The organism is Bradyrhizobium liaoningense (genome assembly GCF_018130785.1).
GTDB lineage: Bacteria > Pseudomonadota > Alphaproteobacteria > Rhizobiales > Xanthobacteraceae > Bradyrhizobium > Bradyrhizobium liaoningense_A.
Genome location: NZ_JAFCJT010000029.1, coordinates 1 through 57,508, shown reverse-complemented (window position 1 = coordinate 57,508; position 57,508 = coordinate 1). Strand labels below are relative to the sequence as shown.

The following is a 57,508-nucleotide window of genomic DNA, read 5'->3' as shown; positions in this document are numbered from 1 at the left end:
GCGTGCACCCGCAATGCACATCCCATCACTGTTTCGTGGAACAAGTCGCTTTATCAAATTCGCGAGTGCGCCGGGCAAATGAACTCCCCGCCGCACGACGCGTGCCGCCGATCTTAAAGTGTTACCTTCTGTCGGCGTTGCTCACGTTTGGGCCAATTGTTTGTAGCTTGTCACCGTAGCTACTCGCGCATGCCTCATAAGGATCGATTAAAATTGCTGGGGTTTCAGCGCCTTGGTCGCTCCAGTTGGAGGAGCGGTGATCCGTCGTACATAGCTGCTAACACAATCGCATTGCAATCGCGGCGAGCACGCCGTGCTGCTTGCTCTGTGATGCGTATGAGAAGATCTGTCACGGCGACTTGACGGCTACCATGCCTCATCGAGGCCGAGTTGCTCGAACACCTCGCGACGAAGCTCAACGAAGTGCGGATCGCCGCGGTGGCGAGGATAGGAATGGCTGTTGACGACTTCGGCCTTGATCCGCGCAGGTCGGTCGCTCAGCACGATGACGCGGCCGGCGAGCAAGAGCGCCTCCTCGACATCGTGCGTGACAAGCAGCGCCGTGAAGCGCGAGCGCTGCCAAAGTGATACGAGTTCCGCCTGCATTGCGATGCGCGTCAGCGAGTCGAGCTGGCCCAAAGGTTCGTCGAGAATAAGCAGCTTTGGATCGTTGACAAGCGCACGCGCCAGAGCCGCGCGTTGCGCCATGCCACCGGAAAGCTGGTGCGGGTAGGCATTTGCGAAGCCCGTGAGCCCCACCAGGCGCAAGGCGTCTTCGATACGCCCGCCATGAGTGCGTAGCAACCCGCGGGCTTCCAGGCCGAGCGCAACGTTGCTCCGTACCGTCCGCCACGGATAGAGCGTTGGATCTTGAAAAACGACGACGCGCGACGGATCGGGTGCTTCGATCTCTCTTCCCTCCGCTAGCAGGGATCCGGTTGTTGGAGTGTCGAGCCCCGCGACCAGCCGCAGCAGGGTCGATTTTCCGCACCCACTCGGACCCAGGAGAGCGACAAATTCGCCGCGGCCGACCTGAAGGCTGATGCGGTCCAATACCGGCAGGGGCTGCCCTTCGAGATCGAAGCTGTGGCTCACTTCGCGGAGCGTTAGCGTCGATCCACGGGCCGCGTGATCGCTTGCGATCGGCGCTACCATCGCACCAGACCTTTCTGCCAGGATAGCAAGCGGTCTCGCAAGCGGAACAGCAGCGTGATCAGCCCAGAGCACAAGAACGCCATGAGCAGCAGCGCGGCGTACATATTGGCATAGGCCGCCCAACCTTGTGCCCATTGCAGGTACCAGCCGAGCCCCGCCTTCACGCCCAGCATCTCGGCTACGACAAGAACCGCAAACGAATTGCCGAGACCCATGAACAGGCCAACAAAGACATGTGGCATTGCCGCCGGAATGGCAACCTTGAGCACGAGGAAGCGCTGGGTTGCTCCCAACGTCCGCGCAATATCGTAATAGGCGCTCTTCACGCAGGCGACACCCGACCAGGTCAGCACGGTGACCGGAAACCCGGTGGCGAGCGCAATCAGGAAAATGCTGGCGCTGAAGCTCGACGGGAAAACGAAAAATGCGAGCGGCAGCCAAGCTGTCGCGGGCAGCGGGCCGATGAACCGCAAAACTGGGTGGATCCAATAACCGGCGAGCCGCGACCAGCCGATCGCGACGCCGGTTACGAATCCCACCGCCGCACCGAGAAAATAACCGGTCGCGAGCAGACGCGCTGAGGCGAAGATGCCTTCAGCCAGTCGCCCCCAATCATCGATTACGACTTCGACAATGGCCTGCGGCGGCGGAAAGAACGGCAACGGCAGCAATCCAAGCTTTGCTGTGACGGCCTCCCAAGCAGCCAAAAACAGCGCGAGCGCGAACAGCCACGGAGAAAGCCGCTGGAGACGCTGAAAAGCAACAAAACGAACGCCGGCAAAGGCTACCAGAGCGAGCGCAAGGGCCAACGCGCCGCAGGCAATGGCGAAGCCGCCCGTGTAGGCCCAATCGCTCTCGGGCTTATCCGGCCAGAGCGCAGCGAGCACGGCGACCATAGACCATGCGGCGGCAACAGACAGTCCGCCGATCAACGACCGAGTGGTCGAACTTTCAAAAAAGCCGAAACCCGATTTCTCTGATGGTCTCGGCACTTCATCGATGACCGAGCTCACTGCGGATCTTCCCAAATCGGCTCAGCTTAGAACGTCAAGATAAATCCGGTCGGCGAACTTGGCCGGGTCAGTGCTTCGCTTGATGACGTTCACTGCTCTGAGTTCATCGGTGTAGAGTAAAAGTTGCTTCTTGAGCTCCGCCCCGACGGGATGCCTGTGGTGAGTATGGCTACGATACATAGTGGCGAGATCCTCTACGGACCCTCTCCCGCCGTAGCCCGAATAGATTGCCGCGGCATCGGCGGGATCGCTGGCAACTCGATCTGCCGCTTCCAGTATCGATCGTGTCAGAGCGGCCGCCACCGGCATTTCGCTTCGGGTGAGGCTGCCACGTACCGCGAGAACGCAGCAGGTGCGGTCGGCGAATTCACCCGTTAAGTTCGTCGCGATCTCGTTAAGTTTACCTTCCTTAAGCCACAGATAGGGCAGCGGATCTATCTCGGCCAGCGCCTGCACTTCGCCCTTATCGACGGCAAGCGCGAGCAGATTGGCCGGGTACTGGCGCCACTCCACCTCTTGGGCCGGATCGATGCCCTTCTTGGCGAGATAGATCGAAAAGAAGTTCTTCGCTGGGCTCGCTTGATCGCTAATGGCGATAGCCTTGCCGCGCAGGGACTCCAGGCTGTCAATATTCGCAGCCTTGGAGCCGAGGAGCCGGATGCAGCCGCCGTGCACACCGGCGGTGATCCGAACGTCGAAACCTTGCTCCAGCGGTTTGAGCCATCGCAGGGCCAATCCCAAACCGGCATCCGCCTTGCCAGTTGCAATCGCCTCCAGCAACTGATCGGTGGTACCGCCGAAATTGACGAAATCGACGTCGAGATTGTGCATGGCGAAGATACCCCGTTCCTTTGCGACTGCCGCAGCGACCGTGCACGCCGCGTTCGCGTTCCAGGCGAGTTTTAGTTGACGAGGTGGGCCCTGCAGCTCTTCACTGTTCGCCGCGGCGCGGCAAATAAGAGGCTCGCCAGGAATATAAGACAGCGATCCAGTCCCGGATGCCGTCAGCGCGCGAGCCGCTCCGAAGATTCCAAACGGCGCCGCAGCGCCGAGGGTGCAAACCAACGTCAGCACCGAGCGGCGGGAGAAGGCGCCCCGCTTCGCTTCGGTCAGACCTTCCGTTATGCTGTTGCCAATCTCGCGCTTTTCCATGTGCCGCTCCAAAACTCGCGTGTGAATGGAATAGAACCGGGCGGCGCTTCGCGGCGCCTTAGCTCACCTCTCCTTGGGCATCATCGGAGCCCGTCGGCTACACAAGTGTGAAGAGGGGCACATTAACGCAAAAAATTGGATGGAGATAGTTGCTCGGCGATCAAGGCTCTCGTCAATCGTGTTGACCTACTCATGGCAACGTCTGTCGCATTTGATCGCGATCGGCGCGAGCATTGAACAACATTACGGCCGTGCGCACGCACCAGCATGGTGTCTGCGCTGCGCGAATTGAGGGCCGTCTGTACCACGAGCATGATAAGGCTGAACTTCTAAGGCGAAGTCCATCATGCTCTGGAATAGTCGGCTTGTCGCAGCAGAACGGAAGCTACTGGTTGGACTTTGCGCATTTGACTCATCGGCTTCCCGCTTCGCTTGCTTGATCCCGGGAATGCCATCAACGTTGCGCCGGGGACACAATTACAAGGAGGACGCATGATTACCGCCGTTGTACGATACAAACTGCCGCCGCAGATCGACTGCGCCGCCTGTCGCGAGCACTTTCACAAGATCGCGCCCAACTTCCGCGAGGTGACGGGACTGATCAGCAAGCACTTCATCTGGTCCGAAAGCGGCTGGGCGGGCGGCGTGTACCAGTGGGAGCGCATCGAAGACGCCAAGGTGTTCTACACCGGGCCGTGGCTCGAGGGCATCATCGAGCGCTACGGCATGAAGCCGCAGATCGATTTTTGCGAGGTTTTTGCGGTAACAGACAACACTCGCGGCAAGGTTGAGCTGTTCAAGGAGGCCGTTGCTCCAAATGACCCCAGCCGCACTGGCGCGTAAAGATGGTGGTTGTATGAGAGGATAGTTGCGGAATCCTCGCGTCATCGTAGGTAGCAAGTCCACGCCGCGACCGAATCCGACGATCACGCTGATCTTGGCTCTTCGGAGACGTGCCGATCAGACCAAATGTCCCCGTTTCGGCAAGAACTGCCCTCCCCGCCAAGCCGCGGTTTGACTCCACCCGGACAAATCTTGCACCGGAGACAAGTAGCTCTTTTGGGTGTCCGGTAAGGCCGCCCCCTCGCCCGACCGATTAAGCCTTCGACCGCTTTAGTTGAATGTTTGCAGCCTCAATTTGAGCGATCCGTCGGCTTGGCGTTCGAAGACGTGCGTCGCTAAACCACTGAAGGGAGACGGCTTGCCCTCCTTGTCCTTACCCGTAGCGCTCCACTTGGCTATGCCGAAGACTACCTTGTCGTCTCCGCCGGCATCGATCATCTCCAACTTGTGATCCGTCACACCGCTCGCGAAGAGTCCGGCAAAGAACTTCTCGATCTCGGCCGGACCCGACGCGACCTGTGTGGGCGGCATCAATTTTGCCGTCGCGACATAGGAGGCGCCGATGGCTTTCTCGTCGTGCTTGTTGAATGCAGCATCCCAAGCGGCGTAAGCCTTCGCCACGTCCGCCTTGGCGTCCGCGGCCAACGAAATTCCCGGCGCGCCGAGCAGACAAATGAGCAGTGTTGATGTTTGAGCCAACTTCATAGGATACTCCTCTGTTGGATAACCCTTTCCGAATGATTAGATCATCTCTCCCGGTCGTCTGCCGCGGCTGCACTCCCGCCAGCATGACGACGCCGTCACCGGTCGCGCTGTGGCCGGCCATTGTTTCATTACGAAAGAGGTGCAGGCGATGGCAACTTCAACGGCGCCGTTCACCTCGGGAGTCCATCTCGCGCGTCATGACATCGCTAATGCAGCCGATCCACGCGCCGAGCTTCAACCACCACGACCAGTTTTGCGAAGGCAAAGTCAGCTGGTTGCCGGAAGAGTCCAGCCAATAGTTCGCGGAACAGCAATTCCGGGCAATTACCGTCAACCACGTTGACAAATGGGAGAGTGCGAAGGCGCACACACTGCCTAGACCGGAAATCCCTTGCGCTGGTCACGATGCAATTCGCTTCTTTGGCCCTTAGCTGTTCACCGGCTCAAACGCCGTGATGTCGGCTTTAGGACTTTGATCGGACCAAGGTGAGACGGCGCCGCGATGCTCGACCCATGGCGGACTTACTTACGGTGCTATTGATTTCCCAGCGAGGATTATCCCGCCGGTCCGGGAATGAAGCACCTCCACAAAGGGGTCATTCTTCCATTGTCGTATGACGGCCACCACCAAACCATCGCCCTGCCGCTGAGGTTCTGCCCGTTGACTACGACAGAGTTTGGCACGTCAAACCATTGCCCGGGTTCGTTTGGCCGATGCGGATGCTTCAGAAGGACTCTATAGCCATTTTTTGCCATATCCCACTCGGCCTCCGCCTGTTGGCCGTCCCCACCATCACAGCACGGCTCACCTGCCCTATTCTTGAGACTTTTGAACCAAGCGTTCAGTTCAGGTCGCATCAGGTCATGTGAATAGGCTGTGTTGATGCCGAAAAATGTGACCGCACACAATCCCACCATGCCGGCTACGATCAACCGATAAAGATGCACTGGGTGTCCATTGGAACTGGTCATGGAAACCTCCGTTTCCTAGCCCGTTTGCGTGGGTCATCGGAAGCGAGCGAAGGTTCAACCGGAAGTACACTTAGGTGCCGATCAATTCCTCGGCATGCTTTGCTTTTTGACGTGACGCCGAGTCAATTTGGCTTCTTGCCCTAACAGCGAAGTGGCGAAGCCCCTCACTGTGGTCAGCTTAGTGGGGCGCAGCGGACGAGATTTGCTTACGCTGAGTTGTTCGCTTTTGACCTGAGCGGAAGTGCCGGCGCTGATCGTTCCGCAGCGGCCAAATGGCGCGTTTCAGGAGCTCAAAAGGAGGCTAGGATAACTACGTGCAAGACCTCAGCGCAGACGCCGGCCTCCGGCTACTCCGCGGCTGGCATCAGCGAAAACTCATGGAGGATTTCGCGATGAAATCGCTGGCGCATGTAACTCTATTTGTCCTCGCGCTTATGCCGAGCTACGCCTTCGCTCAACAGTCAACCGGCCACAAGATGACCGACGAGGAGCTGATTAAGCTGTCCTTGTCCGCGGCACCCCAGGCCATCGCCAAAGACGCAACGATCGTCGCTATGGATCACGACGGCAAGATGCGGACCTTGCGCAAAGGAACTGGGCAGTGGACGTGCATGCCGGGCCATGCCGATCCGGCCAACCCCGACCCGATGTGCGGCGATCAAAACGCGATGGAATGGGCGACGGCATGGATGGAGCACAAGGAGCCACCGGCGAATAAGGTAGGGTTCATGTACATGCTGCAAGGGGACGGAGGCGCAAGCAACACCGACCCCTATGCAACAAAAGAAGAGCCCGGCAACAATTGGATCAAAACCGGCGCACACGTAATGATCGTGGGCTCTGGCGCTAAGATGTTGGATGGTTATCCACGCGACGCGAAGGCCGACCCAACGAAGCCCTATGTGATGTGGCCTGGCACGCAATACGAGCATTTGATGCTGCCGGTCCGCTGATCTCGCGATCCTGCATCCGCGCCAGGACGGTTTTGTGCGGAGCGCGCGCGATGAAACGCGCGTCCCTATCGGTCCTGCTGCCCCCGATGAGTCCGCTTGCGGCCCCTTAGCGGACTTCGTGAAGAGTCGGCTTCTGCGCCGCTGTTGGCGAACCTGTCCCGTCGCCTACCAAGCCCTGACGGCAATCAGAGCGATGATGGTCAAGAACAATGCGCAAAGGATGGTCGCTGGAAGTGCAAGCCAATCGGGGATCATCGTCGCCTCCCGAACGGTCGTTTCAAAGTTTATAAGGCCTCAGGATTGCGCCACACTATGAACCGGCCAACACTTTGCAACCACGCTGCATTTTCAATCTTGAGAGATGAGAACCGTCTCATGCCCTCTTGGCGCGAGAGCTGCTCGTGACTGGGGTTCCCGACAGCGAGGAGTGTTGACGCCGGCGCAGTGGGACGAGGCCAACCCGTTGCAGCAGCCAGTGCCGATGGTGCGCGCGGGTTGCGCCGGCCTGGAACCGGAGGGGTCCGAAAGAGTCAAAGTTCCGAGGGCGCGCTGGGAACCATGCTGGTCCCTCGGTCCCCCGGAGATGTGGCCCGGCCTTCGAGCAAACTGGAAAAATGCCCCCAAGGCCGGGCAGCGCCGAAAATCCTCAGAACGAAAGAATAAGCAAAGCCACCAACACGACGTTGAACGCGCTCACCGCGATCACGGCGATATCAAAGAGGATTGGGCTGATCATAGCGCCTCTCCGATCCACATCTACGGGTAGTAGACTGCTCCCGCGAACAGTGGAGGTCTATGCGGTTTGTGCCAGCACGCGAGCTCGATGATTGCTCCCCGCCGTGCCGCGGCCGTCGGCCGCTTCAGTAATTTTGCGGGACGTACGGTTCAACACCCGTTCATCATCGAGAGGCTATGCCCCGCGCTGGGAGTAGTGGCGCGTTGCAGGGAATTCTGGATGTCTATTGCACGGGACGACTTCGACCCCATTGGCGCCATTGTGGACTGGCTCGACGCCTGCCGACGTGGCGATCTCAACGCATTGCTCAACTTCTATGATGAGGGAGCAGTGTTAGAATGCGACTGTGAGGGCGTGAGCGTAACGGGACGAAACGCCATCGCGGCATACTGGGCGCCCAAGCTCGAAACTAATCGCATGCCAGCCTTTACCCTCGATGACGTTGCTCTGACTGGTCACGGCGTTCAGATGGACTACCAAAGCTACGAGGGAAAGCCGGTGCGGCTATATTTTCGCTTCGGTAGCTCAGGCAAAATTATCTACACAAGCTGCGGCCCCAAGGTCCGTAGCGCTGCACAACCCTCGTACAATTAAGCCGAGCGCCGCGACAATGAAGTAACGACCGTCTGGCGTCACTGGATATTTCAAGCGGATTTTCGGCGCGCCCCTGACGGCCTTTTTGCTTTCATCTCTTTAGGCTGCTTCTTGCCCGCTACATGAATCCGAAGGCCCCAGTCCCGGGGGAAGACTGAGGCCCATGGAGATTGGTCACACGGGGGCGCGTTGTGGTGACCGAAGATGAAACACCACGAAGAAGCTTCCGTTCCCTGCCCGCGACCAAGCCTATACAGATCAGCAAGTTCGTATTCTACGATGTCCGGCTACACGAAGCCGCCCATCGGCCGTTGTGTCGGAAAGCCTTCGCGCCAAGGAACAATGTCATGCGATTCGCGTTATACAACTGACAGCATTCATGGTGGCGCTGGTGGTTTTGCGACGCGACTGACCAGCTTGGAAAGGCCCCGTACCTAACGCGGGGCTTTTTCTTTGCATCTGCCTTCGGTCAGGACATTTCACTGTCGGCCAGTTCAACCGGGCAAAACTCGCTACCGCCACAATCGGGAAGGCTCGTGTCGGAGCGAAGACGTAGGTAACTATACGTTAAGAACGTATCGGCATCAGGGTGTAAGCCAGCGGAGCGAAAACTACTTCGGCAATTGAAGTTCGGCTTGCTTGGGCTCCCAAGGCGCCGGGAGGATGACTCGGATTGGACGTGCTTCGGGTGGAGTTTGAGCATTGGACGGTTGAATTTTCTCTTTAGCAGGTTCTGCTAAGGCAACTGACATCAGTGCAGCCAACACCGCGAGAGAGGTTGCCAATAGCCGCACGTCCAACATCGAAGCCTCCTGTATTATTTGGCTCTACAACGCTGGACAGATTAATTGGTTCGCCTCCTCCGAGAGTTGGAACGAACGCATGTGGGCCAACGACGTCGATCCTTCCCCTATGATCGATCAGGCAATCAACGGCGGCTACGCGCCACGCCACACTAAGAGCACTCTCATGAACACCGCGATGGAGAGCTTTCTCCCGTCGTCGAGAGTCGGAGAGCAGCCAAGCGCACTCGACCTTGGCTATCTCAGGCCAGTTGAGTTCGGGCGCACGGTGGGAATTAGCTTAACCGGGTATCCGTCAACCGGAAGCAGCACATTGCTGGGTCTCCAGTACGGCGCGGTGAGGAGCAGCAAAAAAGTCGCTCGTGCAGCCATATACTGTGCCGCTGGTCGGCTGCGCTCAGTACCCTGCAGGACGATTTTACCCGCTTCGCCAGAAACACACCAACGCCAGCCGCGACCGCGCCGTGTGATCGAACTATCAAAGACAGGAAAATCCACATCGCTCATAAGACGCATACTCCAAAACAACCACCTAAAATAGCCACATTAATCAGCAATTGTAATGGGCTAACTTCTTTGGAGGCAGCGGAGTTCCTCCTCTCCATGCGATTGCTTGAAGCTTGAAGTATTTTTCGCGCGTCTCGTAGTCCTGCGAGATCGAGCCAAGGATTCAATTGCTGGTCTATCGGCGAAGACCTAAATCGGCTCTCTGGAAAGCCCGCAAGTCATGTCATCCGCTTCGACTAACAAGATTGCGCTTTTCATCGATGGGGCCAATCTCTACGCGACGGCGAAAACTCTGGGCTTCGACATCGATTACAAACGCCTGCTGGAGGAATTTCAGAGCCGCGGGGAACTGTTTCGGGCTTTCTACTACACCGCAGTCATCGAGGATCAGGAGTTTTCCTCGATCCGTCCCCTGCTCGATTGGTTGGACTACAACGGGCTCACGGTCGTCACCAAGGCGACTAAAGAGTTTGTCGACGCCTCCGGCCGCCGCAAGGTCAAGGGCAACATGGACATCGAGCTCGCCGTGGACGCCATGGAGCTCGCTGAGCACATCGACCAGATGGTCCTGTTCTCGGGTGACGGCGACTTCCGCTCCCTGGTCGAAGCCGTCCAGCGCCGTGGCGTCCGGGTCACCGTGATCTCCACCATCGCGAGCCAGCCGCCGATGATCGCCGACGAGCTGCGCCGCCAGGCCGACGTCTTTACCGATCTCGTCGAGCTGCAGTCGAAGCTTTGCCGCCTCCCATCCGAGCGCCCTGCCCCACGTAATCGCGAACCGCGTGGACACATGCCGAAATTTCTACAAGAGCCGAAAGGAAACGACCCTCCCGGCTAGGCCGTGTACCCATCTGTGGACGCCCCGCGAGATGCAAGTGGTTTTTGACGAGCATTGGCACGTAGTCGGATGCTGCCATCTGTCCGGCCTCTGATGCAATGAAGCTGCAGCCCGTATGGGAGTCCGCGGGCCGGAACCAAATCATAAATGCGTGCTCTTAGGCACGATGGGTACATCTGGTTTTCCGACCCGTCTCGCCGACTGTTGTGCCATACCCTCCTTCGACCGACTACATCTACGACGACCTCAGGTCTGCTGGGCTTACGCCCTGACTGCGACCGGAGCCCTGTAGTTCTCCTGCTTTATAAGTAGCGCCCAGACGATCCGCGCCATCTTGTTCGCGAGCGCGACGGTTACCAGCATGCGCGGTTTGCGAGCCAGCATCTGTTCGAGCCAAGACCCCTTCGGCGCGCCGCGTTTGCTCGCCTGTTGCACGACGGCACTGCTGCCGATGATGAGTAGGCGCCTAAGCGTGCGCTCGCCCATTTTGGAAGTCGCGCCAAGCTTCTGTTTGCCACCTGTCGATCTTTGAAGGGGCGTGAGGCCAAGCCAGGCGGCAAAGTCGCGGCCCTCGGGCTCGCCGAGGGTAACCTCTAGGCCCCGGCTCATCCCCATTTGAGCTGGAGCCCTTTTTTGGGAATTGTATAGGCCCGCACGACGAAAAGTTTCGCAAGAGTTCCTTCACCTTGATCTAGGGATACGGCCGGTGGGCAATAGCGGGAGATCGCTTCGCATGGAAGATGGCGCTCAGCCGTTACCTGGGATGCGAGATACATGAAAATGTCAGGCATAACTTTCGTTGTTTACAATCCGCCCCAGCTGGGGCTCCCGTACCTTGCCGTGATGATTGCACCGAACGGCGAAGTCGTAGCGGTGCCATTCGAAACTCCAGCAGAGGCCGAAAACCACAACATTGAGAGCGCTGCCATGACTACTCGCTATGCGCGCGCGAGCAGTCGCGAATGACGCCCACCATCTTGGGGCCAGCCCCGCTCAAAATCCGCCATCCCCACAAGCACCCCCGTGGTGCGGCTGAACCTTTTCGCCGCGCATCTCTTAGTGGATATCCGGGATTTTGCTGATTCGTCCCGGGCTGGAAGCCGCCGCTCGCGGTATATTTAAGTGGGCGGCGGTTTTGCTTTTCTCAGCGCCACACAACGAAACGGCCTCGCACATCGCCGGTCGTTCGGCGCAGTTGCATCAGCGCGCATTTCCGGTTGTTCCCGATCTTTAAGGCGGGCGTAACATGTGTTCTATCCCGCCCAACACGTCTTCAATAGGAACGCTGGTGCTCGAACAGCATTTGAAACACGCTTCGGGCCAGTCCAATTCGTCCCAGAGCGCTTTGCACATCGCGACTGCGCGGCTCCAGCACGCTCGCAACCCTACCGCTGGAGCCGCCTTTTCGGCGCGCTGAGGCTTTTCCCATGCATGCACTCGTCACAATCTTCGTTCACTTTAGACAGATCGCGACTTGACTGGGGCCAATGTGAAGAATCCAAACAACAATCCAAACTGCGACAGCGGCAAGTGCCGCTACTCCGCAGGAGAGGTCCGGAGCTACCCCGACAGCCATCCTCCGCTGACCCTATGCAGAACGTGCTGGGCGCACGAGAGTGCGCGCAGGAGATTTAAGACTGGCCTGCCTGCGCTGAAGTGGGCGCCGGGCGACGGACGCGTCAGCGACGGTCCTCATATACGGAAGAACTCAGACCTCGGTTGAAAAGAATCCGGAACGGCATTCAAAGAAAGTGATGCTTCACTCGCGGATGCCCAGACCTTGTTTTCGAATTTCCGAAGATGCTCCAGATAAATGCGCTCAACACGATTGAAACGGTGAGCAGGAGCAAAAGGTCACGGACCATGATGTCCTCCCTTTTGCTGTTCAATCGCGGAATAAGCTTAACGTTCCTAGCCGAACCGTTCGTGGCCAGGCTGCAACGGTCACGAATTCGAGGGCTCGCAGCCGGGTGGCGGCGCGCCTTATCGTTGCTGGACGGCTTATGAAATCACCCAGTTGATCAAGCGCCAACTTGTTCATCCGATGGCGCCGATCCACACAACCGAGGCCGCGCCGGCGACGGATAAGAATACGACTGGCAACAGATAGCCATCAGTCCATCGACGGTCGTTGACCGACGAGGTTTGCTCAGTCCTACTGAGCAGGTCGTCCCGTCTCGGAAAGACGGACATATCGGCTGAAGAATGACTTAGAAAATCGCTCATTGATGAATGTCCGTTTAGGGGCGCGCGATCACCGAGATCTCGCTACAGTTTCTCGATCACGACAGCGGCTGACACGCGCAGAAAAGGACCGTTCTGATCTCGCAGTTCGACTTTGGTCACGCCCGGAGTGCCACGGCGCGATCCATCCAAAATCGCCTGACCTAGCAATTCCAGAGCCATCTGCCGGGCCACGCAGGTGTCCGGCAATTCGACGCCCTCGTCGTCGATGATCCTGTCGGCATCACTGAGAATGTCGAAATAGATGGTGGGCATGCGGTGGGAAGAACCGGCAAAAGTACGCAGGGTTCCTGTTTTTCCCGGCTGCCGATTGTCTGCTGGGTGCAGACGTGGTGCCAACGAAGGAACGCCTCAGACAGGATATATCAGCCTGATAGCCAAGACGGTCGTAAACGCGCCAAGGGCGATGACAGCAATTTTGAAATGAAGATCCTTATCCAAGCCACTTGCCTCCACTCACGCCGCGGCGTCAGCCCCTAGCCACTGGCAAATTGGAAAAACCCGGCGGCCCTTGGAGGAGACCGCCGGGCTGATCCGCCGATCACACCACTTCAATGGCTGACAGGCTGAATAAATGGCGCTGGCTCGTCTGTCCGAATCCCGACAAACCGTCTTGGTTTAGTCGGACGTGTGGCCGACAGGCAACGTCCCATCTTGCACTTCCCCTACCGGCTGGAGCCGCTTTTTCAGCCTATGCGTCTATGCCCGTCGTCTCAGTGGTCGAGCGGCTGACCTGTAATCAATGTGTCGCCGTTTCGAGTCCGGCCACGGGCGCCAGATTTCCGGGGCTTACCCGTAAATTTCCCAGTGGCGGGAAAAACTGGCACGAACTGCATAGCCGGACGAAGTTAACCTAAGTTAAGCTTTGGTATGGGGAATGATCTACTCGCGCGCGTTGTTGCTATCGGAGCTGGTGCCGTCACCGTGGCCCTCGTCGCGATCCTCGTCTTCAGCTTTTGATCTGTCTCAACTAGCACACTGATCCCGGACGCACCCTGTCGAGTATCAGGGAGGTCGGGCAGTTGCAGCCGTGGATGCTCCAGACGCTGGCATGGGCAGTGGCGGTTCTCGGCCTGATCGCCATCATTTCCATGAGCCTGTAGGGGCCGAACGACGTCAGCGCCTACTGCATTCGACATCATGTCATCACCGAGGTCGACAAGGACGGATGGCGGCACTGACGTCGTCGAAACGTTAGCTCCGCCAGATCCCTCGGTTGAGCCATTTCCAAAACAACTTACCTGCCACAAAGAGCAGCAACAGCCCGACAACCATATAAGCGATCCAGTCCATCCGGTTTCGTAGCCTCCGGCGAACAGCGCGCTGCGCGTGTTTTTTTACACCCGCCGCCACTACGGATTCGCAATCCATGAATCCGCGCCTTTCTCTCGTCGAAAGCGTTTGAGTTCTGTCTGCTCACGGCCGCCAAGGTGATGCCGACCGGCCCCGACTGGATCCACGAAATCAAATATGACGGCTATCGCCTGCGCGTCGAGCGCAGCGGCAAGACCGTGCGGCTCTTCGCCCGCAACGGCCGCGACTGGACCAGGCGCTTCCCTGGATCGTCGAGGCAGCGCTAAAGAATCGCGAGCAGCAATTCGTCATCGACGGCGAGGCCGTGGTGCTCGGCGTCGACGGCGCATCGGACTTCAACGCCCTGCGCTCGCATAAGCACGATCACGAGGTGCAGCTCTATGCGCTCGACATCCTCGCGCTTGGCGGCGAGGACCTGCGCCAGCTGCCATTGACGAAGCGCAAGGCCAATCTGGCGCGGCTGCTGCCGGCCGGCCTGACGGTTCGTGGCGCCGTTCAAAGCAGGCGCCATTGGCCCTGACCTGTTCTATATGCGCGGTACTCTTGCTTCTGCTGCCCGTCCAATGCTTGAAGCCCGCATTTTGAGTTACTGCGTGTTTACATACACTCGCGTTCGCAAATCGTTCGATGAGTCGAATTCGTTGATCTATCCCTCGGTTGGCCTGAGACGGCCTCATTCCTCCGGGGGTTGTAGGCCCGGCGACGTTAGCCATCCGTCGATATGAGAAGCGGTTTCGAGCTGGCGCAGTTTGAGTTCGAGAAGATCACGCTACGGTCCTGGCGGTGTATTTTTCAGTTCCGCTATGATGCGGGCTCTTTCCACGTCCAGATTGTCGTCAATGTGGGATTGTGAGCGTCGTCCCATGGCACTCTCCTTTCCCTGCGTGAATTGGGCGGGAGCGCGACCGGCGTTCTCATCACCGATCAAAGCACGGTGCCGAGCGGTGAGAGAACCAGTGTGCACCCGGAACCAGAGCGACGCCAGAACAAAAGTTAACCCAGTAAGCGTCTGCCGGGGTGTCAGAAGCCGACTTCGGGCCATCGGCCGGGATGCGGCTGCTATGGGCCTTGGCGGATGACGCGGCCGAGAAGGAACGTGGTGAGACGAGGAAGATCGGGCGGCTGCATACCTGACAAGATTAGCGGAAAAGCCGCCGCCGGGTTGAGCGCGGCGACGGCTTCTTCTTTACGCGCTCAGACGGCCGCGACTACCCGTCGCGTCGCATGAAGGAAACGGTTAGCAGGCGCTGCGACGCCATCAATTGGATGACGCTCCTGTTTGCGCAATTCACCGACTAGACGTTCGAGGTACTGCGGCAGAGGCGAGGCTTCGAGAGATAAGTTCTGTTGCAATCTGTCACCCACCTCGTCACAGATCGACCGGGCAGTCTTATGATCGATGTGGTCCGATATTCTGCTGGTCGGTTCCATATCGCGACCTTTCGATTAGGCCCCACGATTAAGTCAAGTTACAGGGATGCGAAAATGTTTCGCGCACCTTCGAAGAAGGCGATGGCTTCATCGAATGGAATGAAGACACTGTGCGTCAGGCCGATTGCCCTTGTCAGCGCTGACAACCTGCAACCCGCCGAGTTAGTGAAACTTGGCGCGCGACTTTCACACTCAGAATGTCCGTTCCGGGTCACAAGCTGACCAATCGAAGAACTGCACAAGAAGTCGGCTATGGGCCATGTGTGGACGGCTCCAGGTTGGCAAGGGTTTTCCTTACGTATGCGGGCGGTAGTCGGAGCAGCCATGTGTTCGGCCTGTTAGCGCGGTTCACGTGACCGCTGGCCATAATGCCCTCCGCGGATCAGGTCCCGGTCAAAAGCACGCATTCGAAGATGCCATGGCCCAAGTGGGTTGTCCTGATCGCCGGATCGACCGGCGCTGCATTACGTGCTGTTCGCCCTCCCAACCGTTACGTCACACCGGATGTCCGGCGCGATAGGCTACGCCGCGAGCGCGATGGGCTCCCTTGTAGCGCTCACCCCTGGCCATCATAGCCCACGTCATCCGGGCAATCTTGTTGGCGAGCGCGATCGCAGCCACCTTGGTGGGTCGGCGCGTCAGAAGTCCCGTAAGCCAAGGCCGATACCCCGTGCCATGGATCTTGGCATAGCGGATCACGGCGAGCGCGCCAGCTGTAAACAGGCTGCGCAAATAGCGGTCGCCTTGCTTGCTGATACTGCCAAGCTTGTCCTTTCCACCTCCACGAGCCCCACCCAGGCCGAGAAGTCTCGTCCCGATCGGAAAGCCTTGGGATCGGCAATGCCGGCGACCAGAGCTGTTGCCAGCGTCGGCCCGACGCCGGGGATTGCGTCAAGCCGCTCGTTCGTCTCGCTTGATCGGTGCCAGGCGATGATGCGTCGGTCGAACTCCAGGATTTGGGCCTTCAGTGCGCGCAATTGACTGCCGAGAGCAGCAACACAAGCACGGGCCACCCCGGGGAGCCGGTAGTCGGCTCTATCGGCGACGATCTCCAGCAGTTGCTCGACACCCCTGCGCCCGACAGGGGCGACAATCCCGAACTCGGCGAGATAGGCCCGGATTGAATTGATCAAGGCAGTCTGCTGGCGGATGAAGAGATGGCGCGCCCGGTGAAGCATCAGGCAGCTCTGCCGCTCGACCGTCTTGGTCGGTACAAACCGCATGATAGGTCTCGTAACCGCTTCACAGATCGCTTCCGCGTCGGTGCTGTCGTTCTTTTGCCGCTGACGTAGGGCTTCACATAGGCCGGTGGCATCAATCGTACCGTATGCCCCAGCGCCTGCAGCTCGCGAGACCAATGGTGCGATGATGCGCACGCCTCGATGCCTACCAGGCATGGCGCCAGCTTCTGAAAAAATGCCAGGACGTGGCGGCGCCTCAACTGACGGCGCAGGACCACCTGGCCGGCCGCATCAACGCCATGCACTTGAAAGACCGACTTGGCGATATCGAGACCGATTGTCGAAATCGACTGCATAGGCTGCTCCTCCGAATCGTGGGAGCCTCAAACGGCGCCCACTCCTTGGCACTCTCGTGCCGGTGGAGGAGCCGTCCACAGCATCAGAAGCGGACACGATGCGCAAGCTGTGCTGGTCCCGCAAGCAGCGATTAGCTTACGATTTCAGGCCGGTCCACGACGATAGCCAGGACGGTCGTTTCCCTCCGAAAAAGCCGCGCAACTAGAGGCTGTCGAGGATGCTCCGCACCTTTGTGGCAAGGTCTTCGATATTGAACGGCTTCGAGAGAAGGCTCGTGCCGGAATCAAGAACGCCATTATGCACAATGGCATTGCGGGTGTACCCGGTAGTGAAGAGCACCTTGAGACCAGGCCTTAATCCGACCAGCACCTTGGCAAGCTCGCTCCCGGTCATTTCCGGCATGACAACATCGGTGAAAAGCAGATCCGGGGAAGCGCCGGCTTCGACCTTTCGAATTGCTTCCCGTGCGCCGCCCGCTTCGATGACCGTATACCCGAGCTCGCGCAATGTTTCGCAGGATATAGCGCGCACTCGGTCGTCGTCCTCAACCACCAGGACGACCTCGCGGCTATGACCGGTTACGCCGCCCCGCCCATCCGGTACCGTTTCGGCCAATGTGGCTTCGTCTCCTTGGTAACGCGGCAAGTAGATTTTGACGGTTGTGCCAACGCGCGGTTCCGAATAGATCTTGACGTGCCCGCCCGACTGGCGAACGAAGCCATAGACCTGACTTAAGCCGAGTCCCGTACCTTTGCCCACGTCCTTTGTCGTAAAGAAGGGATCGAAGGCTTTCGCGAGCACATCGGCATCCATCCCCGTACCGTTGTCGGTCACACAGATGAGAACGTATTGGCCGGCGCCAAGCGCGTACTCGCGCGCGTAACGGTCGTCCACCGAGGCATTGCCGGTCTCTATCGTGAGTTTGCCGCCGGTCGCCATCGCGTCGCGTGCATTGACGGCGAGATTGAGCACCGCACTTTCCAACTGAGCTGGATCAGCCTTGACACGCCATAGGCCTGCCGCCAGTACCGTTTCGACCTCGATCAGTTCGCCGAGCGAGCGGTCGAGCAATTCGCTCATACTCGAGATCATTTTATTGATGTCTAGTAGTTCGGGTGCGAGCGGCTGCTGGCGCGAGAAAGCGAGCAGGCGTTGAGTAAGTGTGGCGGCGCGATTGGCTCCGTCAATCGAGCCATCAATGAAGCGGTCGATATCGATTTCACCTTTGGCGAGTTTGCGCTTTGCGAGATTGAGGCCGCCGATGATGACGGCCAGCATATTATTGAAATCATGGGCGATGCCGCCCGTGAGTTGGCCAACGGCTTCCATTTTTTGCGACTGACGCAACTGCTCTTCAGCCTTCAGGCGTTCGGAGATTTCTCTGGCGACGCGTTCCTCGAGTTCGGCGTTGAGCGTCTGCAGATTGGTCTCGGCGCGTCTGCGCTCCGAAAGTTCGCGCTCGGCTGACTGGAAGAGACGCGCATTATCGATGGCCGTCGCAGCGTGGCCGGCGATGCCGAGCAGTGCCGTTTCGTGCTCGATCTGAAAGCGCCCGGGGTCCGCATGACCAAAGAACAAGCCGCCGAGTACTTCGCCTGATCGCGAGATGACCGGGACCGCCAAGTAGGAACGGACCGGAAGATGGCCTTCAGGCATGCCCTTCCGCGGCGCATTCTTTCCGTAGCGAAGGTCCTTGAGGATATCGTCGGAGCGGATTACTGCGGTTCCATTAAAGGTCGGCTCGAAGACGGCCGTGTTGCGCGGCATCGGAAAATTCTCGAAGGCCGACCGCGGGACACCGGATAGCGCATAGAGCATATAGCTGCCGCCATCGCCCGTAAGCACGTTGTAGAAGAAAGCGCCGAACTGAGCGCCGCTGAGCTCAACGCCGGCATCGGTGACGATTTGCACGATCTTCTCGAGGTCACGTTCGCGGGCGACCGAGGCGCCGGTATCGTTGAGAAGCCGGAGATGTCGCTCGGACCTTTTTTGATGAGTTATGTCGATCACGGTGCCAATGAAGCGCACAGCGCGCCCACCCGCGACGATGGCTTCGCCCGTCGCAGCGAGCCAGCGTTCGATACCGTCCTTGATACCGATCGTTCGGTATTCGATGTTGTAGGCTATCGAGCCCGGAGACAAGGCTTTGGAAACCGCCTCATGAACACGATCGCGGTCTTCGGGATGCAGGCCGGCAAGAAAGGCATCGTCATAGGTAACATCTGCATTCGGCGGCAGACCGAATAGCGCTTTGCAGCGTGCGTCCCAACGCAAGATGTTACGGACCACATCAAAGTCCCAGGTACCGATGCCGGCCGCCTTGTTGGCGAGAAGCAGGCGCTCGGCAGCCTCACGTGCGGCTTCCTCCAACCTGACGCGCTCGATATGGGCCCAGGAGCGTTCGGTCACCTCGCTGAGGAGAGCCAACTCGCGTAGTGTCCATTCATGAGGGCTCTTGTGGTGGATGGCCATCAGCGCCGTAAGCTTGCCTTCCTTGATAAAGGGCATGCAAATGGTGGCGCCTATGCCGATACTCTGAAAGGTGGCCGCCTCCTCGGGCGCTAGTTCTTTCCGATTATCGTTTATGATGAGAGGCCGACCCGCACCCAACTCCCGCACGGCTTTCTCGCCAAAGTCAGCGAGACTATAGTGACCAAGGATATGCATGGCGCCGGGCGCCGCCCAATCGCCGCGGATCGTGAAGCCGTCTTCGTCGGCATCCATATCAGCGTAAGCGCAACTCGAGACGCCGAGGTGTTCTCCGAGCATGCGGGTGGTGACCGCAAGTACGTCGTCGGCGTTGTGGCTCGCCGCCGTTCGCTTGCCGAGCGCATCCAGGAACAGAAGACGCGCCTCGTTTTCGCGGATGGTTGCTTCGGCGCGACGCCGCTCGACGGCGGTACGGGTCCGCTCGGCCACTTCGCGAATGAGCTCAAGCTCCACCTCGGTCCAAATGCGAGGCGTGGCATTGTTGAGATAGAGGAGCGCTACGACCCCGTCGGGCTCCGTAACCGGCATGTTCACAAGCGCGCGTGCCGAAATATCCTCAAGCGCCTTGGCGCGGTCACCGACGCGCGGATCCTGCTCGGCATCCTCGCAAACAACCGTGTCGCCGCGCTTGAGATCTTCGACATAGCTACCGTAATCGCGGAAATGCAGAGTGCCGGCGAGGGTTTTGATGCCTGGGGCATTCCAATCCCTAGTGATGGTGATGGTCTCGCGGGCGGTGTCGATGGTACCATAGCCTGCCCGACTGACATTGAGAGTCCGACCCAGCAATTCCGCGGCTGCATAAGCGAGCTCGTCGGGATTCTGAATTTCTCGGATGCATTCGCCCAAAGTGGCGAGCAATTCGGCGCGGCCAAGCGCCGAGACCGTTCTTCCACCCTCCATCATTGGCCCCGTCCCGTCGACCGCCCTTGCCCGTGCATTCGCATCCGAAACCCTCTGCCCTTTCGGTTCCCACAACCGCGAAGCCGCTGAAAAGTTTCGTCTAAATTTGCAGCGCCGGCGGGCATCGCGATGCACAAGTCGACCTTGTCCACCTTTGCACATACGTCATCTCAACTCCTAGAGGCGGACGATTGGAGGTACCAAGCAGGTCAGCAACGGGTCACAAACGGCCATCCCGCGCGGTCCGCAATTGAGTCCGCTGGGAGGCAGAAAGCCGACGACACGAGCGATCGAGGAAGGCAGCTGAGGGCCCGCATCCGGGCTTTCAAGTCGACAGCGCGGGCTAATCAATCACCTTGTTAACACGCGCCAACGGCCGAGGTGGGATTTCAAGGATAATGCTTTTCGCTGTCTCAGGGTTGCAGCAGTGACAGGAGTCTTTGACGGTCCTGGTCGCGCAGGCGCTGGCATTCACGCAAGCGTTCTAGCTCCTTTTCAGCACTTACAGTATTCCGACCTTCCTTCTTCCAAGTCGAGAACCAGCCTCTCCTGTTTTGCAAGCTGGCGCTCTCCTGCGATCACATCGCGTTCAACACGGCTCAGTTCATCATAGATCGAGGTCCTGTCCATCGAAGCACTCCACGTGTTCGATCAACCCGATCGAGGTTTCGCCGTTCCTTCTCCTTTACCGTTTTTTCCCGATTCATTTTGACGCCACCGCCAAGTGGCGAGGTTGTCATACAACGGCGGTCCATCCGGGACAAAGCGGGTAGCGCCGAAGTAACAGCTGTCGATTACGAGAACTGTGATGGGAATGTCTGCTCTACGGGAATCGTGTCGTTTTTTTTCAGTCGATCCGAAACTTCCGGGCTCACCCCAACCTTCGAACAAAGTCGCGCAGTGTGCCAACTGAGGCGATGGGCAATAGCCGCCCCAAAGCATGGCGGACTCATGTTATGATGCCACCCGATAGTTCAGTAATTGGGAGGACAGCAGCTTGGCACAAGCGAACCTTGAAACTTTCAAATCTATAATTGACCGTGGTTTCTCGCGGGGTGATCTGTCGGTCGCGGGTGAAGTTGCGCGACGCGGCTGTTGGAGCATCGGGGGGTGACCGCGACTATTGCCATCACGGCGACAGCGGCGCCAACTAATCCGATCTTCATCCCGAACTCCAATCATTAAGTCGATGACGGTTCAATTCGGAAGGACCGTCGAAGTTTCTGTTCACCTGTGGCGCCAATGGCGAGCTCGGGGCCTATCGACGACGAGAAGGCCATTGGCTCGGCAGCCGGGCTCAACCCGTCGAGATCGGAATCTCGCCGCCCTCGATGATCTCCGGAACGATATCCTTGAACAGGCGCACCGGAACGGACTTCGCCGCGGGCACCTTACTGCCTTCGGCATAGTGCCACAGTGGGATCAGCCCATTGCATTCGGGGCAGTAGCCCGCAACGCTCTTGCGCGGAATATTGTAGGGCACGACCTGAAGCTCGCTCAGGCTGCGTTCCCGTCCGGATTTGCGTACTTCACGGCCCGCTCGATCGCGTCGTCGTTCCTGAAATGGGCGAGACACTCGCGCTTGAACTCACCAAACTCAATACGGTCGGGAGCCCTCACGAAGTCGGTGCAAGCGAGCAGCCGGTCAATTATCGGTCCGGTTCGGGCTCCGCGAGGACCTTTGAGAAGGCCGCGTGCGACCGAACTATAGTCGAGAACAGGCGTTGACTGACCATGTCAGACGCATTCGACTATTTCCGGGCGTACGCCGTCCGGGCTCTCTGCAAGGCGCGATCGATGCCGAAGGGCAGGATGAAGTCTCTGCAGTTTGTGGCCGGCCAAATCTATAACCTCCTCAAGAAGGAGGCGGCTTATGGCCCTAACCCGCAGCACCTGGAAGACTTCCGGGCCGCGCAGAAGCTCGAGAGATCTCTGGATAGTCGGCCCAACGACGAGCCAACCGCTCGAAATCACTTTGCTGCAACGACTGCTCATCGTGCTGGACAGGAGGCTCGTTGAGTGGCCTGCCTCGACGCTCGCACCGTAGCAGGTCTCCTGCGCGAGTACGCGCAGCGGACCGCGTTGCGCGGCGGCAATCCTTACCGGGCGAAGGCCTACGCGCGCGCCGCGGACAGCCTGGCAGCTCTCGCCCTCCCTCTCGACGTTCTCGTCGACGAGGGTCGCCTCACCGAAGTGCCCGGCGTGGGCGAAGCCATCGCCGACATCATCACCAAGCTCCATCGGACCGGGACGCATCCGAGCCTCGAGAAGCTGCAAAACGAGATCCCGGCCGGCGTTCTGCAGTTGTTGGCGGTGCCAGGACTGCGGCCGGACAAGGTGATCCGCCTCCACAAGGATTTGGGCATTGCCTCGCTCGCCGAACTCGAGGCTGCCGCGAAGGACGCCCGCATCAAGAAGGCTAGAGGGCTCGGCGCTGCGCTCCAGACCAAGTTCCTACTGAGCCTGGCCATCGCGAAAAGCGGAGAAGGCCGCCTTCACTTGCACCGTGCTGCCGCCCTGCTCGCGCACGCCAAGGACTCACTTCGCAAGGCCCGACCCGAACTCAAGCGCGTGACAATCGCCGGCGACTTCCGCCGAGGCTGCGAACTCGTCGGCGACCTCGCGATCGTTGCGGAAGTTTCCAAGCGCGCCAAGATGTCGGAGCCGCCTGCGACCGACGGACTGCGGATCCGCTTGTCCGACCGCAAACACTTCGGGGCCGCCCTTCTCTTCGCCACCGGCTCCGCCGCGCACCTCGAGCGGCTCCAAGCCTTAGCCGCCGAGAAAGGAATACGTTTGGAGGCCGACGGCTTGCACAAGGGCCGCACCTTGGTCTCCAGTGACGAATCCGACATCTATCGCGCGCTCGGCCTTCCCTTCATCGATCCGGAGCTCCGGGAAGGGCGGGAAGAGATCGAGCTGGCCCTGAAAGGCAAGTTACCGAAGCTGGTCACCGACAATGACCTGCTCGGAATCCTTCACTGCCACACAGACGCCTCGGACGGCACCGAGACCCTCGAGACGATGGCTAAAGCGATCCGCCAGCGCGGGTTCGAGTATTTCGGGGTCGCCGACCATTCCAAATCTGCGCACTATGCCGGCGGTCTTTCCGTAGAGGAGATCGCGCAGCAGCACCTGGAAGCCGACCGCTTGAACAGGCACTTCGGCAAGGATTTCCGGATCCTCAAGGGCATCGAGTCGGACATTCTGGCCGACGGCTCGCTCGACTACGACGATGAGGTGCTTGAACGCTTCGACTTCGTCGTCGCCAGCATCCACGGTCGCTTCAAGCTGGACCGAAAGGCGCAGACGCAGCGCCTGCTGCGCGCCGTTGCCGATCGTCACACGTCCATCATCGGCCATATGACCGAGCGGCAGCTTCAGCGGCGGCCGGGCTACGAAATCGACGTCGAGAAGGTGCTGCGCGCCTGCGCCAAACACGACGTTGTCGTGGAGATCAATGCCCATCCATGGCGGCTCGACCTCGACTGGGCGCTGGCACCATTCGGCCCTCGAGTTCGGCTGCATGATGAGCATCAACCCCGATGCCCATTCCGTCGACGAGCTCGATCACATGCACTGGGGCGTCGAGATGGCGCGCAAGGGCGGCGTACCACCGGACCGGATCCTGAACGCGATGACGTTGCCGGAGATCACGCGCTACTTCCGACAGAAGCGGCGCTCGCTCGCAAGGGCGGCCTGATGTCGCACGCGCACGACCTCTCGCTCGAAGGAAGGGTGGTGGCGGTCGCCGCTGATCGCGGGCACCACTTCAGCAAACCGACAGAGGACCACATAGTGCTGGTGGAAGGCCATGGCGTGGAAGGTGATGCCCACGCCGGCGCGTTCGTCCGGCACCGCTATCTGGCCCGTCACCAGCCCCGCCTCCCAAATCTGCGGCAGGTCCACCTGATCCCGTCCGAGCTCTTCGCAACCCTTTTCGCGGATGGCTTCAAGGTCCGACCGGGCGAACTCGGCGAGAACATTACCACCGCCGGCTTGGACCTCGAGCGGATGCCGCTCGGGACGTTGATCGAGTTCGGAACGACGGCGGTCGTAGAGCTGACCGGGCTCCGGACGCCCTGCGTCCTCATCGACCGCTTCCGAGCCGGTCTGAGGCGGCATGTGCTGTCGTCGGCAAAAATGGGCCCTCCGTTCAAATGCGGGGTGCTGGGCGTGGTGAGGTTCGGGGGAAGGGTCGCGCCTGGCGACACCGCGCGAATTCGGCTTCCTTCTGTCTTTCATGGTCTACCGTCCCTCTAGGCTGGACGCCTATTGTCCGTACATCCAAGAAGTGCGCCGGTTCGGGAACGGCTCGGAGGTCCGCAAGTTCCCGGTAGAGAGCTGGGACGCAGGACGCGCAGAAAGCGGAGCATCGGAGAGCAAATGTCCTCCTCCAGTGGCAGCAATAGACAAGATATTCAGCGGCGAAAGACCCGCTCCTTGCTGCTGGTCCTAGCCGTTGGATTCGCGGTCTTTCTGGCCGCTGGCGGAGCTCTCTATTACGTCCTGCAGCCCACGACGCTTCGGGTCGCCGTGGGACCGACCGGCAGCGAAGACCATGCGGTGGTAAAGGCCATGGCCGAGGCGTTCGCCGACGAAAGCCGTACCGTGATGCTGTCCCCGATAACGACCGCTGGGGCAGCCGAATCGCTCGCCCTGCTCGGCAATGGCAAGGCCGAGCTCGCGGTCGGCCCCGCTGATCTGAGCATGCCTTCGGACGCGCAAACGCTCGCTGTGCTGCGCAAGAACTACGTCGTCCTATGGTCATTTTCCGGACCAGGCGGCAAGGTCGCGAAAAAGAAGACCGCTGCAAAGATCGCTGAAATACCAGATCTTGCCGGTCGCAAGGTCGGCGTCATAGGTAGGACTGCAGCAAACGCGTCGGTCTTGCGGGTTATCCTCGATGGGTCCGGCGTGGAGCCGGACAAGGTCGGCGTGGCGCAGTTCGGCACGGACGAGATCGAAAAACTCGCGCAAGATCGCACTATCGAAGCGTACCTGGCCGTGGGTCCGCTCGACAGCAAGATCACAGCCGACGCGATCGCGGCGACAGCCCGCACGCGCGGCACGCCGAAGTTCCTCCCGATCGACGCATCTGAGGCCATCGCGTTGAAGCACTCGCGCTATGAGGCCGACGAGCTTCCGCCCGGCGTCTTCAACGCGAAACCGGCATGGCCCGAGGAAAAGGTCGATACGATCGCTGTCAGCCACTTGATCCTGGCCAGAAAAGTGCTTTCCGAAGCCAAGGCGGCGGCCTTCTATCGGCAGCTTTTCGCGGTCCGGGATACCATCACACAGCATGCCGCCGGCGCCGCCCATATCACCAAGCCGGAGACCGAAAAGGAGGCCGAGCCGTCCGTGCACCGCGGCGCAGCCGCCGTCATCAACGGCACGGAACGGACATTCCTGGACAAATATAGCGACTACATTTGGTTCACCTTGTTGCTGCTGTCAGGCATCGGCTCGGCCGCTGCATGGCTGCGTCGTTATCTCAACCGGGACGAACGGGACGAAAACATCGTCCATCGCAACCGGATCCTTGCCGCGGCTTCCGAGATTCGCGCCGTTCAATCCGAAAGTGAGTTCGCGGCCACTCAACGCGAGGTCGACGCCATCATCAAGGAAGCCCTCACTTGTTTCGACGAGGGGGCCATCGAACAAGAGGACCTGGCTGCCTTTGCCCTGGCCCTCGAACTTTTCGATCATGCTGTGGCGGAGAGGCGCGCGGAATTGCAGGCTGGCCTGATGGACCCGGCGCGGGCGCCTACCGGTGCGCCCACCTTGGCCTCTCGCCGATGACAGGCCGCCGACGGCACCGTCGCGCGACAGCTCCCGGTGCTGAAACGAGATCGTTATGGTTTCGATATTTTGCGCCTATACCTGATGCGTCGCAATTGTGCCCCTCCACCTTTGCGCCGCGCGCCGATGCCTATGTCCAGCGTTTCCCGCTCAATGAGCCCGCCCTCCCACAGCCGGTCGAGTGTCTTCGCAACTTCCAGCGTTTCTCCGCCCGAAATGCGCTGAATCTCGGCGGCCGTCTGCCAATCGCAACCCACCAGCTCCGCCAGCTTTCTATCGAGCGGGATGCGTCCACCCTTTTCCATACTTCTGAGGTCCTCCTAGACCTTGGTCGCTTTCCAGATCCCGCTACATTTGGCTGCGCCGGAATAGCCACTCCAAGTTCCCGATCCGCTTGTCGGCTCCAATCTGCCGGCACCCGCGGCATGTTTATCCTGAACCGTTACAGAAGCACGCACCGCGCCGGCCTTCGATACGCGCCCCGAAATTTGACAAGGTTGGGATGAGAGATGTTGCCCTTCGAGATGTTCACGTCGAAATTGTAGCTTGGATCGCAAGATCCGGACCGTGTCTCGAAGATCAAGTGCCACGCACCGTCGAAGGCGTCTATCGGATAGGAGCGTCCTCGGCGCAAACGATGTAGGAAGGCGAGATAGCCAAGTTGGCAACTAATCGCATTATCATCCTCGCCTCAAATGCTGATTGAGTATCGCTATCTGCCGCTCGTCAGAGGAGCGCCCTGTGGCTCAAGCAGATTAAGAGCGGTTTCGATCTTGGCGAGCAGAGCTTGGATTTCGGCGCGCTCGTTCGGGGCGGAATCGACTTCGAGCCGGCCAGCAATTGCTCTTTCTGTACCATCAGCTTCGCAAGAGCGGACATCTTTTCACCGTAGATTACCAGCGAAAGGGCCGCTCGGAGAGCGGCCCTTGTCTTACTCACCAGCTCCGGGTACCGAAGCTGAACCCGATGCTCGGCCCGCCGCCGTAGTAGCCGTAGCCGCGGTCGTAGTAGCCGGGTCCGCCGTAGTGGCCGTAGCTGCGGCGCGCGACGTAGGCGTCGTCGTCGCCGTAGTAGCGCTGAACGTAGCGCGGGCCGCGGGTCCGGAAACAACGGCCGTACTCGTTGCAGACGAGCCGGACCTGCTCCGTTCCAGAGGAAAGCCCGGTCGGGCCTGGGGCGGTCGGATTGAGCGGAGCGGCGATCGCAGCCGATCCCAGGAGGGAGGCCGCGAACAGTCCCAGTGCGATGGTCTTCATGGATGTTCTCCTTTCCGTAGCGAGATCAGTCGATCTCTTCGATGATGCGACGCTCATGGGGTTCGACGATGTAGGTGCGGCTGTCCCGGTTGATGTATCGGTACTCGCGCAAGGTCGGAGCATCCCGATAGACTTCCTCCGGAAACGCTTCGATCTCCACGCCTTCGGGCACACGCTCGCCGGTCCGGATCTCGGTGCGGACGGTGCTGCCGGTCGTGCGGCGCTCGCGCTCGACGGGGCGCGCCTTGGCCTGCTTGCGGATCACCTCACGGTCGCGATCGCTGAAGGTGACCTTGCGCTGCTCGGTTCGTGCCGGGGCGGCAGCCGTGGAGCGACCCGAATACGGCATGACCGCCACGATCTTGTAGCTGGACGGTTCTACGATGACGATCTCGTCCTTCACCAGGACGAAGTCGTAGCCCCGATACTGCGGCACAATCTCGACTACCTCCGTCGGCAGCGGCTGCAGACGGACGTCGCGCGGCACGGCCGTGCCGACCGAGAGCGAGAAGTTCACGTTGGCGAGGGGCTGCACGTTCAGGTGCGAGATCGACGCGCTGATGCGGGTCCGCTGTTGATCGTTGACGTTCACCGACGCGTTCACGTTGCTGTTCGAAGAGCGATCCGCCGTGTTCTGCCGGTCGTTTGGCTGCTGCGCCGTGTTGGTCGAACCGCTGCCCGTCGGCGACTGCGCCTGGTTGGTGCCCGAGGCGGGCGGATTGGTGCTCTGCGACTGGGCGTTCGTGTTCGACGGAGGATTGGTCTGCGCCCGGTTCGAAGGCGTAGTGGTCTGATTGGAGGGCTGGTTGGTCTGGGCCTGGCTCGAGGTCGGCGCCTGCGAGGCGTTTGTGCCGGTGCTGGAATTGGAAGTCGGATTCGCAGCGTTTTGACCCGTCGAGGACGGCTGCTGTGTCTGGGTCGAATTTGTCGAAGGATTCGTGGCCTGCCCTGACGAGCTGGACGACGTTGTCGTGGACGATGATGACGGCGTCGTCGTGGATGTGGACTCCTGCCGCTGCGTCGTCGGCGGATTCGAGCTCGAAGTGCTGGGCGACGACTGCGCGAACGCCGACGTTGCGATCGCAACTGCGGCGGTCGTGGCTAAGAATAAAGGCTTGTTCATCTGAAAACCTCCCAATTTGGTCGCCCGATAACACGCGGTGGCATGGTGAGTTCCAAATCGGGATAATTCGGTAATCAGTCTCTGCTCCCGTCTCGAAACGCGCTCCAAAGACAGCCCCTGCTGCGACCGCCCCGATAGCACACTGTCCATCTACGCTCGGGAATAAGTGGAACTTCTAACTGGGCGTGTCGTTGGCAGTGACTACTTAACGCCATTGGAGGAGGACATCATGAAGAAGCTGATCGTATGCGGCGCTCTTGCCGCTTTCGCCCTCGGCACACAGGCAGCCAGCGCCGCAGAGTTCTACATCGTCCGCGACGCGAGCACCAAGAAGTGCACCGTCGTCGACACCAAGCCGACGACCACGACCACCACCGTCGTAGGAGACGGCGTGTACAAGACCAAGACCGAAGCCGAGTCCGCCGTGAAGACCACGAAGGTCTGTACTGAACAGTAAACACCAGGCGTCCGTTGCCCCGATGTAATCGTTCGGAGGAGCACATGCCCGTATTGATCTTGTGGGCCGTTCCCGCCGTTTTCGTTGTTGGCGGTCTCGGCTATTTCTTGATTCACATGCACTGAGCGGATTGACGCTAAAGCGGCCCGTCCGGCGAACCCGGGCGGGCCGTTTTCTTTGGATTTCCGTGGTTGCGTATGCGCAAAAAAGGGGCCCGTGGGGTCCCTTTTCCGCGAGCGTTTGCTTGCCTAATTGTAGTCTGAGTATTTGAACTGCGGCAGCGCCTTCAACTGCTCCTTGTTGCCATTCATGACGGCGTGGTCAGGCACCCAATCGTTCGTGTTGCGGTGGGTGGTGTTCGTGGAAGCGGCGCCGGTGGTCGTGTCACGCGCAGTCGAGTTGCCGCTGGAGGTAGTCCGGACCGGCTCCTCGACGAACTTCAACTTGTCCATGGAGACGGCAATATCATGCTCGCCCATTCCCAGGAAGCCGCCGACGCCGATCACCACGGCTTCGATCTTGCCGCTCTTGTCGACCAGCAGTTCGTTGATGTCGCCGAGCTTCTCGTTGGCCTCGTTGTAGACGTTCAGACCCATCAGCTTCGAGGCGCGCCAGCTTCCCTTGAGAGCCATCTGCGCATGAGCCGGCTGGCCCGTGGTCGCGGTAGCGGCGCGATCGGCCGGCTGCGTGGATTGCGCGAACGCAGCGCCGCCGATCACGGCCGCGCCAAGCAGAGCGACGGCAAGAACGCTTTTCATCTTCTATCTCCTCCAGTGACGTCGGCGTCCGGTCGGATGCCGCGCTCCACAACGCGAGGAGGTTCTGCTTGTTCCCGATGCAGCGCTCGACTCTGGGAGTTCAGTGAAGGATTCGCGATTAGCGAATTCAGGAGACGTCTTTGGAGCCTGCGGAGCCCGCCCTCCTCATCGGAGCGCGCCTACCTTCGAGACGGCGTCGCGCGCGTGATCAACTCGCGATACCGGCTTTCGTACTCCCGCGCCATCCGGCTCGCGACGAAGCGCTCCTCGAACCGGGCGGGGACGGCTCTTCTATCTCGACGGCCGAGATCGTTCACAGCCTCGATCGCCTCCGCGGCGTTCTCGACGATGAAGCCGGTCACGCCGTCCTCCACCACTTCCGGCACCGAGCCGGAGCGGTAAGCGATGACGGGCGTCCCGCAGGCCATCGCCTCGATCATGACGAGGCCGAACGGCTCGGGCCAATCGATCGGAAACAGCAGGGCCCTGGCGCCGGCGAGAAACGGTTGCTTCCGCGCCTCGTCGACTTCGCCGACGAGCTCGATTTTCTCGCCGTCGATGTTCGGTTCGAGCTTCTTCTGGAAGTAAGCCGTCTCCGCGCGCGGTATCTTGGCGGCGATCCGCAGCGGAGGGCCGGCAGCACGTGCGATGCGCATCGCGTCTTCGGGGCCCTTGTCGGCCGTCAGCCGCCCAAGAAAGGCCAGGTACGAACCAGGCTCATAGGACGGCCGAAATAGATCCTTCGGCAGACCGTGCTGGATCGTAGCGATCCAGTTCGCCTCCGGAAGCGGCCGGCGCTGGTCGTCGGAGATCGCTTGCTTCGCCCCCTATCGCTACGCAGCCCTCGATCTCGCACCGGGGAGAGGTACGCAAAGCGTTCTGGTGATACTGCCTTCGGCGTCGAACCAGAATTTCGTGCTCACAGCGCTGCCGTTGTAATCTCGGTAGTCGAGCCGAACACCTTCCGGCTCCGGATGGACTTCGTCCAGTTCGAATGCGGCCTCCCAATAGCAAAGCAGGCCGGCCTGCCCGACGAACCGTTCTCCGCTGCAGCAATCAAGAGTAGCCAGATCTGCATAGAGCGATAGCAAGTCTTCCAAGCGGCGCTCGCGGCATGTATCCAACCAATCAATCACGATTCCAATGGGATCGAAGTCAGCTCCCAAACCCGACATGGTCCAACTCACAGTTGTCCCGGTGGAAGGGTCTCGTTAGGCCCCGAGACTTGAATGGTGTATAAACCGCCGGTTATGCTCCCATTTAGTTCCCGGGAACGTCTGATCGGCAGACTGCAGCGCACGATTGTGCGCTCGTCTTCGCGTGCAAATTGGAGCTTGCCGTCGAGCGCCCTAATGGGCTTCGACATCCCGGCCAACCCACGGCCGAATTTCATACCGGGAGTCTTGCGCGCATCATTGCGGTCTCGATTGCAAATTGTCGCCCTCGAGTTTGGCTTACCAAGCCCACTGCCAAAGGCGTCCAGCATCTGCTCCGGATTGCGAAGCCTCAAGGGCTCCATTGAGGGCTCTCGCGACCGCACGTGGGGCCCCGATTCCTGTTCTTTTTCGTACTCAAACTGATCAGGAGAGAACACGAGAAACGCCGTCCACCGGACACCAGGGCGCTCGGGATCATCATAGTATCGGAAGCAGCAGCCTCTGCCGAAGGGAAGAAGATTCCAGATCTTTTGCAATTCGTGCTCCTCGGTCGGTTCGCTCGACGTCCCGCTCAGATATTTGAACCATTACAGTGCTCGCGACGTTCTCCCCAACTGGAGGAAGTGACAACGTGCTAATGAGGACCAGATCAACATGCGGGTATTGATCGTCGACGACCATCCCGTTGTCGTGACCGGCTGCCGGGCTTTGTTCACGTCGGACCCTTCCGTTGAGATCCTGGAGGCTTCCAGTGCAAAGGACGGCCACCGTGCGTACTTGCAGAAGCATCCCGACGTCACCGTCGTTGACGTGAGCCTTCCCGATCTTACCGGCTTCGAGTTGACCCGGCGAATCCGCAGGGGTGATCCGGCCGCCAAAATAGTCATGTTTAGCGTGAGTGAGGATCCGGCGTTCGTTGTGCGCGCTGTGGAGATGGGCATTCAGGGATATGTCTCGAAGAGCGATGATCCTCGGCTCCTGGCCAAGGCCATCCGAATGGTTGCAGCCGGGGAGCGCTTCGTCTCACCGCGTCTTACGGAAGCGACGACCTTCGCGGGCGGGGCGATAAAGGCCAGTCCTTTGACGCAGATGAGCCCACGCGAACTCGAGATCCTGAGGCTTTTGGGTCGTGGCGACCGCATCTTAGAAGTCGCGTCCGAACTCGGCATCTCCTATAAGACCGTTGCCAACACGACCTCCATGCTGAAGTCCAAGCTCGGCGCTAAAAATCACTCCGACCTCGTCCGGATTGCAGTCGCGATCAATTTGCAGCGGTGAAGGGTCATCGACTGGGATCCTGTTTCGGCAATTCTCGCGCAACAGCCATGTCGGAGGGAGTCCTGCTTTCCCTGCGCACTTGGCGCGGCACGACCTCTGACGCGCGACGTAAAAGGGAGAGCCACAGGGAGCTATTTCGACGAACTGATTGCATCCGCACGAATTCATCCTGACAATTTGGAACGCAACCGGCCGAGCGGAGTTACATCGCCGCTTTTCGCGTTGTGTTGCGAGGCCGAGCGAAGGAAGCCCATGCGTCGCGTTCGACTTGTGATAGCAGATCGACGTCCCATTGTTCTGCAGGGCTTCGCATCGCTGCTCGAAGCGCAGCCCGATTTCGAAGTGGTTGCGTGCTGTCTTGATGGAGCTAGTTGCCTCACGGCCATTCGCAGTTTGACACCCGATGTGGTGTTACTGGACGACGGTTTCACCGATGTAACCGCCTCCGACATTCTCGCCGTCGTGGATGACGAAGCCCTTTGTTCCCGGCTGGTGTTCTTCACTGCTACTATCGCCTGCAGCGATCTTGCTAGGGCACTGGCGACCGGCGCCTGCGGCGCGATTTCGATGAACGCCCAACCAGAAGCGCTGGTACAGTCCCTGAGGCTGGAAAAACCGGGGTCAGACCTGGCGAGGGTCGGTAACGAAGCTAATGGAATCGCCTCGTTCGGCAATAACGTTATGGCGCTTTTGACCGTCAACGAGTGGACGATCATGGATCTCGTCGCCGAAGGTTTGTCGGACAGTGAAATTGCTCAGGTCCTCGGTGTCTCTCTGGAGATCGTCAGGATTCACATCGATCACGCGCGGCAGAAGCTCGGAACCAACAGCCGGACGGAGCTCGCCGCGCTGGCACTGTCGCGCCGTTATGGCGCGATGAGCATTCTGGCGGGTGCGATCCTTGCAGCGTTGGAAGATTCGCCCGGTCACGCCGCAACCGGGAGTTTTACGGTCATGACCGCAAACGGCTGCGCGGAAGTCGTCACCATTAAAATCAGCCAGAAGGAAGCAATATCGGGTGGCACCCCGGCCAGAGGCGCGAGCAAGGACCGCGCCGGCGCCGCAACCGGAACGTCATCGCCTACCGGCAAACTCGCTGAGCCCGTGGCCGAGATTGCAGCGAGCCAATTTGCGCAGGCAGCACTGAACGCACCGAGGCCGGCTTCGAGCAGCTACAGCATCTTCATGGTTGCAGCTTTCGCCACCTTGATCTACGAGCTCGATGGTGCCAACCACGCCGCGCAGGCGTTCGATTTCGGCGATGACATTGTCACTTCATCAAGTGACGCCAACGGAGTGTCATCCGTATTCCCCGGCTTCGCAAATTTCGGCGGCACAGCCGTGTACGATGGGACGTTCGCATTCGAGTTCGCCCAACGCGATTCAATCGCCACACACGGCAGCGAGCTTTATGTCGGCAATGCCTATGCGGAGGATGGCGGCAGTGACCGAGAAACTCCTATTCCCCGAGGTTCCGGGACCGTTGATGTTGTTGCGGCGGCCGCGAATGAAGCCGCGAAGCATGACCCAACGCAGACAGGCCGGGACAACGGGACAAATCAGGGTCTATCGCAATCCGATTTGCGCACTTCCGACGACAGCTCCGAAGCCGCTAAGCGTGACGCCCCGGGAGACGATTTAAATAACGGTCAATCGCGGAAGACCCTACATGAGTCAGACCACAGCTCCGGCGCTTCCAAGGGGCACGCCAAGAATGAGGGAGACGGTTTAAATTACGGTCAATCGCAGAAGGCCCTGCATGAGTCCGACCACAGCTCCGGCGCGGCCAGGGGGCACGCCAAAAATGAAAGCGCGGCAGACGGTTTAAATCACGGTCAATCGCAAAAGCCCCTGCAGGAGTCAGACAATGGCTCCGGAGCCGCCGAGGGGCACGCCAAGCATGGGGCCTCGGCAGACGGTTCAAATCATGGTCAAACTCAGAAGTCACCCCAAGAATCCGAAAACGGCTCCGTGGCCGCCAAGGGGCATGCCAAGCATGAGGTTCCGGGAGAAGTTTCGAATCGCGAACATGCGCACGGCCATTTGCAGAATTTTGAAGATGGCTCCGCGGCCGGCAAGCAACACACACAGCATCCACAGGCAGGGGATCTAGATACTGGCAAACCGGAGCATGATATACCAATGGCGTCCGTCAATTCTGCCAACGACGCACATTCGGCATTGAAGAAGACTGAAGGAAAGGGCGGCCCTTCCGACAACGCAGATCAGGCCAAATCAGGGGTTGGCACCGACCTTGGCGATTCCTTTCATTTTAAGAGTGGCGCCGACAGTACGTCTTCGGGCATGTATGACCTTCAGCAACTGAGCCACGGAAATGGAAAAGCCTATGGAGATGGTCAGCATGCTGTTGCGAGCGAGGGGCCGGCGCCGGTCCAGGATGCTGACGGCATTGATATTTCAGATGCGCACCACGATCACTTATGGCACGCCGATCTCCATGCGACTCACGATTTGATTGTGTAGCAATTTACTGATCGAATGGCCGGGCTGCGCTTCTTGAGTATTACGTAACCGGCTCCATGGGCGTTCCCCGCATTCGGGAGGCATTGAGAAGCGGCTTCATGCCGACTGGCTTCGACAAGGGCTCCGTCGCCCAACTTCAGAGACGACTGAAGCCACGGATCCGGATGACACAGCCCTACGTGAAGCGGATCGCCCACAAGACATCTGGGTCCAACCGAAGTTGCTCGCGGAGGTCATGTATTGGGCCAAGTCGGCCGAGCGCAAAGTGCGGCACGCCTTTTTCAAGGGCCTCCGCGAGGAATTTTGACGGCCTTCCTCTAGGAACGCGGAAGTTCCACGCCCGTCATCTCGCCCAGCTTTTCGATGAGTTCGTCCTGAAAACCGGGATCCACCGCTTCGCCGGCCGGCTCTTGCTGCTGCATGTGATGCCAGTAGCGCCCGCTGACCAACGCCGCTGGGTCGTCGCCCACGGCCAGCCAGCTCTGGGTCGCTTGACCAGTCTGGACATCGACCGGAGCCCCGGCGCCGCCCATCTTTGTACGCGCCCAGCCGGGATCGACGGCGTTGCTCAAGATACGGGGCCATCGCCTCGGCAGCGCGGATGCCAACGCGACAGCGTGCAGCTTGCTCTCGGCGTATGCCTTTGCCGAATCCCAAGACCGTTTCGTCCAGTCGAGGTCATTAAGCGAGCCTGCCCCGCCGCGATGAAGCCCGCTGCTGAGATAGATCAGCCTGGCCGGGCGTTCGATCAGCGCGGTCAGCATGTACGGCGCAAGGGTGTTGATCGCCAACGTGACGGCATGGCCTTCCGGCGTCGAACCGCGGCTCCGCTGCGTGTAGACGCCGGCGTTGTGGATGACCGCATCCATGCGCCCGATCGCGTTCACCTGATCAGCGATGCCTCTCGCCTCGGCGCCACTCTGCAGGTCCCCAACTACCACCCCCTCGCAGCGCGACGCGAGTTCGCCGAGCGAGGTGACGCGATCGGTCGACCTCGCATGCAGCACCACTCGGTGGCCCTGGTCGAGGAGCGATAGCGCCGCCGCCCGGCCGAGACCGTCCGTGCTACCGGTGATGAAGACGATCGCCATGCGCTGCTCCTTGGGCCGGTTCGGAACTCATTCTACAGCGACCGCACATCACTTCCGGTACTGATCGTCACTTACCTTCTCTAGCCAATCAACGTTCTTGCCGCCGACGGATTCCTGGATGGCGATGTGGGTCATCGCCGTGGTCGGCGAAGCGCCATGCCAGTGCCTCAGTCCAGGCGGAAACCACACGACGTCGCCGGGGCGAACCTCCTCGACCGGCCCCCCCTCGCGCTGCACCCAGCCGAGGCCCGCCGTGATGATCAGTGTTTGCCCGAGCGGATGCGTGTGCCAGGCCGTCCGGGCGCGAGGCTCGAACGTGACCTGACCAGCGCCGGCGCGAGCCGGATCCGGAGCCGAGAAGAGCGGGTCGATGCGGACCTCGCCGGTGAACCATTCGCTCGATCCCTTCTGCGAGGGTCGCGACCCATTTCTCTTGATATCCATGTCCATGCGAAACTCCTTCAAAGGGCCGGTCGTCTGCGCCGATGATTGGCCCACATTGATCAAAGCGGCGGCGCTACCGCCGATGAGCACGCCTCTACGGGTGATCATCACTTCCTCCGTTCAGCGAGGTCGTAACCGGGCTTCCTGAAGATGGTCTCGGGCTTGTCGACGATGTCCGGGCCGTAGACTTGACTCGCCCAGTCCTTCGGCTCGACGTCTTCGACCCCGACCGAGACAGATTCCTCGATACTCCGCGCCCCAACCCGCGCGCTTTTCGAGCACGACGTATCGGTAGAGCTGCCCGTCCCGGTAATCTTCCAGGGTGATCACCGTTCCACTCACTCGGCAGAGGCTGACCGGTCTTCGCCGCTTCTACCGCCGCCGGTGTCGCGAAGATCTCTTCGCGGATGCCACCGCGGTTGACCGTGGCGTAGTGCACGCCGTCGGCGTAGCATTCCGGAAACGTCACCAGTTCACGTCCGGCGTCGGCCGGCGCCGCGACGGCCGCCGCGGCGACCGCAGCCGCGCAACTCAAGACGGTACGTCGCGATCTCGTCGGCAACTCCGTTTCGCGAGCCTTCACCTACTGCCGCCGTTTTTCGATGACGTCCTTGATCACCGGCGCCGCCGAGAATGCGTTAGGCCAGCCAGCGTAGAAGGCGAGATGGCCCAGCACCTCGCCGGCCTCGTCGCGCGTCAGTCCGTTGTCCATCGCACGGTTCAGGTGATAGGTGATCTGCGCGACCTGACCGGTCGCTATGAGAGCGCTCACTGTGACGAGGCTGCGGTCGCGGGGCGCGAGCGACGGCCTGAGCCAGAGATCGCGGAACAGCGCGTCGGTCGTGTACTGGACGAGGCTCGGGGTGATCTGGCCGAACTGCTCTCCGACCCGCGTGGCCCGCTGCTTCTCCGCCACCTCGTCGAGCGGGAGCTGCGGCCCCGTCGCCGGCGGGAGCTGGTCGGCCCCGATGTTGCGGCTCTTGAAAACGTCCCGCGCTGCGGGGATCGCATCCATCGCGTTCGGCCAGCCGGTGTAGAACGCCAGATGCGTGATGATCTCCGATATCTCGAACGGCTTCACGCCGTTGTCGAGTGCGAGCGCCAGGTAGCGCGGCAGTTCGACGGTCTGGTCGCGGGCGATCAGCGCGGCCACCGTGACGATGCCGCGATCACGGCGGGATAGCCCGGGCCGCTTCCATAAATCATCGACTAGGAATTTCTGCGCGTAGCTTTCGAGCGCCGGCGCGACAGCGCGAACATCTTCGGGCTTGGGCATGGCGTTTGCTCCTTGGGTAGGTGCCTGCGCAACGGCCGCGCCGGTGAACAGGCAGAGTGAGATCAAAGTGGCTGCAAGCGTTCTCATTGCGGGGATCCTTCCAAGGTCGAGGGGTTCGCGATCAGCCACCAAGCGACGAGCGAAGCGCACAGCACGGTGGCCGAACTGACGAGAAACAGGACGTTTAGCCTCGACCCGGCCGCGATCAGACCGAGCGCCGGGCTGGCGAGGCCCTGGGCGAGATCGAGGAACGCGGTGTAGGCGCCCATGGCCAGACCCCGGCTCTGGGCCGGCACGCGGCGGACCGCTTCGACGCCGAAGCCTGGATAAACCAGCGAGAAGCCGAAGCCGGTGAGCGCCGCGCCGGCGAGCGCCATCTCGGGACGGACTGCCAGCCAGATCAGTGCCTGGCCGACGGCTTCTATTGCGGCGCAGACTAGTGCGACCTTCGCGCCGTCGATTCTGTCGGCGAGATGGCTGAAGAACAACCTCGCCAGGATGAAGGCGACCGCGTAGGCGGTGTAGACTGACCATCCGTTAGCCCACCCCCTCGCCGCGAACAGCAAGGTGACGAACGTGGTCACGGCGCCGAAGCCCACCGAGCCGAGCGCTGATCCCAGTCCGGGCACCCAGACGGCACCTATCACTTCGACGAACGAGGCCCGCGCGTGCTTCGCCGGCGCAACGGCAGGCAGAAGAGCGACCAGCGGCAGCGCGACGAGCGGAGCCAACGTGGTGGCCATCGAGATCGCCGCGAAGCCGTGGGCCGCATACAGAGCTGAGCCGGTCGGCGCACCGATCGCAAAGGCCGCAAACATGGCCGACCCGACCCAAGCGATGACCTTGCCGGTGTTGCTCGAATGCGCGAGCGCCAGTCCCCAACTCACCGCTGCCGTGATGATGAAGCTTTCGGCTCCGCCGAGCAGAGCGCGGCCCGAAAGGAGGACCGCGACCGAAATCAGCGGAGAGTTGCTGAAACCGAACGAGAGCAGATAGAGCAGTCCCGCGGCGGCCGCCGCCAGTAAGCCGGCGACGACCCCGCGCTTGGCTCCGCGCGCATCGGAGAAATGCCCCGCCCACGGTCGGGAGATCAACGATGCCGCGAACTGGCTGCCGGCGACCAGACCCACCACGAACGTGCCGAAGCCTAGCCCGTTGTGCACATGGAGAGGAAGCACGGGCATCGCCGCGCCGATGACGAGAAAGGCTACGAACACCACGCCCATGGTGGGCAGCAAGGTCGCCGTGAGACCGGGCGCCGAAGCAGGCTCCTGCATGGTCGTGACTGACATAGCCTTACAGCTCCTGCCTGGTGGGTCGGTATAGGATCTCGTTGATGTCGACTTCCGGGGGGTGGCCCAGCGCGAACGCTACCGCTCTCGCGAACGAGTCGGCCGGCACCGCGACCTGCGCATAGAAGCCGCGCAGGCGCTCGGCGGCGGCAGGGTCGCTGACGGTATTCGGAAGCTCAGTCGCCACCGCGCCCGGCGAAATCACCGTCGTCCGGATGTTGTAGGGCTTGACCTCTTGCCGCAGGCCTTCCGACAGCGCGCGCACGGCGAACTTCGTCGCCGCGTAGACGGCGAACCCAGGGCCGACCTTGTGTCCGGCGACGGACGAGACATTGACGAAATGACCGGATTTCTGCCGCTGCATGTGCGGAAGCGCAGCGGCGATGCCGTACGTCACTCCCTTGAGGTTGACGTCGATCATCCGATCCCACTCGTCGACCTTCAGTTCCTCGAGGGGCGCCTGAGGCATTAGGCCGGCGTTGTTGATCATGACGTCGACGCGGCCATAGGTCTGCACTGCTGCGTCGACGAGCGCCTTCACCTGTTCGCGGTGGGTCACGTCCGTTTCCAGAGTCAAGGCCTTGCCGCCGCGCCCCTCAATCTCCTTCGCCAGTGCCTGGAGGCGATCCGCCCGGCGGGCGCCGAGCACGACGGTCGCACCCTGCGCCGATAGGAGCCGCGCGGTGGCCTCGCCCAGCCCGCTGCTCGCTCCGGTCACCACCACGACCTTGTCCTTGATTCCGGCTGTCATAGGTTCCTGCCTTCTTCTGGAGCCGTGCCGCGGCTCGATGGCTGATCAGAACCTAGGCCTTCCTCGCCCCCGCGATTAGGTGATAGATTATTAATGCAGTCATTAGACAGGCTTATGGATGGACCGGAACGACGCCAGCGATCTCGTCGCCTTTCTCGCGGTCGCGCGGGAACGCAATTTTACGCGCGCCGCGGCGCAGCTCGGCATGACGCAATCCGCGCTAAGCCAGATCGTCCGAAGTCTAGAGGAGCGGCTCGGGGTTCGACTGTTGAACCGGACGACGCGTAGCGTCACTCCGACGCAAGCGGGGGAGCGGCTGTTCCTGAACGTCGGACCCAAATTTATGGAGATGGATGCCGATCTCGCCGCTCTCAGCGAGCTTCGCGAGAAACCTGCAGGCACCGTACGGATCACGGCGGGAGAATATGCGGCAAGCGCGATTCTGTTTCCCGCGCTGGGCCGGCTTTTGCCCAAGTATCCGGATATCAAAGTCGAGGTGATCATCGACTACGGGCTCACCAACATCGTGGCGCAGCAGGTCGATGCCGGTATCCGCCCCGGCGAACTCGTCGCCAAGGACATGATCGCCGTGCGAATAAGTCCCGACCTACAGATGGCCGTAGTCGGTGCGCCGTCTTACTTCGCCGAGCGGAAACGGCCCAAGATCCCCCAAGACTTGACCAGGCACAACTGCCTCAATCTTCGTCTGCCGACGCACGGCGGCAGTCTCTACGCTTGGGAGTTCGAGAAGGATGGACGGGAGCTCAACGTGCGCGTGGAAGGCCAGTTGGTGTTCAACAGCGCGGGTCTTCTCCTGGACGGCGCACTGCAGGGCTTGGGCTTGGCCTACCTCACAGAGGGTCATGTTAAGCCCTATGTCTCGGACGGCCAGCTAATCCGCGTGCTTGCAGACTGGTGTCCGCCGTTCTCTGGATACCACCTGTACTACCCCAGCCGCCGGCAGCCCTCGCCCGCTTTCTCGCTGATTGTCGAGGCGCTGCGCTACAAAAGCCGATGACGACATCGCAATTGAAAAAGAAAATGCAACCTAAGCGAGATGGTCTACGGATTCCGTTACCGTCTTTTATGTCCCAAACCTTGTTCCATTATCCGGCCGATGTTCTGCGGGGAATATTCACAAATACGTCTTTGGGCTAAGAAGGCAGCTAGGAGTTGCGGTTCAGCGGCAAGATGGCGAAAAAGGCGCAGAAGACGGCGAAACAACCGGCCCGGCGGCGGACCGAGGCCGGCGGCAGGACCGCGCCAAAGCGCCGCAACATGCGCGCAGTCGACCGCGAGCGGGCGATCGTCGACGAGGCGATCCGCTTCTTCGCCGAGCGCGGCTTCGAGGGCCAGACCCGCGAGCTCGCCAAGCGCATGGGCATTACCCATTCGGGGATCTACCGCCACTTCCCGAGCAAGGAAGCGCTGATCGAGCGCGTCTACCAGGAAGTCTACCTCAGCCGCTGGTCGCCGGACTGGGGCGCGCTGATCCGCGACCGCGCGCTGCCATTGGAAGCGCGACTGACCCGCTTTCTATCTCGACTATGTCGCGCGTGTGTTCGAGTACAATTGGGTACGGATCTTCGTGTTCTCCGGCATGAAGTCGTTCGGCATCACCGGTCGCTATCTCGATCTAGTCCGCCGTGAGATCATCGAGCCGGCTGCCGCAGAGCTGCGCCACGAATTGAAGCTACCCGATGCAAAGGTTCATCCGCTCAGCGAGCGCGAGACCGAGTTGCTCTGGGGCCTGCACGGCCGCATATTTTATCTCGCCATCCGCAAGATCATCTACGAGACGCCGATCCCGTCAGATCTCGACTCGATCGTGCGCGACGCCGTCGGGATCTGCATGATCGGCACCAAGACGATGATGCCGAAGCTGCTGCAGAACGACTAAGTGGCTACTTTCTCGGCAAATCGAGCCCATCTGCGCGAGCGCAACCGATCGCAGTCTCATAGCCGGCATCGGCGTGGCGCGCGACGCCGGTGGCGGGATCCATCCGCAGCACGCGCTCGATCCCGATTGCGGGCCTCCGACGTGCCGGCGCTGTGCGCATGGTTCCGCCGGTCACAGCCCACCCGAGTTAGGTGAGCCTAATGGAGCTTGTTAACTTCGCCTCGATGGCCGGCATCGTTAGCTTGATAGGACGCCTTCTGCCTCCGTAGCCCCTTCCTGCTCTTACGGTGTTATCCGACGCAAATGACCGCCTCGGGGGCAGAAGCGGAAGTGAAGTCAGTGCCAGCATGCTCTTGAGCGAACATCCGGTGCAAAAAGAACATGCTCACCTCGGAGCCGTCGTGGCGGCTGCAGTGTCGCATCACCCAAGCGAAATAAGCACTAAAGCTGAGTCAATTCCGTGGTGAGTGCCTTGGCGGCAACGAGGTCAGGCGTTTCGAACCCTTCCGTGAACCATCCGCAAATTGAGGCAAGGAGAGTCCGCGCTTCGACAATCCTGCCTTCATCACGCCAAAACCGAGCCAGGCTGACAGCGGCGCGCAGTTCCAAGGACTTTGCGCTTTGACGACGAGCAACGTTCAACGCATCCTGCAGATAAGACTCGACCTCGCCCGGTGGAGCACCAGAAATCCTCTGCAGTTCGCCATAGATGCGCGACAGTTCCGACGCCCACATACGTTCATCATTGCGCGCCGCGAGGGCCTTTGCTTCTGCGACCGCAGTGAGGCCCTTATCGCCATCACCAAGTTGCAAATACGTCGATGCCAACATGCACAAGTATCGAACTTGGTACCAACTGGCGCCGAGTCCATCCCGCGCTTTCAGATTCTGGCGCATGAGCGCCAAGCCATTCTCCGCGTCGCCCTCCTGAGCCATGGCCCAGCCCCTCAAGGCCAGGCCGCTGATGCGCCAGTAATTCAAGCTGTGTTGATCGGCGAGATCGATGACTGCGTCCGCGTGCGCATGCGTAGCCGCCACATCCCCCATCAGCTCCGCAGGTCCCGCTCCGGCATAGATCGCCACATGAGCGGTGAGATTCGTCTGGTTCAGTTCCGCAGCATACTCAAACGCGGCGCGGCTCGCCTTTTTGGCCTGCTCGGGGTAGCCAAGCATCCAAAGCACGATCGCCAAATAGGGTAGAGCAGAGGCCTTTGGATCATGGACATAGTGCACAGGCGGCGGCCGATGTACGCCCGGGTCATAGCGCCTCAATATTATCTCGAACTCGGAGCGCGCCGTGAGGAAGTCTCCGGCGTGCATAGCGACGAGGGCCGCCAAACGACGCGCACCCAATTCAAGAGCCATGTCCTTGGTGCTCTCGGCGGCACGCTGCGCCTGGGCAGCCAGGCTCTGCATGGCGCCGTAGTCGCCTCTTACGAAGTGGAAAATGAACTTGCCGCTGAGAGTGGCGAACAAGGCATCCGCATCATCAAGTTCTTCGCATAGTGCGTGAGCCCTGGTGAACGCGGTGCCGAGCTGCGGAGCTGTGTATCCGTGAATGGCGATCAGCGGACCACCAATTGCCGTCTGCAGTGCGAGTTCTTGGCGATCCCGCTCGGGCCCTTCGGGACAGGCTTTGAGTGCCTCCAGTCCGTTTGTGAGATGACTGATTGCTTCAAAATTGGCGGAACGCCCAGCGGCATTTCGGCCGGCCTGCAGCCAATAGCCGACCGCTTTGGCTGCCAGCCCGGCTTCGGTGAGATGCAAAGCTATCGTTTCCGGCTCCATCTCCGCACGGGCGGGATAATGTTCTTCGAGAACTGCGGCGATACGAGTGTGGATCTGGTGTCGCTTGTTTTTTAAGAGGCTCTCGTGCGCGATGTCTTGCACTAGGGCATGTTTGAAGCTGTAGCCGATATCCGGGGGTACTCCACGCCGGAAGATGAGTTCCGCTTCCATGAGTTCATTGAGCGCGCGCTGGAGGGCATCTTCACCGAGCGGCGCCACGGCTTTCAAAAGGTTATGTCCGAACTCACGCCCAATGCAGGCTGCGATCTGCGCGACTTCCTTGACCGGTGCGAGCCGGTCAAGTCGAGCCATTAACGAATCCTGGAGCGTTGTCGGGATCGCCAGCGGGGGCAATGGGCCCATCAGCTCATAGGAGCTCCCCCGATCCTTAAGCAGTCCCGATTCGAGGACGGTCTTAGTAAGCTCCTCGACGAACAACGGAACGCCGTCCGTCTTCGCCAAAATCTGCTCCAGCACCTCCTGTGGAAGCGGTTTGCCGCCGGTTATCCGGTCGACCACCGCAGCACCTTGCCTGCGCCCCAGCCGGCTCAAAAAGAGTGCTGATACGTGTCCATGCCCCGTCCAGCGCGGCACGAATTCCGATCGGAAAGTAATAACCATGAGGATTGGGAGACGCTGCACTTCGTCCACCACCCGATCAAGGAGTTCGAGCGTGCTGGGATCGGCCCAATGGACATCCTCGTAAATCGCAAGAACCGGCCGCTTGGCCGCTAAGCCCCGTATCTGCTCCAACAGAGCCTGGAACGTTCGCTCCTTCTTTTGGTGTGGACTAAGCTCCATTGGTGGGTAACGATCGCCTGTCGGGATGGCCAACAGATCCGCGAGGATCGGGGCGCTCTCGTGCACGGCATCTGTCGCAAGAGCAAGCATCGCCTCGAGCTTGTCGAGCTGCTCTTCGGGAGGGTCTTCTCTCCGTATTCCCGCGGCCCGTTCAAGGAGCCCAACGACAGGGTAGAGTGCGCTGTTGGTATGGAAAGGCGAACAGAAATGGCTCAGCGGTGTGTGCCGCACGCCAGCGAGTCGATCGCGCAGCGCACGCACGAGGCGCGACTTGCCGATGCCAGGTTCACCGCCAAGCAGGACGATCTGCCCCTCTCGCTCTTTTGCTTGCTCCAACCGATCCAAAAGAAGTGCCAGTTCCTGGTCTCGACCGACCAGCGCGGTTGTCGAAACCCCATGCTGTGCGTCGAATCGACTCTCGGCTGCGCCTTCGCCGATGACGAGCCATGCACGTACCGGTTCAGGGAACCCCTTGAGAGGCACCGCGCCCAGGTCCTGGTATACGAAGGCTGCACCAAGGAGGCGGTGCGTCGACTCGGCGATGACCACGCCGCCGGGTTCGGCGAGTCCTTGCAATCGGGCGGCCAGATTCGGGGTCTCACCGATGACGGAGCGCTCGCGAGCTTCTCCCTCCCCAAACAGTTCGCCGACGACGACCAGGCCGGTTGCCATGCCAACTCGGGCGGCGAGTGCTGAGCCCCTCGGCTCGGTAAGGGCCGCGACCGCCTGGGTTATCCGAAGCCCGGCGCGAACTGCACGCTCCGCCTCATCTTCATGCGCCCGCGGCCAACCGAAGTAAGCCAAAACGCCGTCGCCCAGGAACTTGGCAACGTGGCCCTCAAACCGGGTGATCTCGCTTGTGACCGTGTTGTGGTAGGCCTGCATCAAGTCGCGCAGCTCCTCGGGATCTCGTCCCGAGGCGAGCGCAGTCGAGCCGACCAGATCGACGAACATGACCGTGAGTTGCCGCCGGTCTGCTTCCGACGGCAGCGGCAGATGAGGCTGTTCAGCCGAGGCCCCAGCCTCCACAGGTGCCGGACTGATCGAGGGAGCGAGCGCCTGAATCGCCTTCAGCACGGTCTTGCGCGGGCCGAGCGGCAAGCCAAGCTCTCGCAGGTCGGCTTCGGTCAGCTCTGGCAGGACCTCGAGCGTGACTTCCGCATCTTGGAAGGCTCGCAAGTAGCGCTCCAGCCCAAGACCACGAAGCCAATCCGCGATATTCACGCGACGCCTCCTCCTCGGTGTCAGGCGACACGTGCGGCCGGCTTAGTTGAAAGTGTGCAACCTCAACTTTAGCGAACCGTCCGCCTGACGCTCAAATACGTGCGTAGCGATGCCGCCGGCGGCCTGGCGGGACCCATCCGCTCCCTTGCCGTTGGCGCTCCATTTCGCCGTGCTGTAGGCGATCTTCTCGTCTCCACCAGCATCTATGATCGTCAGGTTGTGATCGGAGAATCCGCTCGAAAAGAGCCCAGCAAAGAAGTTCTCGATCTCAACCGGACCAGATATGACGTCGTGGGTCGGCGGTAGTAGTTTGGCGTTGGAAACGTACGCTGCGGCAATAGCCTTTGCGTCAGCTTTGTTGAATGCCGAATCCCAAGCGGTATAACTTGCGGCAATTTCGGTTCTGATGTCGGGGGCCAAGTTCGTCATGATCCCTCCTTCAGGTTCGCCTTGGTAACGCCGCATGATACTACTGCGGAGCTCTGCGGGAAATCCGGAACACACGGGAACCAACCGGTATGCTGTCCTAAGTCAGAAATTTAAGGACGTTAGGGCGTGAGCGACGCCGAATAGGCAACCAGCGCGATCATGTCCTCGACGCTGAGATTTTCAACAACAGGTTTCATAAGTTTGCTATTGGCGCCTTTCCGCGCACCCGATCCGAAGTCGTAGAGCTGCCGGACCATGTACGTGGGCGAACGCGCCGCAATTCCCGGCGCGGTTGCTGTCCCTTTGAGGTCAGTACCGTGGCAGGCCGCGCACTGGACGCGGAGATCGCTGTTCGTTGCCAGAGCCCGCCCTTTCTGAACACTGCCGACCGGGACGTAGGCGATGAAGCGAGCGCGCGAATCTCGGCTGACAAAGTGTTCAGCGTTTTCTGGAATCTCGATAATTCGCCGACCGAGGGACTCTTTGTCGGCGCCATCCAGCGCAGCCAAGAACAAGTCTCTCACGTGTGTTTTCGGGATCGTGTCGGTCTCTACGACCGTAATGTTCGATCTCGGCTTGATTGATGCAAAGTAGGCCGCAGCTTCTTTGAGTTCCTGATCGGTCACTGCTCTCGACAACTTGATCATCAGGTCGGTGGCGACGCGAGGCACCGAGTTCGTGCGCAGGCCGGTCTTAAACTCCGCCGTTTGCTGCATGATGTATTCCGCGGAGAGACCAAACAGGCTGGCATTCTCGGGACCACCAGGTCCGTCTGCCCGGTGACAGACACCGCACGCGAACACTTCCGGCTTTCTCCCTGTTGCCACGATTTCCGGCATTGGTGGATGATCGTCGGGATGCCAGTCGGGCGCGGCGAACAGATCGCGCACTTGCGTGAGGGTAAAACCGGCGGAGCTGTCAGGAACGCGCCGGATCGTGCCATCGTCAGGCGCGCGTTGAAAATTTGGCGGGTTTACCGGATAGGCCCATGGTGGTGGCCCTTCCGGGCTTTGCGAACGCACTCCTGCCGCAGCGAGCAATGCGATGGAAAATGCCCAAAGCGCAGTCGAAACTCTCATGACTCTCGACCTCCGCACGCGTCGGTGAAGCCAGACTGTTCTTCCTGAAGGCGAAGATCAGGAGCGGCCACCCGAGCGCTCGCGGGCTGCCGCTACTTCTCCGTCCGCATTCCAAAGATCATTCAACGCCCGGGACTTGCTGGCGTCAACGACGATCCAGTGCTTTGATCCGTTAAGGGTAAAACTGAGAAGAACTCGGTGCGAGCAAATGTTTTCTGCTGTCCCCTCGAATGCGGACATTCATCGTCGCGATCAGGAGGTCTCAGAAGTGCCAAGAGGCGACATTCAAAATTGAAGAAGCCCGGACGGAGGTGACCTATTCTTGCCGTTGCTGATCTCTGAGGGATTGGCCGATTGCTCGTTCAGCTGCGCTGACAGCCTCCGCTCGACTAAAGGCAATACCGGTTTTGGGCGTCTGGCCGTCTTGCTCAAACGACCATTTCCAGCCAGAGGGGTTGATGGTCTGGACTATTGTGTACTCAATACCCTGATGTTCCATAGGTCAGCCTAGCACTCTCCAGGCTGAAGCCGCTAATGCAAACTGGGAGCGCCGCCCTTAGTCGTCCCAGATCAGCTCATTGCAGCTCTGGCAACGGTAAAGGTCGGCGACTGTCCCTTCGCGTAAGTTCGGTAGTCGCAGGTAGAGACGCGGAACCCCGTCGCATTTCGGACAATGGCTCGGAGGTTCACGTTGCGGCTCTCGTTGGCCTGTTGAGGTAACCATCGCGTGCGTCCCTGGTCAGCAGGCGGGAGCGCGCGTCTCTCTCAGTCACCAACGCCCACGGCAGAGCCTCAGCCAGTGATCTGCTTGAACTACCTGAGAGCACGCTGGTTCAACAATAACTTAGGACACTGTGTGCGACCGATTTGAAGGAGGGCGACGTTGCGGATCAAAAGCCGCCGACGGCCGCCGCTGATCTTCACGGATTGGAACGCCCGCAGTGCGCAAGAGGTTAGATAGATCGCGCATGATCGCGGCGGCGTTGAACGCTGGATTGGAGGCAGCATGAAAATCATGGACGATGCTCGTCCATCTCACGCAAAAGCGCCGCCCGCTTAAATAGAGCGCGGGCGGCGGCTTACCTGCCCTGGGAGGGTGAGCGCAAAATCCCGATAAAGCTTAGTCTCGACGTGGCGTGCTGAAGTTCATTACGTCGGGCAAGAACTCCGCCCAAATTTAAGTTGGCGGGCGCAATCCCGGCGAGGTCAACCATTTATTGATCTCTCCAGCAATATCGATCTGCCTGGCTTTTCGCAAAAGTTCTGTGCGCCGCACGCCGAGGGCATTCCCTTGGCCTGTAAGCGCAGACTGTTTGCCTCTTGCGCAAGCCGATATTCGAATGTCAGTGAGTGCTCTGGCGACCGTTGAGCCGACATGCTTGTTGCTCCGCTGCGGGGGTAAGCGGGAGCGCAACTTGCGTTCAGTGCGCCTTTATCGGGAAGATAGCGAGCGCATTCTTTCGGTTCCTGCGAGGAACTATTTGTGAGGTTCTGAGCCCTGCTGACCGGTCAGCGGGCTTGCCGTGACGCTCTGGGAGTTCGATGCCGCATTGGCAACGAGAAGCAACATGTCGCGAGACCAAATTCAGATACCAGCAGACTGCGAACCGAGCGCGCTTATTGGTGCTGCTGATCCCTCATGCATTGGGGGACGGCTCCAAATGCACTGGTTCGAATACACTGCGCGGGGGATCGGAGTCGGCCGCAAGTCGGCTTCGGGTCATGAGCCGACGATGACGGCCGAGCGGGACGACCTCCGCTTTGCCGTCGGAAGCCGACGTTTGTGGGTAAACGTCCTAGGCAGATCGACGCTGCGATTTCGCCGCTGGCCTCTTCGCTGTCGTTTCCTTGGCCTGCTTCTTGCCGGCGATGGTCATTAACATCTCCTTCTGGCCAACCACGGTCTTGCGCGGCTTCTTGGCTGACTTCTTCGGAGCACTCGCGGGTTCGGTCGATGTGTCTCTCCCGACGGCCGGTTTTCCTAGGCTCATGACCACCTGGCGACCCCATTACCGCCAAGGTAACTCCAAACGGCCCCGGCAACTTAGTCTTTTGCCGGGGCCGCTTTTGCGCTGCTGCCGATCAGCCGGACATGCGTCCCGCTCTCGTGCAGCTCAAGCCAGCCCTTCTCAACTGCATGCTTGATGCCGGCGCCGAACTCAGATCCGGTGGCCTTGAGCGTGTAGAAAAGCGGAGCATTGAGCTTTTCGATGTGAAACCACCCGCACAATCGAGATCGACGAATTTGTCGACAAGAGCGACATCGATCCACTGTATCTGATCCGCCCATACTATTTGCGTCCCGATGGTAAGATCGGCCACGACGCGTTCGCGGTGATCCGCGAGACCATCCGTGAGATGAACAAGGTCGCCATAGGTCGCGTGGTATTGACCAATCGCGAACACATCATTGCTTTAGAGCCGATGGATAAGGGGCTTGTGGGAACGTTACTGCGATACCCCTATGAGGTTCGCAGCGAGCAGGAATATTTCTACGAGATCCAGGACGTCAAAGTCACCAAAGACATGCTTGAACTCGCCAGGCACATCGTGAATCAGAATGCAGGCACGCTCGATCCTGAGAAGTTCGAGGACCACTACGAAACCGCGCTGGTCGTACTGATTAACGAGAAGCGGGCCGGCAAGACGATCCGACCAAAGGAGAGGCCGAAGGGAGAGAACGTCGTCGATTTGATGGAAGCGCTGAACAAGTTCTGTCTGCTTGTGCACGAAGCGATATAGTTCCAGATCTGGAACGGAACCGATCACCATGAAAGACATGCAGGCTCAGTTGGAAAAGCTTCGCACCGATGCTGCCGAGTGCGCCTTGATCCGTGATCTGGCAACTGAATCCAAGAAGCGAGACCTGTTCACCAAGCTGGCCGAGCATCTGCAAATTTGGCCGACGAGGTTGAACGCGCCATTGCTGCCGCGGGACCTGAGCTGAAGCGGAAGGAATGACCGAACGAGACTGGGGTCGGCGCTTCAAGAATCTGATCAGGATCGGCGACGCCGGCGAGTAAGCCACGCTGCCGAAGCAACAGCAGGCCGCGCCTGAATGGCAAGCGGCGATGGAAGGCTTGATCCGGGTGGCGGAGAGTGGTGACCCGACGATGTTTGCCCGCATTAGGGTCTTGCGGGCATTGAACCGAAAGCCAACTGAGGCGGCCTTACTGCTTCGTCTTGCTTGTGTCGAAAATGAACGCAGCTTGAAACACACGCTCGACATCCGTTCGCACCTCGACAGCCACGTCTTGCCGTATGTCCGCAAAGTCCTGCGCCAAGCTCGTAAGCGAATTGGCGGCCTCGACCTCGGCCTCCCGCTGAGTCTGGAACTCAAGCCCTTCTTCATCGGGATAGAGGCCGGTGTTGTCCCGGATATCGAAGTAGTATCGGATCATGGGCCGCTCGCTTTAGGGGCAGAGTCGGGCGGCTCGATTACGTTCCTAAATCAAACTAGGGCACCCATCAGAGCTCCTCAAGAATGCTATTTCGGCGGCTGCAAGCCTGGCGAGCGCAGCCAGTCGCTCAGATGTGCGCCCATCTCAGCAATCCTAGCTTGCCTAAGCAAGGCTTCACGTTCCGCCCCAGCGGGCAACTGATTGGCCCGTTCTTTGAGCCTAGCGGCTTGTTCAGCCATTCGTTCTTCAAGAGAGCGGGTTTGTTTCACTCTGCGGCGCTTTCCCATGGCGCGGCTCCTCGAGCAATCAACCACGACTCTAACGGCGCCAAAGAGATTCGGTTCCCGGTATTGAACTCTGCGTCCCAGCCGAAAATTGGCGCGCCGGGACTAATGCTCGTATGGCCTCTGCCCCTGAGCCTTGCGCGCCATCTCCATCCACTCTTCCCCGAGCTTCAGCCATGCCTCCTTGTCGACCTCACGCGTCGCCCTTTCAGCCTCATCCAGGCAAGTCTGCGCCTGAAGAAGGTATCTCACAAAATCAGCGTGGCCCATCGCGTACAATGCGGCGGCGAACAGAAGGTGCCGAATGAGAAATCGCAGGCGAGGCGACAGATCATCTGAAAGCTTCGCAGGAAACTTCAATAAGGCCGCCAGCCTGAGGCTGTCTACCTGAGGTCTACCTCTGCTCGCTCCTCGCGAGGGACGCCAGTCTATCCAGTTGGCCGGCCAACCCCACAAAAGTTCGAGCGATGTTTTTCAGGGCGGCGGCGCGGTCCTTGGAAATGCCGCTCGCGCCAGAAAGTCTCTTGTAGTTTTCAGCATGTTCTCGGCACTCAGCAGTGCTGATCATTTGCTCAGCCCTCTTGTTGCCCGCGCGGGACGTGGGAGCGCCTCTCGCCGCTGGCTTGCCTTCTACCATGTCAGCTTCGGACATTGGGTTAGATACGGTTAGCGCCGCCTTGAGTTTCGAAAAGGAACAACAACGGCGGGCGATTATTTGAGTCGTCGCTGGCTCGTTGCCAGAGCTGGCGGAGCGTAGCAGCGTGGCCGAGGCGCAACTCAGTGGATGCGCCTGCGGCCCATCGCAGCGACGGAGAGCACCTCACCGGACCCGCCTCTTCAAATCAACTGCTCACCAAGTCTGACGTCCGCACCAATCATCGACCTCTTTCCTCGTCTGGTCTTTCTGATAGCCGTATCGCTCCTGAATTTTGCCTTCGAGTTGATCTCGCTTCCCGTCGATCACGTCGAGATCGTCATCAGTGAGCTTTCCCCATTTCTCTTTGATCTTGCCTTTGACCTGTTTCCAGTTTCCCTCGACCTGATTCCAATCCATGACGCCGCCTCCTGCTGATCGGTTTAATCGGTGCAGCACCAACGAATAAAAGTGAAGGCCGTTCCTGCGCATCACCAGGAACGAACGCCGAGCGCCTCTGTTTTTAAGGTTCCAGCTAGGGAGGATATCGTGAGAACATTGGCCACCATCACTGCTCTGCTCTTTGCTTCCGCGGCGTTCGCCCAGACGCCTGCTCACACGGCGTCCGAAGCAGCCGCGCCAATCGCCGCTGCGGGAGACTGGAGCGCAGCAAAAATGAAGGGCGTCAACGTTTACAATGAAGCCAACGACAAAGTCGGCGACGTTTATGACATCATCATCGACTCTCAGGGCCGGGTAAGGGGTCTTGTCATCGAGGCAGGCGGCTTTTTGGGAATGGGCACGCATTATGTGCTGGTCGCGATGAGCAGCCTCAAATTCGCTAATAAGGCTGGGAAAACGACCGAAGGAATGACGTCCGAGACTGCGCGCGAATGGTTTCCCGACCGAGCCGTTATCAACGTCACGAAAGACCAACTCAAGTCGATGCCAGAGTTCAAGTATTAAGTAACTCTGTCGAAAGGCCTGTGGCCTCGATATCTGAGCCGGATACAAAATAGGGTCTTCGCCGACGGTATAGACACCCATCTTTGAATCCTCTGCCCGTGGTGGGACCAGCAACGGGCCCGGGGCATGATGATGCCGGGGCCTCCGGACAGGATTCTGTCTCGTGGGGCCGTCACCGCAGAACACAAGCCAGCCGCAACACAGACGTTCGCGCGCGCGGCCGCAGGGTTCGGTCGTCCATCCCGTGCGGCGACGTTCCGCACGATCTACGCGGTACGCCCTACGCCTACAGGAACAGAAAGGCGGTCCAATATTTGAATCGTCGCTGGCTCGCTGCCACAACCGGCAGAGCGGCCCTGGCCTACCCTCTTGACCCCCTGCGGCCTCTCCGCCTTGTCATATCGAATGCGTTCCTCGCGCTCGATCGTGCCGGCCGACCGCCTCGACCGCGACATCGATCTAGTGCTTGAAGACTTCGGCGCGCGTGCCGGTTGCGCCTGGCGCGAGACCTACGAGTCTGACACCGACCTCGAGACGATCCTGCAAAATCTCCTGTCCGGCCAATACGCCTATCCGGTCCGGATTATAGCCTTCAATCCCGTCGATAAATGGTCGCGCGATGCGACTAGCGACGTCCCGACGCGCTGGCCCAGCGCACAGCCGACACCGACGCCGAGGTATCGTCTGCGCTTCTTCGTCGCCGAAGTCGAATGCGTGTGCCCTCTCCGGAGTGAAAACGCCCCCTGCGAACCGCTGGAAGTAAAGCGAGTGACGGATCAAGACGACGGCGTCAACGTTCGGGCACGCTAGGGGATTGCCGCTGGCATCTTTGGCGAATGAGTTCGCTGTCAGCAACCCCGACTGCGCGTGCGCCAGCGCTGTGATGGTTCATAGATGAAATCGTCCCAGCGGATGGCGGCCTATTTGCTGGACATGAAAAGCCCCGAGTGGGAGCGTCATTTCGCCAATCAGATTCTGATCGATTCGTGTGCACGCACCTTCGTGTCATCGCCGCGAGGCGCTGGCGGGCGCCGTACACGCGGCCGCCTGGGGCGTTGAAGCCGGGTGATTTCGGCATAGATAACAAGTCGAATCATTCTTGAGCATTTCATGAGCGACAAACAGGAAGCACTTCTCTACCAGCGCGTCCGCTCCTGGCCTCACTGCTTTCTGAAAATCCTGGAATTGAAGACCGCGCTCACTTCGAGAACCCGCCCAATTCCGTTGCGGACCTCGACCGCAAAGCGCTGATCACAAGATCCCTCGACGACCGCTTCGCGGGCCGCCTCCACGAGCGCGTCAAGAGCCACGTCGTGCGCCGCTGCCGTGTCCGGCAATTCCATGCTTTCGTTGTCCCGCGAAGCCACGTCCACGGATTTGAAGTCGAAAAAATATTGAGCCACTGAGCTACTTCGGAGACTGCAGGCCGACCGAGTTGACCCAATCGTCTACGTGAGATGCCGTGTCGGCCTCTCTGGCCTTCTTCAGCAACTGATCACGCTCGACGCCGGGCGGCAGACCAGAGGCCCGCGCGCGAGCGTCCTCCGCGAAAGTCCGCAGTCTTTCCTGCAACGATTGAGATTGTTTGAAACGCCGCCGCTTCTGCAAGGCACGCTCCTTTTCCGCACGAGGGAGGCGGGAGCGCTACGGGCGTTCTCAACACAGATGAATGCCATGGGCCGTGCTGTGACGGCAGAACAATAGCGCGAGACGCATTTGGTTTCTCTTCCAAATGTTAATTGTCGCACGCATTTGAGCCGCCATCTCGGGTCTCGCAACCTCTGCGGCCGCTGACTTTTCGGCCAGAACTAAACATCGGTTAATGGCAGCGCCGCCTCGCGCCTCTAAAGTCGCCGGCGAGACGACGTCGTGCTGGAAGATGTCTGCCGAGCACTTCCCCACGGCGGCGATCACGAACTGAGAAAGCGGATCGCGGAAAGACTGCTCGAAAGCGCGGGCGGCGGGAACAGGACGCTCGCCGAGTTGAGGGAAGTTGCGCGGACCGCTCTCACCGAAGCGATCAAGAAGTCGGCCTAGGCAACCTAACTTCATCCGCGGATGCCTCGGTTCGTTCGAAGACGCCGTCGGCTGCTGGCACCCGCAGCCTCCCGACAGCGCTCGTCTAATCAGTTAGTCTGCGTCATGGATCCCGCAATGCAGCGCCGACATCTCGAAGAGGCCGAGCGGCACGTCGCCCGAGGCGAACTCCATATTGCCGATCAGCTCGAGCGGATCGCCGAGCTCGACCGCCATGGTCACGGCACGACCGCAGCGCGAGAGCTTCTCGAGACGTTCCTCGCCACTCAGGCGCAACACGTCGCGCATCGAGATCACATCCTGGCCGAATTGGGATGATCGGTAGAGCGCAGCTCCGCCTGAGGTTTTCGCGGGCTAGATCGGCCTTCTGGGCGCATGCGCGCGCAACGCGACCGCGACGCAGCCGGCAGGAGCGCTCGGCTTCCTAGACGTTAACTCGAACCGTTTTAACGCGTCAGGGGGCCTGTCTATCGAGGGCAAAATCATCAAGCAGCGGTGATCTTTGGCCCGAGACCAGCACCTCGATTAGATAAGCCGCGAGATAGCTGAAGGTCACGCCATTGCCCCCGTAGCCGTACGCAGCAAAGATGTTTTGAAAACTTGGCACTCTGCCGATCAGAGGAAGACCATCGGCCGTTGTGTCGAAGGTACCGGACCAGGCATGGTCAAGCTCGAGCGAACTAGCAGGCCACAGCTGATGAAGCGCTTGCTTAAGCTTCTCTGTCTTGGAAGCGGTCAAGCTGTCTCGTAATTCTGGATCGACAAGTGATTCATCCTCACCGCCGAAAATGACGCGACCATCGACTGTCGTTCTCGCATAGTGATAGCTCTTGGAAGCCTCCCACAGCAGTGTGCCATCCTTCCACAATGCTGCCGGCTGCGGGATCGTGGCTACGGCCCAGCTTGAAGCCCCCTTCTGAATTGTGGGCCGCACGATATCTGGCATGACATAGCCGGTCGCGAGCACAAGATACTGGGCTGAAATCTCGACGCCACCTTCAGTCATGACGTGAACCCCGGATCGCGCGCTGTCAAATGCAACTGCATTCGCCTGGTACAGACGCGCGCCGCGACCGAGGACAGCTTTCAGAAGGCCATATGTAAGTAATACAGGATCGGCATCAGCGGCTCCTTCCGAATAGAGCGCGCCTTCCCGTGAAAAGGAATAGTCCCTTAACAACGTTGAATAGTCGAGGAAGGTAGTCGGGAGGCCCGCCCTTTTCCGTATCTCAGCCTCTGACCGCAAGTCGGACGCATCGTATTCGGCGGCCAGATATAGCGAGCCGCGTGATCTTAGTTGGCACCGGACCTCAAGGCGTCGAACAAGATCGACCAGGCCGTCTAGAGCACGCCGGCTCGCATTGTAACAGCGCGAAGCCTGTTCGAAGCCATAAGCGGCTGCAAGGTGGGAGAGTGGACGGTCGATCTCCCATAGCAACATGGCCGTGCTGGCTGCGGTGCTGCCCCGACCCGGCATCTGACGGTCCAGTAGGACAACATCGAGGCCGCGGCGGGTAAGTCTTTCTGCGATCAAGGTGCCCGTGATCCCGGCGCCGACGATGAGAACATCGCATGAGAAGTTCTCACTCGCTGTCGGCGCAACCGAGAGCTCTGCGGTTGCCCAAGGCCAATGCGGACTGCGGACGTCGGAATGGTCTGCGTCTTGTGAATGCTGTCTGGTAATGGCAGCCTCGCGGCGATTATTTGACGCGGCTCAACGAGCTTACGGCTGGCGCGTTGATCGGCGCGCCCTCGATATCAAACATCGAACCGTGACAGGGACAATCCCAACAGGTCTCGAAGCCATTCCAGCGGAGATGACATCCCACATGAGTGCAACTCGCTGAATTGAGATGCAGCTCGCCGGCGTGATCTCGATACGCGGCAATCTTTTTGAGTCCCCTGCGGACAATTGCTCCTTGGCCGCACTCGAGCTGCTCGAGCGAGGCCAACTCCGCGGGCGCAAGATACTCTGTAAAATTTTGCACGACGGTAGCGTTTTCCACGATGAAGTTCTTCGTCGCCTTTAGGGGTATCCTGCCAGGCGAGTAAAGCTCCTGCCACGGATGCTGCTCACCACGGATGAGGGCCGCATTAAGGATCGCGCCAGCCACACCATGCGTCAGTCCCTGGCCCGAGTCGCCCATGGAGACGTAGATGTTCTTGCCAGCGGGATCGCGTCCGATAAACCCCGCATAATCGACGGTGTCGAGGACTTGGCCGGACCAGCGGTGGGTTTCGGGTCCGAGAGCGGAAATCAACTTTCGAGCCCACACCTCAAGCCTTTTGAACCGCTCGTCGGCATCGTCCGCCTGCCCACTTTTATGATCCTCGCCTCCAACTAGGACATAGTCCGTACGATCCGGTCCGGGCTGCAACCGCACGTAGTGATAAGGCTCCTCAGTATCCCAATAGAGCGCATCCGGTAGAGCGCCTCGCTTGATCTCGAACGCCATCACGTAGGTTCGATAGGGGGCCGTTTTGGTGTGGATCGAAAACCGGTCCGAGATAGAAGAATTTGTCGCGACAACGGCATGCGTCGTACTCACGGTGCCGCAGGTCGTTTTGATCAATACTGCGCCATTGCCCTCACTGACCTCCACGACCGGAGTGTCTCTGAAGAAACTCACGCCATTGTCGTGACAAGCCTTGGCGAGGCCCGCGAGGTACTTTGTTGGGTGAAAGGTTGCCTGTCGCGGATATCTGAGAACATGACGGTCTTCGCAGCCGTTGAGCGGGACGCCGACCAGCCGGTGCACTGCGGCTCCGATCGCCTGAACGGCTTCCAATTCGTCATCAATGACGTCTGCGGGCATATCCCGCCCTTGGAACAGATATCCGTCTAACCTGCGAAAATCACAGTCGATTTGTTCACGCTTCTGAATTTCTTCAATGCGATCGATAGCGGCTGCCTGGCTGGTGCAGAAAAGCTTCGTTGCGTCCAAGCCCTTGATTTTGGTCATTTCGCTGACGAGATCGTCGCAGAGCGGGGCAAGATGCGCTGATGTCCGCGACGTCATGCCGCCCGTGATCCGGCCACTGTCAATCACCGCTACCGTCTTCCCGCTCTTGCAAAGCTCATAGGCTGTGGAAATCCCCGCAATGCCCGATCCGATCACGGCGACGTCGCATTCAAAGTCGCCCGGAAGCGAGCTCGCCGCCGGCATGACATCCACGTCCATCCAAAGTGATTTGCTGGCCATGATCGCTCCCACACGAGCGAAAACGCTTGCACAGCAATGTGGGTTCCTATGATTGTCGAGGCGGGCACACTCAAAATACCAGGATTCTACAACGCGCTGTCCTCTAAATGCGGACGCAATACCTCAGAGTAGCCCTCCCACTCCGCATTGAACTGCCCTGCTGAGGGGCCTCCTGAGCCTGTCTTCAGAACTTAATGACCGACCGAAGCCCTAGAACCGCCGCGTCCTTTAGAGGTCTACCTCGCATCGCCCCGAGAGGATCTGTGCCGCCTCCTCCGGGATGACGGATGAACTGAAAATTAGGCTGCAATGTCAGACCCGCCTTGACGGCGGTCACCAGCGCCTCTGAGCTACGCACCGGCCACGCCGGACCATTGAGTGATGCGAAATCTCGATCCAACG

At 60.0% G+C, this 57,508-nt stretch carries 48 protein-coding genes, 1 tRNA gene and 8 pseudogenes; 24 read left to right on the top strand and 33 right to left on the bottom strand.

Going from position 1 to position 57,508, the window contains the following annotated elements; translation table 11 throughout:
• Positions 1-366: 366 nt before the first annotated feature.
• From JQ627_RS34215 to JQ627_RS34205, 3 genes are all read right to left on the bottom strand, one after another.
• Positions 367-1,155 carry an ABC transporter ATP-binding protein gene (locus JQ627_RS34215; protein ID WP_212488748.1) on the bottom strand — a complete coding sequence of 263 codons (789 nt, stop codon included), beginning with the start codon at positions 1,153-1,155 and terminating at the stop codon, positions 367-369.
• Positions 1,149-2,087 carry an ABC transporter permease gene (locus tag JQ627_RS34210; RefSeq protein ID WP_249143633.1) on the bottom strand — a complete coding sequence of 313 codons (939 nt, stop codon included), beginning with the start codon at positions 2,085-2,087 and terminating at the stop codon, positions 1,149-1,151. Before JQ627_RS34210 ends, JQ627_RS34215 begins: the two co-directional genes overlap by 7 nt.
• A gap of 102 nt (positions 2,088-2,189) precedes the next feature.
• Positions 2,190-3,320 carry an ABC transporter substrate-binding protein gene (locus JQ627_RS34205; protein ID WP_212488747.1) on the bottom strand — a complete coding sequence of 377 codons (1,131 nt, stop codon included), beginning with the start codon at positions 3,318-3,320 and terminating at the stop codon, positions 2,190-2,192.
• Positions 3,321-3,812: 492 nt separating this feature from the next.
• On the opposite strand from JQ627_RS34205, the gene JQ627_RS34200 reads away from it, so the two are divergent.
• The gene (locus tag JQ627_RS34200) at positions 3,813-4,163 is read left to right on the top strand and encodes a hypothetical protein (RefSeq protein WP_212488746.1); all 351 of its coding nucleotides are present in this window, start codon (positions 3,813-3,815) and stop codon (positions 4,161-4,163) included.
• 270 nt (positions 4,164-4,433) lie between these two features.
• Here the strand turns inward: JQ627_RS34200 and JQ627_RS34195 are convergent, their stop codons facing one another.
• Positions 4,434-4,868 carry a nuclear transport factor 2 family protein gene (locus JQ627_RS34195; RefSeq protein ID WP_212488745.1) on the bottom strand — a complete coding sequence of 145 codons (435 nt, stop codon included), beginning with the start codon at positions 4,866-4,868 and terminating at the stop codon, positions 4,434-4,436.
• 555 nt (positions 4,869-5,423) lie between these two features.
• Positions 5,424-5,840, bottom strand: a complete 417-nt coding sequence (locus JQ627_RS34190; RefSeq protein WP_212488744.1) for a hypothetical protein — start codon at positions 5,838-5,840, stop codon at positions 5,424-5,426.
• 314 nt (positions 5,841-6,154) lie between these two features.
• Here JQ627_RS34190 and JQ627_RS34185 point away from each other — a divergent pair, with 314 nt between their 5' ends.
• The 3 genes from JQ627_RS34185 (at position 6,155) to JQ627_RS34175 (ending at position 10,271) form a co-directional block, all read left to right on the top strand.
• Positions 6,155-6,793: a hypothetical protein gene (locus JQ627_RS34185; protein WP_212488743.1), complete on the top strand. Its 639-nt coding sequence runs from the start codon at positions 6,155-6,157 to the stop codon at positions 6,791-6,793.
• Positions 6,794-7,616: 823 nt separating this feature from the next.
• Positions 7,617-8,123 carry a nuclear transport factor 2 family protein gene (locus tag JQ627_RS34180; RefSeq protein ID WP_249143627.1) on the top strand — a complete coding sequence of 169 codons (507 nt, stop codon included), beginning with the start codon at positions 7,617-7,619 and terminating at the stop codon, positions 8,121-8,123.
• 1,530 nt (positions 8,124-9,653) lie between these two features.
• Positions 9,654-10,271, top strand: a complete 618-nt coding sequence (locus tag JQ627_RS34175) for an NYN domain-containing protein (RefSeq protein ID WP_212488742.1) — start codon at positions 9,654-9,656, stop codon at positions 10,269-10,271.
• 261 nt (positions 10,272-10,532) lie between these two features.
• On the opposite strand, the pseudogene JQ627_RS34170 reads toward JQ627_RS34175, so the two are convergent.
• Positions 10,533-10,841, bottom strand: a pseudogene (locus JQ627_RS34170) (transposase); the annotation flags it as partial.
• A gap of 1,698 nt (positions 10,842-12,539) precedes the next feature.
• Complete coding sequence (locus JQ627_RS34165; protein WP_212488741.1) at positions 12,540-12,854, bottom strand: DUF6894 family protein; 315 nt, start codon at positions 12,852-12,854, stop codon at positions 12,540-12,542.
• Between the two features lie 364 nt (positions 12,855-13,218).
• On the opposite strand from JQ627_RS34165, the gene JQ627_RS34160 reads away from it, so the two are divergent.
• From JQ627_RS34160 to JQ627_RS34155, 3 genes are all read left to right on the top strand, one after another.
• A tRNA-Thr gene (locus JQ627_RS34160) sits at positions 13,219-13,292 on the top strand.
• Between the two features lie 656 nt (positions 13,293-13,948).
• Positions 13,949-14,095, top strand: a complete 147-nt coding sequence (locus JQ627_RS39565; protein ID WP_283817158.1) for a hypothetical protein — start codon at positions 13,949-13,951, stop codon at positions 14,093-14,095.
• A 41-nt stretch (positions 14,096-14,136) separates the two neighbouring features.
• Positions 14,137-14,349: a hypothetical protein gene (locus JQ627_RS34155; protein ID WP_312015836.1), complete on the top strand. Its 213-nt coding sequence runs from the start codon at positions 14,137-14,139 to the stop codon at positions 14,347-14,349.
• 1,406 nt (positions 14,350-15,755) lie between these two features.
• On the opposite strand, the pseudogene JQ627_RS34150 reads toward JQ627_RS34155, so the two are convergent.
• The 3 genes and pseudogenes from JQ627_RS34150 to JQ627_RS34140 all read right to left on the bottom strand — a co-directional run.
• Positions 15,756-16,797 (bottom strand): annotated as a pseudogene (locus JQ627_RS34150) (IS110 family transposase).
• A 202-nt stretch (positions 16,798-16,999) separates the two neighbouring features.
• On the bottom strand, positions 17,000-20,191 hold the full coding sequence (locus JQ627_RS34145) for a GAF domain-containing protein (RefSeq protein WP_212488769.1): 3,192 nt from the start codon (positions 20,189-20,191) through the stop codon (positions 17,000-17,002).
• A gap of 1,297 nt (positions 20,192-21,488) precedes the next feature.
• A pseudogene (locus JQ627_RS34140) lies at positions 21,489-21,707 on the bottom strand (hypothetical protein); the annotation flags it as partial.
• A 503-nt stretch (positions 21,708-22,210) separates the two neighbouring features.
• Here JQ627_RS34140 and JQ627_RS34135 point away from each other — a divergent pair.
• The 3 genes and pseudogenes from JQ627_RS34135 to JQ627_RS34125 all read left to right on the top strand — a co-directional run bounded on the left by JQ627_RS34135 (position 22,211) and on the right by JQ627_RS34125 (position 25,993).
• A pseudogene (locus JQ627_RS34135) lies at positions 22,211-23,894 on the top strand (PHP domain-containing protein).
• Positions 23,894-24,454 carry an MOSC domain-containing protein gene (locus JQ627_RS39860; protein WP_212488740.1) on the top strand — a complete coding sequence of 187 codons (561 nt, stop codon included), beginning with the start codon at positions 23,894-23,896 and terminating at the stop codon, positions 24,452-24,454. Before JQ627_RS34135 ends, JQ627_RS39860 begins: the two are co-directional and overlap by 1 nt.
• Positions 24,455-24,577: 123 nt before the next feature.
• On the top strand, positions 24,578-25,993 hold the full coding sequence (locus JQ627_RS34125; RefSeq protein WP_212488739.1) for a TAXI family TRAP transporter solute-binding subunit: 1,416 nt from the start codon (positions 24,578-24,580) through the stop codon (positions 25,991-25,993).
• Positions 25,994-26,046: 53 nt separating this feature from the next.
• Here JQ627_RS34125 and JQ627_RS34120 read toward each other — a convergent pair whose 3' ends face one another.
• The 3 genes from JQ627_RS34120 to JQ627_RS39720 form a co-directional block, all read right to left on the bottom strand.
• Positions 26,047-26,298: a hypothetical protein gene (locus JQ627_RS34120; RefSeq protein ID WP_212488738.1), complete on the bottom strand. Its 252-nt coding sequence runs from the start codon at positions 26,296-26,298 to the stop codon at positions 26,047-26,049.
• A 630-nt stretch (positions 26,299-26,928) separates the two neighbouring features.
• A complete protein-coding gene (locus JQ627_RS34115) occupies positions 26,929-27,249 on the bottom strand; it encodes a hypothetical protein (protein WP_212488737.1) in 321 nt (106 codons plus the stop codon).
• A 25-nt stretch (positions 27,250-27,274) separates the two neighbouring features.
• The gene (locus JQ627_RS39720; RefSeq protein ID WP_312010644.1) at positions 27,275-27,841 is read right to left on the bottom strand and encodes a DUF1236 domain-containing protein; all 567 of its coding nucleotides are present in this window, start codon (positions 27,839-27,841) and stop codon (positions 27,275-27,277) included.
• Here JQ627_RS39720 and JQ627_RS39715 point away from each other — a divergent pair.
• The 3 genes from JQ627_RS39715 to JQ627_RS34105 all read left to right on the top strand — a co-directional run bounded on the left by JQ627_RS39715 (position 27,831) and on the right by JQ627_RS34105 (position 28,829).
• On the top strand, positions 27,831-28,043 hold the full coding sequence (locus tag JQ627_RS39715; protein ID WP_312015833.1) for a hypothetical protein: 213 nt from the start codon (positions 27,831-27,833) through the stop codon (positions 28,041-28,043). The genes JQ627_RS39720 and JQ627_RS39715 overlap by 11 nt on opposite strands.
• Positions 28,044-28,187: 144 nt before the next feature.
• Positions 28,188-28,376 (top strand): hypothetical protein, encoded by a 189-nt coding sequence (locus JQ627_RS39710; protein ID WP_312015832.1) that lies wholly within the window; start codon positions 28,188-28,190, stop codon positions 28,374-28,376.
• 225 nt (positions 28,377-28,601) lie between these two features.
• Complete coding sequence (locus tag JQ627_RS34105; RefSeq protein ID WP_038959943.1) at positions 28,602-28,829, top strand: hypothetical protein; 228 nt, start codon at positions 28,602-28,604, stop codon at positions 28,827-28,829.
• A 248-nt stretch (positions 28,830-29,077) separates the two neighbouring features.
• Here JQ627_RS34105 and JQ627_RS34100 read toward each other — a convergent pair whose 3' ends face one another.
• From JQ627_RS34100 to JQ627_RS34090, 3 genes and pseudogenes are all read right to left on the bottom strand, one after another.
• A complete protein-coding gene (locus JQ627_RS34100; protein ID WP_028153980.1) occupies positions 29,078-29,587 on the bottom strand; it encodes a PRC-barrel domain-containing protein in 510 nt (169 codons plus the stop codon).
• Between the two features lie 179 nt (positions 29,588-29,766).
• Positions 29,767-30,402: pseudogene (locus tag JQ627_RS34095) on the bottom strand (glycosyltransferase family 4 protein); the annotation flags it as partial.
• A gap of 18 nt (positions 30,403-30,420) precedes the next feature.
• Positions 30,421-30,762 carry a nuclear transport factor 2 family protein gene (locus JQ627_RS34090; RefSeq protein ID WP_212488736.1) on the bottom strand — a complete coding sequence of 114 codons (342 nt, stop codon included), beginning with the start codon at positions 30,760-30,762 and terminating at the stop codon, positions 30,421-30,423.
• Between the two features lie 636 nt (positions 30,763-31,398).
• On the opposite strand from JQ627_RS34090, the gene JQ627_RS34085 reads away from it, so the two are divergent.
• From JQ627_RS34085 to JQ627_RS39855, 3 genes are all read left to right on the top strand, one after another.
• Positions 31,399-32,022, top strand: a complete 624-nt coding sequence (locus tag JQ627_RS34085) for a response regulator transcription factor (RefSeq protein WP_212488735.1) — start codon at positions 31,399-31,401, stop codon at positions 32,020-32,022.
• Positions 32,023-32,274: 252 nt separating this feature from the next.
• Complete coding sequence (locus tag JQ627_RS34080) at positions 32,275-34,506, top strand: LuxR C-terminal-related transcriptional regulator (RefSeq protein ID WP_212488734.1); 2,232 nt, start codon at positions 32,275-32,277, stop codon at positions 34,504-34,506.
• Positions 34,507-34,588: 82 nt separating this feature from the next.
• Positions 34,589-34,813, top strand: a complete 225-nt coding sequence (locus JQ627_RS39855; protein WP_409363835.1) for a hypothetical protein — start codon at positions 34,589-34,591, stop codon at positions 34,811-34,813.
• A gap of 10 nt (positions 34,814-34,823) precedes the next feature.
• Here the strand turns inward: JQ627_RS39855 and JQ627_RS34075 are convergent, their stop codons facing one another.
• From JQ627_RS34075 to JQ627_RS34055, 5 genes are all read right to left on the bottom strand, one after another.
• Positions 34,824-35,597 (bottom strand): SDR family NAD(P)-dependent oxidoreductase, encoded by a 774-nt coding sequence (locus JQ627_RS34075; protein WP_212488733.1) that lies wholly within the window; start codon positions 35,595-35,597, stop codon positions 34,824-34,826.
• Positions 35,598-35,645: 48 nt separating this feature from the next.
• On the bottom strand, positions 35,646-36,041 hold the full coding sequence (locus tag JQ627_RS34070) for a cupin domain-containing protein (RefSeq protein WP_212488767.1): 396 nt from the start codon (positions 36,039-36,041) through the stop codon (positions 35,646-35,648).
• Between the two features lie 583 nt (positions 36,042-36,624).
• Positions 36,625-37,404, bottom strand: a complete 780-nt coding sequence (locus JQ627_RS34065) for a carboxymuconolactone decarboxylase family protein (RefSeq protein ID WP_212488732.1) — start codon at positions 37,402-37,404, stop codon at positions 36,625-36,627.
• Positions 37,401-38,609: an arabinose transporter gene (locus JQ627_RS34060; protein ID WP_212488731.1), complete on the bottom strand. Its 1,209-nt coding sequence runs from the start codon at positions 38,607-38,609 to the stop codon at positions 37,401-37,403. Before JQ627_RS34060 ends, JQ627_RS34065 begins: the two co-directional genes overlap by 4 nt.
• 4 nt (positions 38,610-38,613) lie before the next feature.
• Positions 38,614-39,360 carry an SDR family oxidoreductase gene (locus JQ627_RS34055; RefSeq protein ID WP_212488730.1) on the bottom strand — a complete coding sequence of 249 codons (747 nt, stop codon included), beginning with the start codon at positions 39,358-39,360 and terminating at the stop codon, positions 38,614-38,616.
• A 118-nt stretch (positions 39,361-39,478) separates the two neighbouring features.
• On the opposite strand from JQ627_RS34055, the gene JQ627_RS34050 reads away from it, so the two are divergent.
• Together JQ627_RS34050 and JQ627_RS34045 are read left to right on the top strand one after the other, a co-directional pair.
• Entirely contained in the window at positions 39,479-40,378 is a 900-nt protein-coding gene (locus JQ627_RS34050) for a LysR family transcriptional regulator (RefSeq protein ID WP_212488729.1), read from the top strand.
• Between the two features lie 260 nt (positions 40,379-40,638).
• Positions 40,639-41,260, top strand: a pseudogene (locus JQ627_RS34045) (TetR/AcrR family transcriptional regulator).
• A 4-nt stretch (positions 41,261-41,264) separates the two neighbouring features.
• Here the strand turns inward: JQ627_RS34045 and JQ627_RS34040 are convergent.
• The 5 genes from JQ627_RS34040 to JQ627_RS34020 form a co-directional block, all read right to left on the bottom strand.
• On the bottom strand, positions 41,265-41,435 hold the full coding sequence (locus JQ627_RS34040; protein ID WP_312015831.1) for a hypothetical protein: 171 nt from the start codon (positions 41,433-41,435) through the stop codon (positions 41,265-41,267).
• A 266-nt stretch (positions 41,436-41,701) separates the two neighbouring features.
• A complete protein-coding gene (locus JQ627_RS34035; RefSeq protein WP_212488728.1) occupies positions 41,702-45,073 on the bottom strand; it encodes an adenylate/guanylate cyclase domain-containing protein in 3,372 nt (1,123 codons plus the stop codon).
• A gap of 42 nt (positions 45,074-45,115) precedes the next feature.
• The gene (locus tag JQ627_RS34030; protein ID WP_249143626.1) at positions 45,116-45,502 is read right to left on the bottom strand and encodes a nuclear transport factor 2 family protein; all 387 of its coding nucleotides are present in this window, start codon (positions 45,500-45,502) and stop codon (positions 45,116-45,118) included.
• A 119-nt stretch (positions 45,503-45,621) separates the two neighbouring features.
• Positions 45,622-46,581 (bottom strand): c-type cytochrome, encoded by a 960-nt coding sequence (locus JQ627_RS34025; protein WP_212488726.1) that lies wholly within the window; start codon positions 46,579-46,581, stop codon positions 45,622-45,624.
• Between the two features lie 2,044 nt (positions 46,582-48,625).
• Entirely contained in the window at positions 48,626-48,811 is a 186-nt protein-coding gene (locus tag JQ627_RS34020; RefSeq protein WP_212488774.1) for a hypothetical protein, read from the bottom strand.
• Between JQ627_RS34020 and JQ627_RS34015 the strand changes: the two are divergent.
• Positions 48,796-49,293 (top strand): annotated as a pseudogene (locus JQ627_RS34015) (Ku protein); the annotation flags it as partial. The gene JQ627_RS34020 and the pseudogene JQ627_RS34015 sit on opposite strands and share 16 nt — an antisense overlap.
• A gap of 58 nt (positions 49,294-49,351) precedes the next feature.
• A complete protein-coding gene (locus tag JQ627_RS34010; protein ID WP_212488725.1) occupies positions 49,352-49,528 on the top strand; it encodes a hypothetical protein in 177 nt (58 codons plus the stop codon).
• A 223-nt stretch (positions 49,529-49,751) separates the two neighbouring features.
• On the opposite strand, the gene JQ627_RS34005 is transcribed toward JQ627_RS34010, so the two are convergent.
• Entirely contained in the window at positions 49,752-49,982 is a 231-nt protein-coding gene (locus JQ627_RS34005) for a DUF6894 family protein (protein ID WP_212488724.1), read from the bottom strand.
• 158 nt (positions 49,983-50,140) lie between these two features.
• Between JQ627_RS34005 and JQ627_RS39705 the strand changes: the two genes are divergently transcribed.
• Positions 50,141-50,605 (top strand): hypothetical protein, encoded by a 465-nt coding sequence (locus JQ627_RS39705; protein WP_212488723.1) that lies wholly within the window; start codon positions 50,141-50,143, stop codon positions 50,603-50,605.
• A gap of 511 nt (positions 50,606-51,116) precedes the next feature.
• On the opposite strand, the gene JQ627_RS33995 is transcribed toward JQ627_RS39705, so the two are convergent.
• A complete protein-coding gene (locus tag JQ627_RS33995) occupies positions 51,117-51,320 on the bottom strand; it encodes a CsbD family protein (protein WP_212488722.1) in 204 nt (67 codons plus the stop codon).
• Positions 51,321-51,449: 129 nt separating this feature from the next.
• Here JQ627_RS33995 and JQ627_RS33990 point away from each other — a divergent pair, with 129 nt between their 5' ends.
• Positions 51,450-51,866 (top strand): PRC-barrel domain-containing protein, encoded by a 417-nt coding sequence (locus JQ627_RS33990; RefSeq protein WP_212488721.1) that lies wholly within the window; start codon positions 51,450-51,452, stop codon positions 51,864-51,866.
• A gap of 405 nt (positions 51,867-52,271) precedes the next feature.
• Positions 52,272-52,558, top strand: a pseudogene (locus JQ627_RS33985) (hypothetical protein); the annotation flags it as partial.
• A 468-nt stretch (positions 52,559-53,026) separates the two neighbouring features.
• Here the strand turns inward: JQ627_RS33985 and JQ627_RS33980 are convergent.
• Positions 53,027-53,269, bottom strand: coding sequence for a DUF6894 family protein (locus JQ627_RS33980; RefSeq protein ID WP_212488720.1), 243 nt, complete (start codon positions 53,267-53,269; stop codon positions 53,027-53,029).
• A 466-nt stretch (positions 53,270-53,735) separates the two neighbouring features.
• Between JQ627_RS33980 and JQ627_RS33975 the strand changes: the two genes are divergently transcribed.
• Entirely contained in the window at positions 53,736-53,903 is a 168-nt protein-coding gene (locus JQ627_RS33975; RefSeq protein WP_212488719.1) for a hypothetical protein, read from the top strand.
• 93 nt (positions 53,904-53,996) lie between these two features.
• On the opposite strand, the gene JQ627_RS33970 is transcribed toward JQ627_RS33975, so the two are convergent.
• From JQ627_RS33970 to JQ627_RS33955, 4 genes are all read right to left on the bottom strand, one after another.
• Positions 53,997-54,191 carry a hypothetical protein gene (locus JQ627_RS33970; RefSeq protein WP_212488718.1) on the bottom strand — a complete coding sequence of 65 codons (195 nt, stop codon included), beginning with the start codon at positions 54,189-54,191 and terminating at the stop codon, positions 53,997-53,999.
• A 166-nt stretch (positions 54,192-54,357) separates the two neighbouring features.
• Positions 54,358-55,464, bottom strand: a complete 1,107-nt coding sequence (locus tag JQ627_RS33965; protein WP_312015840.1) for an FAD-dependent oxidoreductase — start codon at positions 55,462-55,464, stop codon at positions 54,358-54,360.
• 139 nt (positions 55,465-55,603) lie between these two features.
• Positions 55,604-57,106 (bottom strand): FAD-dependent oxidoreductase, encoded by a 1,503-nt coding sequence (locus JQ627_RS33960; protein ID WP_212488717.1) that lies wholly within the window; start codon positions 57,104-57,106, stop codon positions 55,604-55,606.
• 184 nt (positions 57,107-57,290) lie between these two features.
• Positions 57,291-57,508: carbohydrate porin (locus tag JQ627_RS33955; RefSeq protein ID WP_212488716.1), on the bottom strand; the 218-nt coding region annotated here is incomplete at its 5' end.

What these genes read in the sequence shown, in the direction of transcription:
- JQ627_RS33995 (WP_212488722.1), bottom strand. Translation starts at nt 51,320, where the DNA reads ATGGATTGGAATCAGGTCGAGGGAAACTGGAAACAGGTCAAAGGCAAG.
- JQ627_RS34125 (WP_212488739.1), top strand. Translation starts at nt 24,578, where the DNA reads ATGTCCTCCTCCAGTGGCAGCAATAGACAAGATATTCAGCGGCGAAAG.
- JQ627_RS34065 (WP_212488732.1), bottom strand. Translation starts at nt 37,404, where the DNA reads ATGAGAACGCTTGCAGCCACTTTGATCTCACTCTGCCTGTTCACCGGC.
- JQ627_RS34055 (WP_212488730.1), bottom strand. Translation starts at nt 39,360, where the DNA reads ATGACAGCCGGAATCAAGGACAAGGTCGTGGTGGTGACCGGAGCGAGC.
- JQ627_RS34075 (WP_212488733.1), bottom strand. Translation starts at nt 35,597, where the DNA reads ATGGCGATCGTCTTCATCACCGGTAGCACGGACGGTCTCGGCCGGGCG.
- JQ627_RS34190 (WP_212488744.1), bottom strand. Translation starts at nt 5,840, where the DNA reads ATGACCAGTTCCAATGGACACCCAGTGCATCTTTATCGGTTGATCGTA.
- JQ627_RS34050 (WP_212488729.1), top strand. Translation starts at nt 39,479, where the DNA reads ATGGACCGGAACGACGCCAGCGATCTCGTCGCCTTTCTCGCGGTCGCG.
- JQ627_RS34145 (WP_212488769.1), bottom strand. Translation starts at nt 20,191, where the DNA reads ATGGAGGGTGGAAGAACGGTCTCGGCGCTTGGCCGCGCCGAATTGCTC.
- JQ627_RS34180 (WP_249143627.1), top strand. Translation starts at nt 7,617, where the DNA reads ATGATTGCTCCCCGCCGTGCCGCGGCCGTCGGCCGCTTCAGTAATTTT.
- JQ627_RS34205 (WP_212488747.1), bottom strand. Translation starts at nt 3,320, where the DNA reads ATGGAAAAGCGCGAGATTGGCAACAGCATAACGGAAGGTCTGACCGAA.
- JQ627_RS39565 (WP_283817158.1), top strand. Translation starts at nt 13,949, where the DNA reads ATGCCGACCGGCCCCGACTGGATCCACGAAATCAAATATGACGGCTAT.
- JQ627_RS34085 (WP_212488735.1), top strand. Translation starts at nt 31,399, where the DNA reads ATGCGGGTATTGATCGTCGACGACCATCCCGTTGTCGTGACCGGCTGC.
- JQ627_RS34060 (WP_212488731.1), bottom strand. Translation starts at nt 38,609, where the DNA reads ATGTCAGTCACGACCATGCAGGAGCCTGCTTCGGCGCCCGGTCTCACG.
- JQ627_RS34010 (WP_212488725.1), top strand. Translation starts at nt 49,352, where the DNA reads ATGAAAGACATGCAGGCTCAGTTGGAAAAGCTTCGCACCGATGCTGCC.
- JQ627_RS34005 (WP_212488724.1), bottom strand. Translation starts at nt 49,982, where the DNA reads ATGATCCGATACTACTTCGATATCCGGGACAACACCGGCCTCTATCCC.
- JQ627_RS34100 (WP_028153980.1), bottom strand. Translation starts at nt 29,587, where the DNA reads ATGAAAAGCGTTCTTGCCGTCGCTCTGCTTGGCGCGGCCGTGATCGGC.
- JQ627_RS34115 (WP_212488737.1), bottom strand. Translation starts at nt 27,249, where the DNA reads ATGAAGACCATCGCACTGGGACTGTTCGCGGCCTCCCTCCTGGGATCG.
- JQ627_RS34105 (WP_038959943.1), top strand. Translation starts at nt 28,602, where the DNA reads ATGAAGAAGCTGATCGTATGCGGCGCTCTTGCCGCTTTCGCCCTCGGC.
- JQ627_RS34120 (WP_212488738.1), bottom strand. Translation starts at nt 26,298, where the DNA reads ATGGAAAAGGGTGGACGCATCCCGCTCGATAGAAAGCTGGCGGAGCTG.
- JQ627_RS34025 (WP_212488726.1), bottom strand. Translation starts at nt 46,581, where the DNA reads ATGAGAGTTTCGACTGCGCTTTGGGCATTTTCCATCGCATTGCTCGCT.
- JQ627_RS33960 (WP_212488717.1), bottom strand. Translation starts at nt 57,106, where the DNA reads ATGGCCAGCAAATCACTTTGGATGGACGTGGATGTCATGCCGGCGGCG.
- JQ627_RS34175 (WP_212488742.1), top strand. Translation starts at nt 9,654, where the DNA reads ATGTCATCCGCTTCGACTAACAAGATTGCGCTTTTCATCGATGGGGCC.
- JQ627_RS34090 (WP_212488736.1), bottom strand. Translation starts at nt 30,762, where the DNA reads ATGTCGGGTTTGGGAGCTGACTTCGATCCCATTGGAATCGTGATTGAT.
- JQ627_RS39860 (WP_212488740.1), top strand. Translation starts at nt 23,894, where the DNA reads ATGTCGCACGCGCACGACCTCTCGCTCGAAGGAAGGGTGGTGGCGGTC.
- JQ627_RS34030 (WP_249143626.1), bottom strand. Translation starts at nt 45,502, where the DNA reads ATGACGAACTTGGCCCCCGACATCAGAACCGAAATTGCCGCAAGTTAT.
- JQ627_RS33970 (WP_212488718.1), bottom strand. Translation starts at nt 54,191, where the DNA reads ATGCGCGACGTGTTGCGCCTGAGTGGCGAGGAACGTCTCGAGAAGCTC.
- JQ627_RS34080 (WP_212488734.1), top strand. Translation starts at nt 32,275, where the DNA reads ATGCGTCGCGTTCGACTTGTGATAGCAGATCGACGTCCCATTGTTCTG.
- JQ627_RS34070 (WP_212488767.1), bottom strand. Translation starts at nt 36,041, where the DNA reads ATGGATATCAAGAGAAATGGGTCGCGACCCTCGCAGAAGGGATCGAGC.
- JQ627_RS34215 (WP_212488748.1), bottom strand. Translation starts at nt 1,155, where the DNA reads ATGGTAGCGCCGATCGCAAGCGATCACGCGGCCCGTGGATCGACGCTA.
- JQ627_RS34200 (WP_212488746.1), top strand. Translation starts at nt 3,813, where the DNA reads ATGATTACCGCCGTTGTACGATACAAACTGCCGCCGCAGATCGACTGC.
- JQ627_RS34195 (WP_212488745.1), bottom strand. Translation starts at nt 4,868, where the DNA reads ATGAAGTTGGCTCAAACATCAACACTGCTCATTTGTCTGCTCGGCGCG.